This is a genomic window from Halomonas koreensis, assembly GCF_031451675.1.
Taxonomy (GTDB): Bacteria; Pseudomonadota; Gammaproteobacteria; order Pseudomonadales; family Halomonadaceae; genus Halomonas; species Halomonas koreensis.
The window spans coordinates 1-55595 of record NZ_JARWAK010000007.1 but is presented as its reverse complement, the minus strand read 5'-3'; the positions used below and the strand labels follow the sequence as shown (position 1 = coordinate 55595).

Sequence of the window (55595 nt, the reverse complement as noted above, 5' to 3'; positions counted from 1 at the left end):
CCCGGGCGCAAGGACGCCGAGCGGATGGCGGCCTTCCTGCGGGCCGTGCGGCAAGCCGATGCCTGATGCCCGTCCCCAACCCATCCCCTGTCTGACGACCCTGTGAGGTGTCTTTGTGAGCCAGTTCAGCGACCTGACCCGACTGCCGGATGCCCGCGGCCATTTCGGCCCCTACGGCGGCCGGTTCGTCTCGGAGACCCTGAGCTTCGCCCTGGAGGACCTGGAGAAGACCTACGCGCAGCTGCGCGACGACCCGGCCTTCCAGGCGGAATTCGACCATGACCTGGCCCATTACGTGGGTCGGCCGTCTCCGCTCTATCACGCCGAGCGATGGTCGCAGCGGCTCGGCGGCGCCCAGATCTGGCTCAAGCGCGAGGACCTCAATCACACCGGCGCCCACAAGGTGAACAACACCATCGGCCAGGCCCTGCTGGCCAAGAAGAGCGGCAAGCCGCGGGTGATCGCCGAGACCGGCGCCGGCCAGCACGGCGTGGCCACCGCCACCGTGGCCGCGCGGCTGGGGCTGAAGTGCGACGTCTACATGGGCGCCGACGACGTGGAGCGCCAGAAGCTCAACGTCTACCGCATGCGCCTGCTGGGGGCCAACGTGATTCCGGTCGCCTCCGGCACCCGCACCCTCAAGGACGCCATGAACGAGGCGCTGCGCGACTGGGTCACCAACGTCGACGACACCTTCTACATCATCGGCACCGTGGCCGGCCCGCATCCCTATCCGATGCTGGTCCGCGACTTCAACTCGGTGGTCGGCCGCGAGGCGCGGCGCCAGTCGGTCGAGGAGTTCGGCCGCCTGCCGGATGCGCTGATCGCCTGCGTGGGGGGCGGCTCCAACGCCATGGGCCTGTTCTATCCCTTCGTCGAGGACGACGAGGTGGCGATGTACGGCGTCGAGGCCGGCGGCGACGGGGTGGCCACCGGCCGCCATGCCGCCCCCCTGGCCTCCGGCGCGCCCCGCGGGGTGCTCCACGGCAATCGCACCTACCTGATGTCCGACGAGGGCGGTCAGGTCAGCGACACCCACTCCGTCTCCGCGGGTCTCGACTATCCGGGCGTGGGGCCCGAGCACGCCCTGTGGAAGGACGTGGGGCGGGTCGAGTACGTGGCCGCCGACGACGATGCCGTGCTCGAGGCCTTCCGCGAGCTGACCCACATCGAGGGCATCATGCCGGCGCTGGAGTCCGCCCACGCCCTGGCCCACGCCAAGGTGCTGGCGCCCACCATGCGTCCCGACCAGCACATCGTGGTCAACCTGTCCGGCCGCGGCGACAAGGACATCATGACCGTCGCCAAGCTCGACGGCATCGAATTCTGAGGGAGCCTGATGAACCGTATCGATCAACGTTTCGCCGATCTCAAGGCCCAGGGCCGCCGGGCGCTGATTCCCTACATCACCGCCGGCGACCCGGCGCCCGAACACACCGTGGGCTTCATGCACGCCCTGGTGCGCGCCGGGGCCGACGTCATCGAGCTGGGCGTGCCCTTCTCCGACCCCATGGCCGACGGCCCGGTGATCCAGAAGGCCTGCGAGCGGGCGCTCCGGCACGGCGTGCGCCTGGCCGACCTGCTCGAGATGGTCCGCGAGTTCCGCCGCGAGGACGCCGAGACGCCGGTGGTGCTGATGGGCTACCTCAACCCGGTCGAGCGCATGGGCCTCGAGGCCTTCGCCGACCAGGCCCGGGAGGTCGGCGTCGACGGCGTGCTGCTGGTCGACCTGCCGCCGGAAGAGGCCGACCTGATGGGGCCGGTGCTCAAGGAGCGCGGCCTGGCCTCGATCTTCCTGGTGGCCCCTACCACTTCCTCGGCCCGGGCCGCTACAATATGCGCCCACGGTGAGGGCTATCTCTACTACGTCGCGCTCAAGGGCGTCACCGGCGGGGCGGCCGCCGATGCCGCGGATGTCGCCGAGCACCTGGCGCCGCTGCGCGAGCAGACCGACCTGCCGCTGTGCGTGGGCTTCGGCATCCGCGACGGCGCCTCGGCCGCCGAGATCGGCCGGGTGGCCGACGGGGTCATCGTCGGCAGCGCCCTGGTCAACCGCATCGCCGACAACGCCGAGCGTCCCGAGGCGATCCCCGCCGCCCTGGAGGCGGTGCTGGGCGAGATGCGCCAGGCCCTGGACGCCTGAGCCCGAGCCGACCGAATCCGATTCCGCCCCCGCCGCGGCGGGGGCCGACAGCACAAATGGAAGCGTTTCTGAGATGAGCTGGCTAGACAAGATCGTGCCCTCGGTGGGCCGCATTCAGCGCAAGGATCGCCGCGCGAGCGTCCCCGACGGCCTGTGGCGCAAGTGTCCCAAGTGCGACTCGGTGCTCTACCTGCCGGAGCTCGAGAAGCATCACAACGTCTGCCCCAAGTGCGACCATCACCTGCGCCTGACCGCGCGCAAGCGCCTGGACTGGTTCCTGGACAAGGACGGCCGCGAGGAGATCGCCGCCGAGCTGGAGCCCGTGGACCGCCTCAAGTTCCGCGACTCCAAGAAGTACAAGGACCGCCTCGCCGCGGCCCAGAAGTCCACCGGCGAGAAGGACGCCCTGGTCGCCATGCAGGGCACCCTGGACGGCCTGCCGGTGGTGGCGGTGGCCTTCGAGTTCACCTTCATGGGCGGCTCCATGGGCGCCGTGGTCGGCGAGAAGTTCGTCCGTGCGGCGAGCCTGGCCCATGAGCGCGGCGTGCCCCTGGTGTGCTTCGGTGCCTCCGGCGGGGCGCGCATGCAGGAGGCGCTGTTCTCGCTGATGCAGATGGCCAAGACCTCCGCGGCCCTGGAGAAGCTCAAGCAGGCCGGCGTGCCCTACATCTCGGTGCTCACCGACCCGGTGTTCGGCGGCGTCTCCGCCTCCCTGGCGATGCTCGGCGATCTCAACGTCGCCGAGCCCAACGCGCTGATCGGCTTCGCCGGCCCCCGGGTCATCGAGCAGACGGTCCGCGAGCAGCTGCCCGAGGGCTTCCAGCGCAGCGAGTTCCTGCTCGAGCACGGCACCGTGGACATGATCGTGCATCGCCACGAGATCCGCAGTCGCCTGGGCGGCGTGCTGCGCAAGCTGACCCGCCGGCCGCTCAGCGGCCCGGTGGCGGACGGCGAGCCCCAGCCGGACCTGGTCGACGCCGCCGAGCAGGGCGAGGTCGCCGAGGCGGGCGCCCCCGAGGGCGTCGCCGAACCGGCCGAAGAGCCCCGGCACGACGACGGGCGCTGACCGCCGATGACCGCCGCGTCCTCCTCCCTGGAAGCCTGGCTGGCGCGGCTGGAGGCCGCCCACCCGGTGGACATCGACCTCGGCCTCGAGCGGGTGGCCGAGGTCGCTCGCCGTATGGGGCTGTGCGACGGCCCGGTCGCCGGCCGGGTGATCAGCGTGGCCGGCACCAACGGCAAGGGCTCCACGGTGGCCATGCTCGAGGCCCTGGCCCGGGCTCACGGCCTCCGCACGGCCACCTACACCTCGCCGCACCTGCTGCGCTACAACGAGCGGCTGCGCCTGGACGGTCGCGAGGCCGACGACGCCGCCCTGGTGGCCGGCTTCGAGGCGGTGGAGGCCGCGCGCCTGGACGGCGAGCCCATCAGCCTGACCTACTTCGAGGCCGGCACCCTGGGGGCGCTGCACGCCATCCGCGACCATGCCCCCGACCTCGCCATCCTCGAGGTGGGGCTGGGCGGCCGGCTCGACGCCGTCAACGTGATCGACGCCGACGTGGCGGTGGTGACCACCATCGCCCGGGACCATGCCGCCTTCCTGGGCGACGACCTGGAGGGCATCGGCCGCGAGAAGGCCGGCATCCTGCGTCCGGCTCGCCCGGCGGTGCTCGGCAGCGAGCGCCTGCCGGCGAGCGTGCGGGCCACCGCCGAGGCTCTCGGCGCGCCGGTGCACGCCCTGGGCGAGGCCTTCGCCCGGGCGCCGCATGCCCGGGGCTGGACCTGGCGCGGCCACGAGGCCGGCGGCCGGCCCCGGGAGCTGGCCGGCCTGCCCGATCCCGGCCTGCCGCTGGACAACGCCGCCACCGCCCTGCAGGCCCTGGCGCTGGCCGGCATCGAGCCTGAGCCGGCGGCCTGTCGCCGCGCGCTGGCCGACGTCGCGCTGCCCGGCCGCATGCAGTGGCGCGGCCGGTGGTGCCTGGACGTGGGCCACAATCCCCATGCCGCGGCGTACCTGGCCGCGCGCCTGGCCGACCGGCCCTGCGAGGGGCGCACCGTCGCCCTGCTGGGCATGCTCGCCGACAAGGACGCCGAGGGCGTGATCGAGGCCCTGGCGCCGGCGGTCGACGCCTGGCTGCCGGTCGGCCTCGAGGGCGATCGCGGCCGTTCCGCCGACGCGCTGGCCGCGCTGCTCGAGGCCCGGGGCGAGTCGCTGCTGGGGCGCGCCGCGTCGCCGGCGGCGGGCGCGGCCTGGCTCGCCGCGCGGCTGGAGCCCGCGGATCGGGTGCTGGTCTGCGGTTCCTTCTTCACCGTGGCCGGCGTGCTGTCGGCCTGGGGACGCGACGCCAGCGAGGGAGCGCCATGAAGTACGGATTGCGAGAGCGGGTCAGCGGCGCGCTGATCCTGGCCGCCCTGGGGGTGATCTTCGTGCCCCTGCTGTTCGACGAGCCGGCGCCGCGCGAGGACCGGCCCGCCCCGACCCTGACCATCGAGCAGCCGGTGGAAGTGGCGCGGCGCCAGCCGGCGGAGCCGGCCCCGCCGGCGTCGCTGTCCCCGGAAGAGGACCGGGGCGGCGAGGCGCCGGACGAGGGCGAGGCCAGCGCGGCGCGGCCCGAGCCGACCCCGGCGCAGGAGGCCGGCGACGCCGCGCCCGGCGAGGCGGCGCCCGATGTCTCCGCGGAGGCGGCGACGACCTCCGAGGCCCCGGTGGAGGAGACGCCGGCGGAGGCTCCCGCGGAGGAGGCGACACCGGCGGATCCCATCGCCGAGCTGGCCCGGGCCGCCGACGCCCGGCTGGGTCAGGCGGGGCAGGGCGGCGAGGCCGTGCCCGGCGGCCAGTGGGCCGTGCAGGTGGGCAGCTTCGGCGAGCCGGACAACGCCGAACGGCTGGAGGCCCGGCTCGAGGCGGCCGGCTTCCCGGCCTATCGGCGGCCCCGCGGCAACGACCTGACCAGCGTCTACGTGGGCCCCTACGGCACCAGCGAGGTGGCCGAAGACGTCATGGCCCGGCTCAAGGCCGGCGAGAACCTTCAGGGCCTGCTGGTGGAGGCGCCGTGAGCGGCCTGACCTGGCTCGACTGGGCCTTCGTGGCGGTGCTGGCGGTGACCGGCATCGCCGGCCTGGTCCGCGGCCTGGTGCGCGAGGCCCTGGGCCTGGCGGTCTGGGTGGCGGCCCTACTGGCGGCCCGCTGGCTGGCGGCGCCGCTGGCCGATCGGCTGGACGGGCTGATCGACAGCCCCGACGGCCGCCTGGTGCTGGCCTTCGTGCTGGTGGTGCTGGGCGTGATCCTGGCCGGCGGGGTGATCATCCGGGTGATCCATGCCGCCGTGGAGTGGGTCGGCATGGGGCTGTTCAACCGGGTCGCCGGCGCCGCCTTCGGCCTGGCCAAGGGCGGCGCCATCCTGGTGGTGGCCACCCTGGTGATCGGCCTGACCCCACTGGAGCAGCTCCAGGCCTGGCAGCGGGCGGCCCTGCGTCCCGCCTGCGTGCAGCTCAAGGACTGGGCGATCGGTCGGCTGGCCGCCTGGGAGGGCCAGCTCCCGGTGTCGCCCGCATCCCTCGGCGATCTCCCTCCCGCGCCCTCGGCGGACGCCGAGTCGCGGGACGCGATCGCCACCCCCTGACATGATTCGAGGCGACGGCCGGCGAGCCGCCGCCCCCCAAGGCAAGCGAGGTAAGGTGTAATGTGCGGTATCGTGGGCCTGATGGCCAAGCAGGCGGTGAACCAGGGGATCTACGATGCCCTGACGGTGCTCCAGCACCGGGGCCAGGATGCCGCCGGCATGATGACCTGGCACGACGGGCGCTTCCTGCTGCGCAAGAGCAACGGCCTGGTGCGCGACGTCTTCCATACCCGCCACATGGCGCGCCTCAAGGGCAACCTGGGCATCGGCCACGTGCGCTATCCCACCGCCGGGTCGTCCAGCGAGGCGGAGTCCCAGCCGTTCTACGTCAACTCGCCCTACGGCATCAGCCTGGCCCATAACGGCAACCTCACCAACGCCGATCAGCTCAAGCAGGAGCTGTTCTCCTCCGACCTGCGCCACATCAACACCAGCTCCGACTCCGAGGTGCTGCTCAACGTCTTCGCCCACGAGCTGGGCAAGCAGGGGCCGCACCTGGCCCCGGGCGACATCTTCGACGCCGTGCGTCGCGTGCATCGCCGCTGCCAGGGTGGCTATGCCGCGGTGGCGATCATCAACGGCGTGGGCATGGTGGCCTTCCGCGACCCCCACGGCATCCGCCCGGTGGTGTTCGGTTCCCGCGACGAGGGCGAGGGCCAGGAGGTCATGATCGCCTCCGAGTCTGTGGCGCTCGATGTCGGCGGCTTCGAGCTGCACCGCGACCTGGCGCCGGGCGAGGCGATCTTCGTCGACATGGCCGGCGAGATCCACACCCAGTCGTGCGCCGACGCGCCGCGGCTGGCCTCCTGCATCTTCGAGCACGTCTACCTGGCGCGCCCGGACACCCTGCTCGACGGCGCCTATGTCTACGGCACCCGCATGGCCATGGGCCGCAAGCTCGCAGAGCGGATCCTGTCCGAGTGGCCGGACCACGACATCGACGTGGTGATCCCGATCCCGGACACCTCGCGGACCTCGGCCCTGGAGCTGGCCCAGCACCTGGGGGTGACCTACCGCGAGGGCTTCATGAAGAACCGCTATATCGGGCGGACCTTCATCATGCCGGGGCAGACCCAGCGCAAGAAGTCGGTGCGCCAGAAGCTCAACGCCATCGACATCGAGTTCAAGGGCAAGAACGTGCTGCTGGTGGACGACTCCATCGTGCGCGGCACCACCTGCAACCAGATCATCCAGATGGCTCGGGAGGCGGGCGCCAAGAACGTCTACTTCGCCTCCGCCGCGCCCCCCGTGCGCTATCCCAACGTCTACGGCATCGACATGCCGGCGGCCAGCGAGCTGATCGCCCACGGCCGCACCGAGGCCGAGGTCGGCGAAATGATCGGCGCCGACCGCATGATCTACCAGGATCTCGAGGACCTGAAGGCGGCCTGCCGCGAGGTCAATCCGGCCCTCCAGGAGTTCGACTGCTCGGTGTTCGACGGCCGCTACATCACCGGCGACATCGACGACGCCTACCTGGCCGCGCTGGAGGCGAGCCGCAGCGACGACGCCAAGTCGCAGCAGAGCGCCGGCGACCACGCCCTGGTGGGCATGCACAATCAGGAAGACGACATCGACTGACGGGAGTCCGGCATGCACGACGACAACCCTGCGGACGCCTGGGGGCTCGATACCCTGGCGATCCGCACCGGCCACCATCGCACCGCCGAGCAGGAGCACGGCGAGCCGATCTTCCCGACCTCGAGCTTCGTCTACGGCAGCGCCGCCGAGGCGGCGCGCAAGTTCGGCGGCGAGGAGGCCGGCAACGTCTACTCGCGGTTCACCAACCCCACCGTGCAGACCTTCGAGCGTCGGCTGGCGGCCATGGAGGGCGGCGAACGCTGCGTGGCCACCAGTTCGGGGATGTCGGCGATCCTCGCCACGGCGCTGGCGCTGCTGCAGGCCGGCGACGAGATCGTCGCCTCGCGTTCGCTGTTCGGCTCCACGGTGAGCCTGTTCGACAAGTACCTGGGCAAGTTCGGCATCACCACCCGCTACGTGGAGCTCTCCGACCTGGCGGCCTGGGAGGCGGCGATCACCCCGGCCACCCGGCTGCTGTTCGCCGAGACGCCCTCCAACCCGCTCTCCGAGGTGGCCGACATCGCGGCGCTGGCCGCGCTGGCCCGGCGCCACGATGCCTGGCTGGCCATCGACAACTGTTTCCTGACCCCGGCCCTGCAGCGCCCCATCGCGCTGGGCGCCGACCTGGTGATCCATTCCGCCACCAAGTACCTGGACGGTCAGGGACGGGCCGTGGGCGGCGCCGTGGTGGGGCCCGACAAGGCCCTGGAGGAGGTCTTCGGGGTGGTGCGCACCTGCGGTCCCTGCATGAGCCCCTTCAACGCCTGGATCTTCACCAAGGGACTGGAGACCCTGAGCCTGCGCATGCAGGCGCATTGCGCCAACGCGCGGCGGCTCGCCGAGTGGCTCGAGGCTCACCCGGCGGTGGCGCGGGTGCACTACAGCGGGCTGGCCGACCATCCCCAGCATGCGCTGGCGGCCCGCCAGCAGCGGGATTTCGGGGCGGTGCTCGGCGTCGAGGTCGAGGGCGGCCGCGAGGGCGCCTGGTCGGTGATCGACGCCACCCGCATGCTGTCGATCACCGGCAACCTGGGCGATGCCAAGACCACCATCACCCATCCCGCCACCACCACTCACGGCCGGCTGTCCGACGACCAGAAGGCCGCCGCCGGCATTCGCGAGGGGCTGATCCGCATCGCGGTGGGCCTCGAGGACATCGCCGACATCCAGGCCGATCTGGCCCGGGGCCTGGACGTCCTGGCCGCCTCCCCGGGGTGACCCCGGCGCCCGGATGGCTCGCCTGGCGCGAGCCCCGCGGCGATCGCCGGCCGCCGATCCGCTTGTCCGCCTGCCGTCCGGGCGGCGGCGCTCGGATTTTTCCGAACGAAACATTCACATTTTTTCAGCGGACCCGTCTCTTCGCCTCGGGTAGGCTTGCCCTTCGATTCGTGACGACAGGGAGCGACCATGTGGCGTAACTCGACCACCGGATGGGGACTGATCAGCATCCTCCTGCACTGGCTGAGCGCGCTGGCCTTCGTCGGGCTCTTCGTGCTGGGCTGGTGGATGACCGGGCTCGACTACTACGACGGCTGGTACAACCTGGCGCCCTGGTGGCACCGGTCCCTGGGCATGCTCGTGCTGGCCGTGACCCTGGCGCGCCTGGCCTGGCGCTTCATCCAGCCGTCGCCGGCGTTGCCGGGCGGGCGCCTGGAGCGTCTCGCCGCGCATCTGGGCCACGTCGGGCTCTATGCCCTGATGCTGCTGGTGCTGGTCAGCGGCTACCTGATCTCCACCGCCGAGGGCGACGGCATCGGGGTCTTCGGGCTGTTCGAGGTCCCGGCGCTGATCAGCGACCTGCCCGATCAGGCCAGCCTGGCCGGCATGGTGCACTGGTACGCCGCCCTGGCGCTGATGGGCCTGGCCGCCGGCCATGCCCTGGCGGCGCTCAAGCACCACTGGCGAGATCGCCAGGACACCCTGGTCCGCATGCTGTCGTCGCGTCATGTCCATTCCCGCCGCTGAGGCGGGATCATCCTCCGTGAATCCACGCAAGGAGCAACCGATGTTCAAGAAGACCGCCCTGACCACCGCCCTGGCCGCCGCCGCCCTGGTGCCGCTGTCCCAGGCCCAGGCCGCCGACTATGTCATCGACACCGAGGGTCAGCACGCCTTCATCCAGTTCAAGATCAGCCACCTGGGCTACTCCTACATCCTCGGCAGCCTCGAGGAGTTCAGCGGCGAGTTCAGCTACGATCCGGAGAACCTGGCGGCCTCGTCGGCGAGCCTGGAGGTCGACGTCTCCAGCCTGACCAGCAACCACGCCGAGCGCGACAAGCACATCAAGAGCGACGACTTCCTGAACGTCGCCGAGTACCCGACCGCCCGCTTCGCCTCCACCGGCTTCGAGCCCACCGGCGAGGATCAGGGCGTGCTGACCGGCGACCTGACCCTGCACGGCGAGACCCGCGCCATCGAGATGCCGGTGACCCTGCTCGGCGAGGGCGAGGATCCCTGGGGCAACTATCGGGCCGGCTTCGAGGGCAGCACCACCCTGACCCTGGCCGACTACGGCATCGACATGTCCAGCTTCCCCGAGCCCATGCACGAGCTGGAGCTGTACGTGACCTTCGAGGGCATTCGCCAGTAAACTCCCCGGCGTCGCCCCCTCTAGCATCCCGGCCGCGCGCCGGGATGCGTCGTTATGGGGCAGCGTCGTCGCCGGGAGGGCAGGGTATGACAGGGAAGCGCAGGAGCCGCCTGAGGGCGGCAGGGGCACTGGCGATACTGGCCTGGCTGGCGATGGCGGGCCTGCTGTGGCACGCCCAGTGGCTCGCGGCCGGCCTGCTGGCCGCCACGGGCCTCGCCCTGGCGGGCCTTGCCGCCTTCGTCGGGTTGAGCCGCCCCGCCGGCGCCGACGACGAGCTCACCCGGCTGCAGGCGCGCTGCGGCGATCGGCGCTTTCGCGTCCTGCTGGAGGGACTGTCCGGCGTCGCCGTCCAGGGCTACGACCGCCACCGGCGGGTGGTGTTCTGGAACCAGGCCAGCACCCGGCTCTATGGCTACCGGCCCGAGGAGGCCCTGGGGCAACGCCTCGAGGCCCTGATCGTTCCCGAGGCCATGCGCGAGGCCGTCATCCGGCGTCACCGCGACTGGGTCGGGCACGGCATCCCCATCCCCGCCGAGCGGCTCCGGCTCCGCCATCGCGACGGCCATCCGGTCGAAGTGTATTCCTACCATGTAATGCTCGATGGCGACACCGACCAGCCGGTGATGTTCTGCGTCGATGTCGGCCTGGATGTCCGGCCCCCCTCGGCCTGACCCCCCGGGAGAATGAGCTATGCTGTGAGAGCCGTCTGATGCTTATGCATCAGGAGACTCATGCCCCGTCGGCGCGACGCCGACGACGCCGAGAGGTGCGCCATGCGCGGGCGGTTCGTCGAACGGATGCGCGAAGGGTGGTCGCGTGCCCTCGGGGGCCGGCGCGTGGCCCGACAGCGGGGAGAGCTGCGGGCGATCCGGCGCCTCCACCACGAGAGCGAGCAGCGCTTCCGCGCCTTGCTGGAGAGCCTGCCCCGGGTGGCGGTGCAGGGCTATGATCGCGAGCGGCGGGTCATCTACTGGAACGCGGCCAGCGAACGGCTCTACGGCTATACCGCCGAGGAGGCCATGGGCCGCCGGCTCGAGGAGCTGATCATTCCCGCCGCCATGCGCCGGCCGGTGATCGAGGCCCACCGGGCCTGGATCGAGCAGGGCAGGGAGATCCCGGCGGAGGAGCTGGAGCTGTGCCACCGCAGCGGCGAGCCGGTGCCGGTCTTCTCCCACCATGTCATGCTCGGCGAGCACACCGAGCGGCCGCTGATGTTCTGCGTCGACGTGGACCTCTCCGACCAGAAGCAGGCCCACCGCGACCTGGCGTTCGCCCACCGCTTCGATCGGCTGACCGGGCTGCCCAACCGCCAGGCCTTCGAGGCCGATCTCGACGCCCTGCTCGAGCAGTGCCGGCACCGGGACCTTCAGCTGGCGTTGATCTATCTGGATATCGATCACTTCGTCGAGATCAACGATGCCCTGGGCTATGCACAGGGCGACCGGCTGCTGATCGAGCTGGCGCAGCGGCTGCGTCGCCATCAGCGGGCCGGCGACCTGATGTCGCGGGTGTCCGGCGACGAATTCGTGATGGCCTTCCCCGGGGTGTTCCGGGAGACGGACCTGAGGCGGCTGGTCGACAAGGTGCGCACGGCGTTTCGCCGCCCCTTCGCCCTGGACGACGGCGAGCGCCTGGTCAGTGCCTGCCTGGGACTGAGCCGGTTTCCCGCCCACGGCGACACCGCCCGGGAGCTGATCCGCAACGCCGATGTGGCCAAGAACCGGGCCAAGCTGGATGGCCGCGGCAGCGTGCAGGGCTTCCACCAGCATTTCCATGATCAGCTGCTTCGCCGGCATCGCCTCGTCGATCGCCTGGCGCGGGCCATCGAGCGTCACGAGCTCCGGCTCCATTACCAGCCGCAGGTGGCGCTGGTCGATGGCCGCCTCGCGCACCTCGAGGCGCTGCTGCGCTGGGAGCCCGACGACGCCGAGCCGGTAGCGCCGGGGGAGTTCATTCCCCTGGCCGAGCACGCCGGGCTCATCGATCGGCTGGGCGACTGGGTCATGAACGAGGCCTGCCGCCAGCAGGCCGAGTGGCGGGCCGCGGGCGTCGACGGGATCAGGGTCGACATCAACCTGTCCGGCAGCCAGGTGCTGGGCGGCGATACCCTGCGTCGCCTGGAGGCCTGCGTGTCTCGCCATGGGCTGTGTCCCGCCGACATCGGCATCGAGCTGACCGAGAACGTCCTGATCGCGGCCGATGAGCGCGTGCTGGCCGGCCTCCGCCACCTGCGCCGGCGGGGAGTGAGCATCGCCATCGATGACTTCGGCACCGGCTATTCGTCGCTGAGCTACCTCAAGCATCTGCCGGTCTCGGCCCTGAAGATCGACCGCACCTTCGTTCGGGATGCCACGCGGTCGGCGGAGGATCGGGCCATCCTGGAGGCCGCGGTGTTCATCGGCCAGCGTCTCGGGCTCGAGGTGGTGGCCGAGGGCGTGGAGACCGCCGAGCAGCTGAGCCTGCTGCGCGAGATGCGCTGCGAGCTGGCCCAGGGCTATTTCCTGCATCGCCCTCGGCCGGCCGAGGCCCTGCTCGACCTGATGAGGGACGCCGTCGTCGATGCCCCCTGAGGCGCGCGGTCACATCGCGTAGAATGGCGGCCTTCCATGTCCCGCCGGAGTTTCCCGTTGGCAGATCGCGCCCCTTCCCCGCCTTCGCTCGCCCCGGCCCTGTGGCGGCAGACCTGGCCCATGGCCATCGGCGTGCTGGCGCTGCTGGGCTTCCAGCTGATCGACAGCGTCTTCATCGCCCGACTGGGGACCGCGCCCCTGGCGGCCCAGTCCTTCACCTTCCCGCTGTCCTTCCTGATCATCGGGGTCCAGGTGGGCCTGGGCATCGCCATCGCCGCCCTGATCTCCCGCGCCCTGGGGGCCGGGGACGCGCCGCGCGCCCGGCGCCTGAGCGGCCTGGTGCCGGCCTTGGGGATCCTGGTGATCGCCCTGTTGGCGCTGGGCCTGTGGGCGGGCCAGGAGCCGATCTTCCGGCGGCTTGGCGCCGCGCCGGAGGTGCTGCCGCGGATCCGCGCCTACTGGGGGCCGCAGTTGATCGCGGCCTGGCTGGGAGCGGCGCTGTACTTCGGCTACAGCCTGTTCCGGGCGCATGGCGACACCCGCCTGCCGGGCACCCTGATGGTGGTCACCAGCCTGACCAACCTGGTCCTCGATCCGCTGCTGATCTTCGGCGTCGGGGGATGGTCGGGCCTCGGGCTGCCCGGGGCGGCCTGGGCCACGGTGCTGTCCTTCCTGACGGGGCTGGTGGTGCTGGGCACGCGGCTTTTGCGCACCGCCTGGCTGACGGTCGAGGGGCTGGCCGGCGAGGCGCGGCGTTCGCTTCGCGACCTGCTGGGCATCGCCGGGCCGGCCATGGTCGGCCAACTGATGCCGCCCCTGGCGGCGATGCTGGCGGTGGCGGTGGTGGCGCGCCTGGGCGAGGCCCAGGTCGCCGCCTGGGGGCTCGCCAGTCGCCTGGAGACCGTCTCGCTGATGGCGGTGCTGGCCATGACCATGTCGCTGCCGCCCTGGCTGGGGCGCTGCTACGGGGCGGGCGACTGGCCCCAGGTGCATCGGCTGATGCGCCTGGCGCTGCGGGTGGCGGTGGCCTGGCAGCTGGCGCTGGGGCTGTGCCTGGCCCTGGCCGCCCCCTGGCTGGCCGGCGTGCTGGCGGGCACCGGCGAGGTCCGCGCCGACCTGGCGGTGCTGCTGCGCTGGCTGCCGCCCAGCTATGCCGCCCTCGGCGTCTGCATGCTGGTGGTCTCGGCCGGCAATGCGCTGGGCTGGCCGCTGCGCTCGATGCTGCTGTCCGCCGCGCGCCTGTTCGTCTGCTATCTGCCGTGCCTGGCGGCGGGAGCCTGGCTGGGCGGCCTGCCGGGATTGGCCGCCGGCGCGGCCAGCGGCAACCTGCTGGCCGGGCTGGGGGCCTGGGCCCTGTTGCGCCGCACCCTGGCGAGCCCGCGCCGCAACGCAATAGATGAATCATCTAAAAACATTGCTTGAGGTGTTATTAATAATTGCTATCAATGAAAAATTTGAAGTTTGTTCGATAGAAATAAAAAAATAATAGTTAAATCCTCTATTTTACTCCTCCTATACTCGTGACTCGTTCCGCCCGGCGCATGCGCCGGGCGTCGTATTGCCCGCCGTCAACAAGCACAAGGGGGAGAGCATGAAGGTCCTGATTCTCGGCAGTGGCGTGGTCGGCGTCACCAGTGCCTACTATCTGGCCCGGCAGGGGCACGAGGTCACCGTGGTGGATCGCCAGGCCGCCCCCGCCATGGAAACCAGCTACGGCAACGCCGGGCAGGTCTCCTTCGGCTTCTCGTCGCCCTGGGCGGCGCCCGGCATCCCGCAGAAGGCCGTCAAGTGGATGTTCCAGGAGCATGCGCCGCTGAAGATCCAGCCGCGCATGGAGCCGGCGATGGCCCGCTTCATGATGAAGATGTTCGGCAACTGCAACGCCGAGCGCTATGCGGTCAACAAGGAGCGCATGGTGCGCATCGCCGAGCACAGCCGCGCCTGCATCGACGCCCTGCGCGCCGACACCGGCATCCGCTACGAGGATCGCCAGCGGGGGCTGCTGCAGCTGTTCCGCCATGACGGCCAGGTGGAGGCCGTGGCCAAGGACATGAAGGTCCTCGAGCAGTGCGGCGTGCGCCATCGGCTGCTCGATGCCGACCAGATCAGCAGCGCCGAGCCGGCGCTGGCCCGGGTGCCGGGCAAGTTCGTCGGCGGCCTGCATCTGCCCGACGACCAGACCGGCGACTGCCATCTGTTCACCAACCGCCTGGCGGACTACTGCCGCGAGCGGCTGGGCGTGAGCTTCCGCTTCGGCGTCGACATCCAGCGCATCCGCCGCGGCAACGCCGGGATCGAGGGCGTGATCACCAGCGCCGGCGAGCTCGCCGCCGACGCCTACGTGGTCTGCCTGGGCAGCTACTCCCCCTTCCTGGTCAAGGACCTGGGGATCCGCCTGCCGATCTACCCGGTCAAGGGCTACAGCCTGACGGTGCCGGTGACCGACGACGGCGGGGCGCCGCAGTCGACGGTCATGGACGAGACCTACAAGGTGGCGATCTCGCGCTTCGACGATCGCATCCGGGTGGGCGGCACCGCCGAGCTGGCCGGCCATGACCTGAGCCTGCCGTCGAAGCGCCGGGCGACCATCGACATGGTGGTCCGCGATGTCTTCCCCGAGGGCGGCGATGTCGATCGGGCCGAGTTCTGGAGCGGCCTGCGTCCCATGACGCCGGATTCGACTCCGATCGTCGGCGCGACCCGCTACGACAACCTCTGGCTCAATACCGGCCACGGGACCCTGGGCTGGACCATGAGCTGTGGCAGTGCCCAGCTGCTGGCCGACCTGATGGCCGAGCGCACCCCGCGGATCGATCCCCGCGGGCTGGACGTGTCGCGCTACGCCGCCTGAGGCGACCGCCGTCCCGCGACGACCTCGAGGGCCCCGCCGGCGACCGGCGGGGCCCTCGTCGTGTCAGGCGGCGTCGCCGGCCGCGGCCGCTCGGGGCACGGACCTGGCGCGGTGCTGCCAGGCCGCGACCAGGAAGAGGGCGGCCATGCTCAGGTAGCCCAGGGCGAAGTCCGGGGCGGCGTTCCAGGCGATCGCCGGCGCGTGCATCAGGCCGACGAAGGCGAAGCCGGCGGCCAGGGTGGCGAAGACGGCGGCGCGGCGGAAGCGGTGGTCGATCAGCGAGGCGGCGATGGCGCCCAGGAACAGCGCCATGAACATGGCGCCCTGGCCCATGGCGACGATGCCGCCGGAGATCTCGGCCACCACCTCCTCGGCGCCGCGGTTGAAGCGGGTCATCAGGTAGTTGGCGAAATAGGGCAGCATGGCCAGGGCCACGGCCGGATAATGGCGCGGCTCGTTGCTCTGGAAGGCGGTGGCGATCATCGAGACGCCCACGAACACCAGGATCGGCGCCACCACCGAGACCGGGATCAGCGCCGCCAGGGCGGCGATCAGGCCGAACATGGTGGCCAGGCCGTAGACCGCGCCGTTGAGCAGGCTGTAGCCGCGGCCGGCGCCCATCCACTTGGCGCCCACGGTGGCGATGTAGACGGTGGTGGGGAAGGCGCCGCCGAACAGCGCGCCGAGCATGGTGCCCACGCCGTCGATGGCCTGGCACTCGCGGACGTCATAGGCATCGCCGGCGGCCGCCATGGCCTCGACGTTGTTCATGGTCTCGATGGCGTTGTAGAGGGTGATCGGCAGGACCACGGCCAGCAGCCCGAGCAGTCCGGTGAACAGCAGGCCCAGGCCCTCGAACCAGGCCAGGCCCGGGACGAGGGGATAGACGCCCAGGTGGGTGAAGGCGTCGGCGAAGCGCGCGCCGTCGGCGTCCCCGATCAGGTAGGCCATGGCGGTGCCGAGGACGATGGCGACCAGCGAGGCGGGCAGCCGGAAGGGCATGGTGACCCGGGCGATCAGCCCCAGCAGGATGATCGCCAGCACCAGCAGGCCGATCACCGGCGCCTCCAGGGTCTTGAACAGCATCTCGCCGGCGATGAAGGTCAGGGCGACCCCCGCCACGGCGCCGAGCATCGCCGCCCGGGGCAGGTGGCGCTGGACCCAGCGGCCGATCAGGCTGATCGCGGCCTCGACGGCGCCGCTGACGAAGCAGGCCGCCGCCGCGACCTTCCAGGCCATCTCGGGATCGCCGGTGAGCTGCTTGGCCGGCAGCAGCACGCCGAACAGGAAGACGAACATCACCGGGGTCGAGATGCCGTAGGACAGCGCCGTGACGTCGCGGCGCCCCTCCCGGCGAGCCAGCCGCGCGGCGCTCCAGGCGTAGTAGAAGTTGCCCGCCATCACCGCCACGGCGGCGCCGGGAAGCACCTGGCCGAACACGATCGACGCCGGGAAGTCCATGCCCAGCAGGGTGATGGCGATGATGACGAAGTTGGCGATGTTGTTCTGGAACAGCGCGAAGAAGGCATCGGTGTCTTCCTTCCGATACCAGGGATAGTGCAGGGGGGATGCCGCCATGGTGAATGAGACGCCTCGGATCGGCGGGGCAGGGGGTGTCGTCCTGACCGGCCGGTCAAGCGGCGGCCGGTCCGGGAGCGCCGCTCGGGCGCCCCGTATCCCCGGCGGCGAGCCGGGGATTCTACTTGATTCGGCGGCGTTTTTCCCGCCGAACGCACGACGCCCGGGTCGGGGACCCGGGCGTCGTGCGTCGAAGGCGTCGACCGATCAGTTGACCGCGGCGATGGCCTTGGCCAGGTAGGGCAGGTTCTCGTGGGAGAAGCCGGCGACGTTGGCGCGGCCGGAACGCACCATGTAGATGCCGAACTCGTCGCGCAGCCGGTCCACCTGCTCCGGCGTCAGGCCGGTATAGGAGAACATGCCGCGCTGCTCGGCCACGCAGGCGTACTTCTGGTCCAGCCCGTAGGGCTTGAGGGCCTCGACGAACTCGCGCCGCAGGGTGTTGATGCGGTCGCGCATCTCGGTGAGCTCCTCGCGCCACACGGCTGCCAGCTCCGCGGAGTGCAGGATCTCGGAGACGATGGCGCCGCCATGGGCCGGCGGGTTGGAGTAGTTCTCCCGGGCGACGATGGCCACCTGGGAGCGCACGTTCTCCTTCTGCTCGGCGTTCCGGGCGACCATGATCAAACAGCCGGTGCGCTCGCAGTAGATGCCGAAGTTCTTGGAGCAGGAGCTGGTGACGATCACCTCGTCGAGGTTCTCGGCCAGCAGGCGAACGCCGTAGGCGTCCTCGTCCAGGCCCTCGCCGAAGCCCTGGTAGGCGAAGTCGACCAGCGGCAGCAGGCCGCGCTCCCGGACCACCTCCAGCACCTGGTGCCACTGGTCGCGGGACAGGTCGAAGCCGGTGGGGTTGTGGCAGCAGGCGTGCAGCAGCACCACGTCGCCCTCGGGAATCTGCTTGAGCGCGCCGAGCATGCCCTCGAAGTCCAGCCGGTTGTCGGCATCGACGTAGGGGTACTTCTTCAGGGTGATGCCGGCGGCGGGGAAGATGCCCAGGTGGTTCGGCCAGGTCGGGTCGCTGACCCAGATGGCCTTGCCCGGCAGCTGGCTGGCGATGAAGTCCGCCGCCAGGCGCAAGGCGCCGGTGCCGCCGGGGGACTGGGTGGCGCTGGCGCGGCCGGCCTCGAGCACCGGGGAGCCCTCGCCCAGCACCAGCGGCAGGATGGCCTCGCCGTAGGCCGGGTCGCCGTGAGAACCGATGTAGGTCTTGGTGGTCTCGTTCTTGAGCAGCAGGGCTTCGGCTTCCTTGACCGCGCGCATCACCGGGGTGTTGCCCTGGGCGTCACGGTAGACACCGACGCCGAGATCGACCTTCTGGGGGTTGGTGTCCTTCTTGAAGGCCTCGATGAGCCCGAGGATGGCATCCCCGGGAACCCGCTCAATTTGCTCGAACATTTACTTCGCTACCTCGTCGGTTCTGGCGGCTAGGATGAAATCGTTCTTGTGCAGGCCCTTCATCTCGTGGGACCACCAGGTCACGGTGACCTTGCCCCATTCGGTGAGCAGGGCGGGGTGGTGGCCCGCTTCCTCGGCGATCTCGCCGACCGCGTTGGTGAACGCCAGGGCCTGGCGGAAGTTGCGGAACTTGAAGGCCCGCTCCAGCTGCATGATGCCATCGCGCTCGACGATCTGCCACTCGGGGATGTCCCGGCGGAACTGCTCGATCTCGCCCTCGGTGACGTGGGGGGCGTCCCAGCTGCAGGCCTCGCACTGCTGTTCGGAAAGCTCGCTCATGATGACTCCTGGTTGTCGTCGGTCGTCGGGGTGGAAGCAGGGCTGTCGCCGTCAGTGTTACCGCCAAGGGGCGATCCGTCGACAGGTCTGCGGAAGGGCCATGCCTCTCTCCGCCGCTGCCGACGCCAGATCCGACGGCGATAGCCCCGTGGGCGAAGGGATCAGGCGCCGGCGGCCTCGGCCGGCTTGGGCTTGGGCGGGAAGCGCGGCTCGAACAGGCCGAGCGCCATCGCCTCGTGGACCATGCCCATGATGTCGCGATTGGCCAGGTCGTGCAGGGTCTCCAGGCCGTCCAGCACATAGTAGAGCGGCTGGAGGATGTCGATCCGGTAGGGGGTGCGCAGCGCGTCCATGGGATCGAAGGGCGCATGGACCGGGGCGTCGGACAGGGCGTGCAGGGTCTCCTTGGGCGAGGAGATGATGCCGCCGCCGTAGATCCGCCGACCCTGCGGGGTGTCGACCAGGCCGAACTCCACGGTCATCCAGTACAGCCGGGCCAGGTAGACGCGCTCCTTGGGGGTGGCCTCGAGCCCCAGGCGGCCGTAGGTGGCGGTGAACTCGGCGAAGGCCGGGTTGGTCAGCATCGGGCAGTGGCCGAAGATCTCGTGGAAGATGTCCGGTTCTTGGAGGTAGTCCAGCTCCTCCGGGGTGCGGATGAAGGTGGCCACCGGGAAGCGGCGATTGGCCAGCAGCTCGAAGAAGGTGTCGAAGGGGATCAGCGCCGGGACCTGGGCGGTCTCCCAGCCGGTGGCCTCGCGCAGCACGGCGTCCACCTCGGCAAGCTGGGGAATGCGGTCCATCGGCAGGGCCAGGCGCTCCATGCCGTCCAGGTATTCCTGGCAGACGCGCCCGGGCAGCAGTTCCACCTGGCGCTCCATCAGGGTCTGCCAGGTGGCATGTTCCCGGTCGGTCCAGGCGATGTGGCCGTCGGCGTCGGGCATCCTGGCCTGGTAGGCGGTGGTCTTGCCTGTCGGTGCCTTCATGATCTCTCCCTTGGCAGTGTTGGGGTTGTCGTCGTGGCCTTGAGGGACTATCCGGCAGTCTAGGCCGGGCGACCGCCGCCGGGGACGGTCGGGGCGCGCGGGGGCGGCCGCGGGGTGGGGCTGGGCGTAAGGAATTCGTGACGCTTGGCCTTCGTCGCCGCCCGATCCCCGGGCAGGATCGGCATGGTCGGCGTTGTGCGCCCCGTCGTGTCACGTTACCTTTACACGACAGTCACGTCGGGCTGACGCTTTGTGAGCCGCGCGCCCGCCCTTTGCTTCTCGAGTCCGCCATGCGCCTGAGATTTCACTGCCAGAATCGCATCGGTATCCTGCGCGATATCGTCGCCCACTTCGCCGACTACGGGATCAACGTGGCCCACGGCGAGGTCGGCGGCGAGCACGGCAACGCCATCTACCTGCATGTGCCCCGGCTGCTCAACGCCCAGCTGGCCACGCTCCGGCCCGAGCTGGAGCGGGTGCCCGGGGTGTTCGGGGTCCGCCGGGTCAGTCTGATGCCCAGCGAGCGTCGCCACCTGGAGCTCGACGCCCTGCTGTCGTCGCTGTCCGATCCGGTGATGTCCATCGACATGGAGGGGCACCTGGTGGCCGCCAATCGGGCCGCCGGCCAGCTGCTGGGGGTGCGCGTCGACGAGGTGCCGGGGCTGTCCCTGGATCGCTACCTGCCCGACCTGGACCTGCCGTCGCTGATCCGCCGCAACAACGCCCGGGTCAACGGCCTGCGGGTCAAGCTGCGCGACACCGTCTTCCTGGCCGACATCGCCCCGCTGCATCGCGAGCACCAGGAAGACGTGGCCTCCCTGGCCGGCGCCGTGGTCACCCTGCACCGGGCCGATCGCATCGGCGAGCGCATCTACCAGGTGCAGCGCCAGGAGTCGCGGGGCTTCGAGTCGCTGTTCCAGGCCAGCCCCCGGCTGGAGGCCCTGATCCGCGAGGCCCGGCGCATGGCGCCGCTGGACGCGCCGCTGCTGATTCAGGGCGAGACCGGCACCGGCAAGGAGCTGCTGGCCCGGGCCTGCCACCTGGCCAGCCCCCGCGGACAGGCGCCCTTCATGGCGCTGAACTGCGCCGGCCTGCCGGAGTCGATGGCCGAGACCGAGCTGTTCGGCTATGCCCCCGGCGCCTTCGAGGGCGCGCGCCCCGAGGGCAAGCTGGGGCTGCTGGAGCTGACCGCCGGCGGCACCATCTTCCTCGACGAGGTCGGCGAGACCAGCCCGCGGATGCAGGTCAAGCTGCTGCGCTTCCTCCAGGACGGCGGTTTCCGCCGGGTGGGCAGCGACGAGGAGACCTACCTGGACGTGCGGGTGATCTGCGCCACCCAGCAGGACCTGCCGGCGCTGTGCGCCGAGGGCCGTTTCCGCCAGGATCTCTACCACCGCCTCAACGTCCTGACCCTCAACGTGCCGCCGCTGCGCGACTGCCTGGACGGCATCGAGGCGCTGGCGGGGCACTTCATCGATCGCGCCGCCACCCAGATCGGCTGCCCGCTGCCCAGCCTGTCGCCGGCCGCGATCGCCCGGCTCACCGCCTACCACTGGCCGGGCAACGTCCGCCAGCTGGAGAACGTGCTCTTCCAGGCGGTGTCGCTGTGCGAGGGCGGGACCATCGAGCCGGTTCACCTGCGCCTGCCCGACGTCGGCCGGGCCCCCGGGCTGGCGGGCATCGACCTGGACGGCTCGCTGGCCGACATCCTCGGCGAGGTGGAGCGGCGGGTGCTGGCCAGCCTCTATCCCCGGCATCCCTCCAGCCGCCAGCTGGCCAGGCGGCTGGGGGTGTCCCACACCACCATCGCCAACAAGCTCAAGCGCCACGGCATCGGCACGGAGGAGGCGTGAGGGCGCCCTCGGCGGCGGGGCGGCTTCCCCTGTGGCTGAAGCTGGCCTTCGCCCTCTGGGTGGCGTTCTGGGCGCCCATGGTCGCGCTGAAGGTGGGCGTGCAGAACTACCTCTGGCTGTGCAACCTGGCCAACTTCCTGCTGCTGGCGGGCCTGTGGCTCGAGAGCCGCCGGCTGATCTCCATGCAGTGGCTGGCCACGGCGCTGGTGGGAACGCTCTGGGCGCTGGACGCCGGCACCGCCTGGGCGACCGGCTGGCATCCCATCGGCGGCACCGAGTACATGTTCGACGCCGCCACGCCCCTGGGGGTGCGCCTGCTGTCGCTGTATCACCTGGTGCTGCCGCTGGTGGCCGGCCTGGCGGTGTGGCGGCTGGGCTACGATCACCGGGCCCTGGCCTGGCAGACCGGCCTGACCTGGCTGGCGATCCTCGCCGCCCGCTGGCTCACCGAGCCCGGGCGCAACGTCAACTGGGTGGAGGCGCCCTTCGGCGCCGCCCAGACCGCGCTGCCGCCGACGCTGTACCTGGCGGGGCTGATGCTGGCCTGGCCGCTGGTGCTCTACCTGCCGGTGCACCTGGCGACGTCGCGCCTGCTGGCGCGCGCCTGAACCGGTGCTGCGCTCAGCGCGGGGCGATCACCGATTCCCTCGTCACCAGCCGCGGTGGCAGCGACTGCAGGGGGGTGAAGGGGCGGTCATGCTCCAGCCGGTCGATCAGCTGGGCGATGGCGGTGGCCCCCAGCTCGTAGATCGGCTGGTGGACGGTGGTCAACGCCGGGCAGGTGTAGCGGGCGACCTCGATGTCGTCGTAGCCGATGATCGACAGCGCCTCGGGCACCCGCAGGCCCGCCTCGTGAGCGGCGCGCAGGGCGCCGATGGCGACCAGGTCGTTGAAGGCGAACACCGCCTGGGGCGGGCAGGGCTCGTCCAGCAGGCGGCGCATGGCGGCATGCCCGCCGTCGGCCATCAGGTTGGTGGTCACCAGGCGCGTGGCGGGCGGGGCGATGCCGGCCTCGTGCAGGGTGGCCAGGGCACCGGCCAGGCGTTCCTGGGAGCGGGGATGGCTGGCCGGGCCGGTGAGCAGGGCGATGTCGCCGAGCCCCCGTTCCAGCAGGTGCTCGATGGCCAGCCGGGCGCCGAGCCGGGAGTCGTCGTTGACCACGGCCAGGTCGGGGCGCCGGGTCGGCGCCGCGTCCATCAGCACCGTGGGCAGGCTCTGACGGGACAGCGCCTCAACGAAGCTGTCGCCGTTGCGCGAGGTCATCACGATCAGCCCGTCGATGCGCCGTTCCAGCAGGGTCTGCAGGTAGGCGGTCTGCTTGGCGTCGGCATCGTCGGCGTTGCACAGCACCAGGCTGTACCCGGAGGCGAAGCAGTGATCCTCGACGCCGCGGATCAGCGCCGAGAAGAAGGGGTTGTGGGCGGTGGTGACGATCATGCCGATGGTGCGGCTGCGGTTGGACTTGAGGGTCCGCGCTACCGAGTCCGGGCGATAGCCCAGCTCGGCGATGGCCCGCTGCACCCGCTCGCGGGTGGCCGGGGCCACGGAGCGGGTCCGGTTCACCACGTGCGAGACGGTGGTGATGGATACCCCCGCGTGGCGCGCCACGTCCTTCAGCCGCACCATGGCCATCGGCTCAGTCCCGGACGATCAGCTTGAGCGGCACCGGGATGCTCGCCGCCACCGACTCGCCGGCCAGCAGGGCGTCCGCGGTGGCGACGCCGAGCTCGCCGATGCGGCCGGGCTGCTGGGCCACGGTGGCGTCCAACTGGCCGTCCTCGACCGCCTGGATGCCGGCGTCGGTGCCGTCGAAGCCGACCAGCACCAGGTCCTCGCGGCCGTTGGCCTGCAGCGCCCGCTGGGCGCCCAGGGCCATCTCGTCGTTCTGGGCGAACACCGCGTCCAGCTCGGCATGGGCCTGGAGCAGGTTCTCCATGACGTTGAGCCCCTCGCTGCGGTTGAAGTTGGCCGGCTGGCTGGCGGCCAGCTCGAGGCCCTCGGCGTCGTCCAGGGCGGCCACGAAGCCCTCGCCGCGATCGCGGGTGGCCGAGGCGCCGGGGACGCCCTCCAGCTGCACGACCCGGCCCTCGCCGCCCAGGCGTTCGGCGACGAACTCGCCGGCCAGGCGCCCGCCGGCGACGTTGTCCGAGGCGATGTGCGAGGCCACGCGCCCGGCGCTGGCGCTGCGGTCCAGGGTGATCACCGGTACGTTGCGGGCATTGGCCGAGCGCACGCCGGAGGCGGCGGCGTCGGCGTCGGTGGGGTTGAGCAGCAGGGCGTCGATGTCCCGGGACAGGGCGTCCTCGACGTTGGAGAGCTCGCGAGCGGCGTCGTTGCCGGAGTCGAGCACGATCAGCTCGTGGCCGAGGGCCTCGGCTTTGGCCTCGGCGCCCTCCTGGAGGGTGACGAAGAAGGGGTTGTTGAGGGTGGAGATGACCAGCGCGATGCGGTCGGCCGCGGCCTGGCCGCTGAGGCCGAGCCCGGTGGCGACGGCGGAGGCGAGTAACAGCTTTTTCATGCGGAGGCTCCTTGGGTCTTGTTGTGCGTCGCGGGGGACGTCACGACGAGGACGACCGGCTGTCGAGCAGCACGGCCAGCAGGATGACCGCGCCCTTGGCGATCATCTGGAAGTAGGACGACACCCCCATGATGTTCAGGGCGTTGTTGAGCACCCCGATCACCAGGGCGCCGACCAGGGTGCCGAAGATGCGCCCGCGACCGCCCATCAGGCTGGTGCCGCCGATCACCACCGCGGCGATGGCGTCCAGCTCGTAACCGGTGCCTGCGGTGGGCTGGGCCGAGCCCAGGCGGGCGGTGAGCACCACGCCGGCGAGGGCGGCGCAGGCGCCGGAGATGGCGTAGACGCTGACCTTGATGCGCGTCACGTTGATCCCCGACAGGCGGGCGACCTTCTCGCCGCCGCCCACGGCATACACATGGCGGCCGAAACGGGTGTGGTGCAGCACGCCCCAGCACAGCAGGAAGACGAAGAACATCAGGTAGATGGGTATCGGCACCCCGAGCCAGTAGCCGCCGCCGAGCTGCCAGAACAGGTCGGCGGCCGGGGTGGCGCCGATCGAGATGGGCCGGCCGTCGGTGAACACCAGGGCCGCGCCACGCAGGATGGTCATGGCCACCAGGGTCACGATGAAGGCCTGGATGCGGCCGTAGGCCACGAAGGCGCCGGCGATCGCCCCGAGGCCGGCCCCGGCGGCCACGGTGCCGGGCACGCTCAGCCAGGGCGTCAGGCCGGAGGCCGTCATGGCGCCGGCGAAGGCCCCGGTGAGGGCCAGCACCGCGCCCACCGAGAGGTCGATCCCGGCGGTGAGGATGACGAAGGTCACTCCCATGGCGATGATGGCGTTGATGCTGCTCTGGCGCAGCACGTTGAGGAGGTTGTCGACGGTCAGGAAGTTGTCGCTCAGCAGGGCGCTGACGATCACCAGCAGGGCCAGCGCCAGGAAGGCCTTGTTGTCGATCAGCAGCCGGGTGGCGGTCTTGTTCAGCGTCAGGGAGGTCATTGGGTGGCGGTCTCCGTGGCGGCCTCGACGTGGGCCGCGGCGGTCATGATGGTTTCCTGGGTGGCGTCGGCGCGGCTGAACTCGCCGGTGATCCGGCCGCCGGCGAGCACCATGATGCGATCCGAGAGCCCCAGCAGCTCGGGCATCTCGGAGGAGATGAGCAGCACGCACTTGCCCTGGCGCTTGAGGCGGTTGATCAGCAGGTAGATCTCGCGCTTGGCGCCGACGTCGACGCCGCGGGTGGGCTCGTCGAGGATCACGATCTCGGGTTCGGTCATCAGCGCCTTGGCCAGCGAGACCTTCTGCTGGTTGCCCCCCGAGAGGGTGTCGATGCGCTGGTCGACGTCATTCAGCTTGATCTGCAGCGCGTCCACGTAATGGTCGATCGCGGTCCGCTCGCGGCCGCGGCGGATCACCCCGAGCGGGCCGCAGAAGGCGGTCAGGGCGGCCAGCGACATGTTCTCGGCCACCGAGTGGGCGAGCAGCAGCCCGGCCTGCTTGCGGTCCTCCGGCACATAGACCAGGCCCGCGGCGAGGGCCTCGCCGGGCGAGGCGAAGCGCACCGCACGGCCGCGCAGGCGCACCTCGCCGGCCCTGGCCGGCACGTCGCCGCACAGTGCCCGGGCCATCTCGGTGCGCCCGGCGCCCATCAGGCCGCCGAAGCCGAGCACCTCGCCGGCGCGGGCGGCGAAGCCCAGGCCGTGCACGCCCGGGGCGTGAAGGTTCTCGACCTCGAGACATACCTCGCCGGGCAGCGGCGGCTCGTAGGGATAGCGCTCGGCGAGCTCGCGCCCCACCATGTGGCGAATCAGGCGGTCCTCGTCCAGTGCCTCGGTGGGCCCGTCATGGACCAGCCGCCCGTCGCGCAGCACCGCCACGTCGTCGCAGATGCGGAAGATCTCGGGAAGCCGGTGGGTGATCATCACCAGCGATTTGCCGGCGTCCCGCAGGCCGGCCACGACCCGCTCCAGCACCTCGGTCTCGATGTCGGTCAGGGCGTCGGTGGGTTCGTCCATGACGATGATCTCGGCGTCCAGCGACAGGGCGCGGGCAATCTCGACCATCTGCTGCTGGCCGATGCTCAGCTCGCCCACCGGCGTGCGCGGGTCCAGCGGCTGATCGAGACGCGCGAGCAGCTCGCCGGCCCGGCGATAGAGGCGTGACCAGTCGACGGTGCCCAGGCGCGTACGCGGCTCGCGACCCAGGAAGACGTTCTCCCCGGCCGACAGCCCGGGCACCAGGTTGAGCTCCTGGTGGATGATGGCGATGCCGGCATCCATGGCCTGGCGGGGCGTGGCGAAGCGCACCGGCCGGCCGCGCAGGCGCAGCTCGCCGGCATCGGCCTGGTGAACGCCGCTGAGTACCTTCATCAGGGTCGACTTGCCGGCGCCGTTCTCCCCGGCCAGGGCGAGGACGCGCCCCGCCTGCAGGGTCAGGTCGACGCCCTCCAGCACCTTGACGCCGGAAAACCCCTTCTCGATGCCCCTCAGGGTCATCAGCGGCGTCGCAACCTCGGGGCGGCTCAAAACGGCACCCCGCTGTGCAGGGCCAGGTTGGCGTAGGGCGTACACTCGCCGGTGCGGATCACCGCCCGGGCGCCGGGCAGCAGGGCCTTGAAGTCCGCGTGATCGCAGCGCGCCACGGCGATGTCGCGTCCGTCGCGGGCCTCAAGGCGGGCCAGGCGTCGCTCGATGTCCGTCGTCAGCTCGGGGCGCCGCTCGACGGTCTCGCGGGCCAGGGTCACGCCCTCGAGGCACAGCTCGTCGAGCAGCGCCTCGAGGACCGGCAGGAAGCCGGGCAGGCCGGGCGTGACAGCCAGGTCGACCCGGGGCACGCCGGGGGGAATGGGCAGGCCCGCGTCGGCAAGTATCAGGGTGTCGGTATGGCCGAGTTCGGCGATCAGCGCGCTGAGGGGCGCGTTCAATAGCCCATGGCGTTTCACGGGTCCAGGCTCCGAGCTGGTGGTCTTCGGGGGTGCGCAAGGCGCAAACGTTTGCGCCAGTGTCGCCGCAGAGTCTAGCACGTCCGCGGTGGACGCACAGGGTCAGCGGTTCGGGTGGCGAGACGCGGGGTCGGCGCGGCCCCCGAGCCAGTTGCGGACCTCGGCGAAGGGATAGGCCTCCAGGGCCGCGAAGCCGTCCAGCTTGCGGGCCTGATGGCGCGCCAGCCGCGGCGAGGCGAGCCCGCACAGGAAGCGGGCCAGCAGGGTGGGGGTGGCGGCCTCGCCCTCGCCGGCGGCGTGCAGTCGCTGGCGCAGGGGGGCGGTCAGGGCGCCGGCGTCGTGATCGGCGAGCGGAGCCATGGGCGGCGGGGCCGGCAGGCGGGCGAGCTCGCCCCGGCACCCTGAGCAGTGCCCGCAGCGGGCCGGCGCCTCGGCGTCGCCGAACCAGTCGGCCAGTCGCCGGGTCAGGCAGCCCTCGGCCTCGAACAGGTCGAGCATGGCATGCAGACGGGCGATCTCGGCACGCTCCCGCTCGACGAAGTCATCGTGCAGGTCCGCGACCAGGGCCGGGTCGCCGGGCCGGCGGACCTCGAAGACCTCGGTCATCTGGCGGCTCTCGAGCGTGAGCCAGCCCTTGTCGACGAAGTAGTCCAGGGCGGTGAGCACCCGCGGGCGGGCGGTGTCCAGGCCGCGCTCGGCCCCCAGGCGGGCCAGGGCCTCGAAGTCCAGCCGGTGCCAGGTCCGTGCCTTGTGCGAGGCGTCGAGGATCGCCTGGACGAAGGCCCGGCGTTCGCCCTGGAAGCGCCCGACCAGGGCCTCGGCGGCCTCCTCCAGCCGGAAGCGGTAGTCGGCGAAATAGCTGTAGCGCGGACGGATCACGCCCCGCAGCTCGAGGCGCACCAGCAGCGTCTTGAGCGGCAGGGGGCGGATGTCGCTGTCCCGGGAGAGGGCGTTGAGGGTGAGCTCCCAGTCCTCGCCCGGGGTGGGCAGCGCCGCCACCACCCGGGCGATGGCGTCGCGCTCGGGGGTGTCGCCGTAGGTGAAGTTCTCCAGCACGTTCAGGTGGTCCCGCCCGGCCAGCATCAGGCACTCCGCCGGCGCGCCGTCGCGACCGGCGCGGCCGATCTCCTGGCTGTAGTTCTCCACCGACTTGGGCGGGTCGAAGTGCACCACGGCCCGGATGTCGGCCTTGTCGATACCCATGCCGAAGGCGATGGTGGCGACGATGCAGGGCAGCTCGCCGCGCATGAAGGCGGCCTGGCGGGCGGCGCGGGTCTCGGCGTCGAGGCCGGCATGGTAGGCCGCCGCCGGCAGGCCGGCGGCCTCCAGGTAGGCGGCCAGGCGCTCGGCGGTCTGCTGGAGGGTGACGTAGACCACGGTGGCGCCGGGACTTGACCCCGTGAGCCGCGGCCGCAGCCAGTCCACCAGCCGGCGGGGGCGCGCCTCGGCCGGCGCCGGGGCCACCTGGAGGTCCAGGTTGGGCCGGTAGAAGCCGGTGGCGGTCACGTCCTCGGCCGCGATGGCGAAATGCTGGCGCATGTCCTCGACCACCCGGGGCGTGGCGGTGGCGGTCAGCAGCAGCACCTGGGGAATGCCCAGCTCGTGGCGGACCTGGGGCAGGGTCAGGTAATCGGGGCGGAAGTTGTGGCCCCACTCCGACAGGCAGTGCGCCTCGTCCACCACCAGCAGCGAGATCGGCACCCGGCCGATGAAGGCGCGAAAACGCTCGTTCTTGAGGCGCTCCACCGAGACCATGAGCACCCGGATGCGACCGCGGCCGACGCCGTCCATGACCGCCTGGGCCTGTTCCCGATCCTGGGTCGAATCGAGGCGCGCGGCGGGGACGCCGTGGCGTTCGAGGAAGGCCAGCTGATCCTGCATCAGGGCCAGCAGCGGCGAGACCACCAGCGTCAGGTGGGGCAGGTGCAGCGCCGGCAGCTGGTAGCACAGCGACTTTCCCGAGCCGGTGGGAAAGATGGCCGCCGCCGAGCGCCCGGCGACCAGGGCCTCGATCACCGGTCGCTGGCCGGGGCGAAAGGCGTCGTAGCCGAAGACCCGGGACAGGGTCTGGTCGATGGTGGTCATGCTGGCTCCGCGGCGTCTCGGGAAGACGCACAGGATACAGGTTCCGGGGCCGCCGCGAACACGCCGGCCGGCTGAGGGATCAGCGGCCGCTCGCCACGACGCGGTTGCGGCCCCGGTCCTTGGCCTGGTAGAGGCCGGCATCGGCGCGGGCCAGCAACTGGTCGCGGGACTCCCCGACCCGGTGCTCGGCGATGCCGATGCTGGCGGTGACCTGGCCCGGGCGCAGCGAGCCGAAGTCGTGCTCGGCGATCGCCCGGCGCAGGCGCTCGGCCAGCTGCCGGGCGTTGGCCCCGGAAGTCAGCGGCAGCACCAGGGCGAACTCCTCGCCGCCGAGCCGGGCCAGCAGGTCCTCCTCGCGCAGCAGCGAGCGGCAGCAGTCGGCCAGGCGCTTGAGCACCTCGTCGCCCTCCAGGTGCCCCCAGGTGTCGTTGATCCGCTTGAAGTGATCCAGGTCGAGCATCAGCAGCGACAGCGGCGTGGCATGGCGATTGCTGAGCGAGATCTCCTCGTCGAGGCGCTTGAGCAGCTTGCGACGGTTGGCCAGGCCGGTCAGGGCATCGCTGTCCGATAGCCGGCGCAGCCGCTCCTCCTCGGCGACCTGCTCGCTGATGTCGAGCATCATGCCGTGCCAGAGCACGCCGCTGTCCAGCCGCTGTGGCTGGGCGCGGACCGCGATCCAGCGGCAGGCCGCGTCGCCGAGCATGAAGCGGAACTTGGCGATCAGCGGGATGCACCAGCGCTCCGAGCGCTCGATGGCGGTCATCACCCCGGGGTAGTCCGCCTCGTGGACCCGCTCGAGGGCCGGGCGGGCGTCCTCGGCCAGGGCCTCGGGGTCCATGCCGAGCACCCGGGTGCCGCTTCCCGTCAGGTAGGGGAAGTGCAGGTGGCCGTCGTGGCGACGGTGGAGCTGGAAGATCAGGCCGGGCAATTGCTCGGCGAGCGTGAGGATCCTGGTTGGATCGAGCCGTTCCCTGCGCGGCATGGCATCGATGGATGACATGGGCGTCCCTCGTGGTTCCTGCTGCGTACAGGCCAGTCGTGTTGGTCGGCGTGCCGACGCCATCGGTCCGCGGCGCCTGCCCGAATTGTTATCTTGTGTAAGCTGCCCATCATACGCCCGTGGACGCCGGCTGGCACCCCCTATAGGTTGTAGGAGATCGCCGACGCTTATTGCGACTTCGCCGACAGAACGCCGGCATTGACGACAAATATGACGAACGGATGACGGGGTGGGCGGGCCCCTCCAGGCGGCGTCGGAGACGGCATTCGCCGGCGCGAGGGGCGCGGGGATGGGACAGCGCCAGGCCTCCCTAGCGTGGGGCGTCGTAGCGCCCCGGGCGCGCTCCCGGGAGAAGACCACCTGCCGCAGCGGCAGGTGCGGGCGCGGAAGGCGCCGGCGCACACGGACAGGCAGTAGCGGAACATGCGTCGGGTGCTCGCCTCCGCGCTCGGCGATCGCGTGCCAGTGGGCATCGACGTCGGCCAGCCAGGTCATCAGGGTGTGATCGTGGTCGGCCCGGGGGCTGGGACGGCGCCAGGCCTCCCTAGCGTGGGGCGTCGTAGCGCCCTGGGCGCCCCCGGGAGAAGACCACCTGCCACAGCTGCAGGTTGCGGGCGCGGAAGGCGCCGGCGCACACGGACAGGTAGTAGCGGAACATGCGTCGGGTGCGCTCGTTGTAGCGATCGGCGATCTCGTGCCAGTGGGCGTCGACGTTGGCCAGCCAGGCCATCAGGGTGTGATCGTAGTCGGCCCCGAAGTTCTGCCAATCCTCCATCAGCAGCTGGTTCTCGCTGGCGCGGGCGATATGCACCGCCGAGGGAAGCACGCCGTTGGGGAAGATGTAGCGGTTGATCCAGGGGTCGGCGCTGATCTCGGAGTTGTTGGAGCCGATGGTGTGCAGCAGGAAGAGGCCGTCCTCGGGCAGCAGGCGACGCACGGTCTGGAAGTAGGTGGCGTAGTTGCGGTGCCCGACATGCTCGAACATGCCGATGGAGACGATGCGATCGAACCGGCCCTGCAGCTCGCGGTAGTCCTCGAGCCGGATCTCGACCGGCAGGCCCCGGCAGCGCTGCCGGGCCAGCTCGGCCTGCTCCCGGGAGATGGTGATGCCGGTGACCTCGACCCCGTGATGGCGGGCGGCGTGCTCGGCCAGGCTGCCCCAGCCGCAGCCGATGTCCAGCACCCGCATGCCGGGTTGCAGGTCGAGCTTGCGGCAGGCCAGCTCGAGCTTGTCGCGCTGGGCGGCGTGCAGGGAATCGGCCCGCTTCCAGTAGCCGCACGAATAGCACATGGTGGCGTCGAGCATGCGCTCGAAGAGGTCGTTGCCCAGATCGTAGTGGGCCTCGCCGACGATGTAGGCGCGGGCGCGGCTCTGCAGGTTGAAGAAGCCCGCCTGCAGGCGGTACATCAGCCGCTCGGAGGGCGTCTGGGCATGCTCGCCGAGGCCGTGCTGGAGCAGCCGGCAGGCCATCCGGTCGATGCGCTCGCAGTCCCACCAGCCGTCCATGTAGGCCTCGCCCAGCCCCAGGGTGCCCTGGTGGAGGATGCGGGCGAAGAAGTCCGGGTGATAGACCCGGATGTCCTGGGGCGCATCGCCGTTGAGCGTGACGCCCGAGCCCTCGAGCAGGCGCTCCACGACGCGGCGCGCGCGGGTGTCGGGCAGGGCGATGGGCACGAGGCGGGAATCGCTGGTCATGGGGCCTCCTGATCCGGGGCTCGGCCGGCGCCGAGTCTTTGCCTACCGTTACAAGGCGTTAGCATAGACCAGGCCCCGGAATGCCGGGTAATCGTGACCCATCACGCAGCAGCAACGAGGAGGCGCCATGAACGTGATCGTGGATCTTTGTGTCGTGCCGATGGGCGTCGGCGTATCGGTGTCGCCCCAGGTGGCGGCCTGTCAGCGGGTGATCGAGGCGTCGGGCCTGTCCCACCGGATGCACGCCTACGGCACCAACCTCGAGGGGCCCTGGGACGAGGTGATGGCGGTGGTCAAGCGCTGCCACGAGGTGGTGCACGAGATGGGGGCGCCGCGCATCACCTCGACCCTCAAGCTGGGCACCCGGGTCGACCGCGACCAGAGCATGGACGACAAGGTGGCAAGCGTCGAGCGCCTGCTGGACCCGGGGCGGGAACCCGAGGTGTAACGCAGGCCTTACGCGCTGTCACGAAAACCTTCCGCCGGGTGGGCGGCGCCCGGCGGGCTCGGGGGGGCGTCACGAAAGCTTGACGTCGGTGGGGCGACGGGGCGGTCCGGGGCCGGGGCCGGGGCGGTGTCCGGGCATTCCGGCGGTGGCGGGGGCGCACTAGGCTGGGGGCATTCCGTGGCACCGGCCCGGACCACGACAATCACAACCGACCCGGAGGTCTACATGAACGCCCCCGCCAAGACGAGCGAGATGGATACCCGCAACCCCATCGGCACCGACGGCTTCGAGTTCGTCGAGTACAGCGCGCCCACCGCCGAGGGCATCGAGGCCCTGCGCCGGCTGTTCCTCCAGCTGGGCTTCACCGAGACCCGCCGGCACCGCTCCAAGGCGGTGACCCTGTTCCAGCAGGAAGGCGTCAACTTCGTGCTCAACGCCGAGCCGGGCAGCCATGCCGCCGAGTTCGCCCGCGTCCACGGCCCCTGCGCCTGCGCCATGGCCTGGACGGTGGCCGACGCCCGGCAGGCCTTCGATCACGCCGTGGCCTGCGGCGCCACCCCGGTGGAGGTGCCGGTCGGCGAGGGCGAGGTGGGCATTCCCGCCGTCGAGGGCATCGGCGGCTCGCTGCTGTACTTCGTCGACCACAAGGTCGACGGCGACGGCCGGACCATCTATGACATCGACTTCGAGCCGATCGCCGGTCGCACGCCCCGGGACAACAGCGTGGGCCTGCAGGTGCTCGACCACCTGACCCACAACGTGGATCGCGGCCAGATGGACGTCTGGGCCGACTTCTACACCCGGGTGGCCAACTTCCGCGAGATCCGCTACTTCGACATCGCCGGCAAGAAGACCGGGCTGCACTCCCGGGCGATGACCGCGCCCTGCGGCAAGATGCACATCCCGATCAACGAGTCCGCCGACGACAACTCCCAGATCGCCGAATTCCTGCGCGAGTACAACGGCGAGGGCATCCAGCACCTGGCCATGGCCACCGACGACATCTATGCCACGGTGCGTGAGCTCAAGGCCAACGGCATCCAGTTCCTGACCACCCCGGACACCTACTACGAGAAGATCGACCAGCGGGTGCCCAACCACGAGGAGGACCTGGAGGCGCTGCGCGAGCTGAATCTGCTGGTGGACGGCGGCCCGGACCAGGGCGTGTTGCTGCAGATCTTCACCGAGACGGTGATCGGCCCGATCTTCTTCGAGATCATCCAGCGCAAGGGCAACGACGGCTTCGGCGAGGGCAACTTCAAGGCCCTGTTCGAATCCATCGAGGAGGATCAGATCCGTCGCGGCGTGCTCAAGGCCGACGACTGAGGCCGCCTCCCGCGTCCGGCCCCGGGCCGGGCAGCCGGGCAGGGGGCGAATCCAGAACAATCCCCCGTCTCCCTGCCCATTCACGATAAAATCCGTCACAATGGGGCCTTGTGCTGGCCCCACGCGTTGTGGCGGGCGACAACAACAGTTCCGTGATCCCTGGTGTGACATGACAAACGACGCGCAAACCCGTACCCAGTGGCTCGGCCGCTGGGGCTTCGTCCTGGCGGCCACCGGCTCCGCGGTGGGCCTGGGCAATGTCTGGAAGTTCCCCTACATGACCGGCGAGTACGGCGGCGGCGCCTTCGTGCTGGTCTATCTGGCCTGCATCCTGGCGATCGGCGTGCCGGTGATGATGACCGAGATCGCCCTGGGGCGTCGCGGTCGCGGCAGCCCCATCGACGCCATTCGCCGCGTGACCACCGAATCCGGCGGGCGCCCGCTGTGGTCGGCGCTGGGCTGGATGGCCATGCTCTGCGGCTTCATGATCCTGTGCTTCTACGTGGTGGTGGCCGGCTGGTCGTTCTCCTATCTGTGGAAGATGCTCACCGGGGGGCTCGCCGGCAGCAGCGTCGACGACATGGCGGCGATCTTCGGCGCCAACAACGAGAGCCCGTTCAACCTCGGCTTCTGGAGCACCCTGGTGACCGTGGCGACCATGGTCATCGTCGGCAAGGGGGTCCAGGCCGGCATCGAGAAGAGCGTCAGCTGGATGATGCCCGGCATGGTCGTCATGCTGGTGATCATGATCGTCTACGGCGCCTTCTCCGGCGGCTTCGCCGAGGCGCTGCACTTCCTGTTCGCCTTCAACGCCGGCAGCCTGTCCAGCGAGGGCATGCTGGCCGCCATGGGCCATGCCTTCTTCACCCTGTCGCTGGCCTCCGGCGCCATCCTCACCTACGGCAGCTATCTGCCGCGCAACGCCTCCATCGGCCGCACCACCCTGACCGTGGCGGTGGCCGATACCCTGGTGGCGCTGATGGCCGGGCTGGCGATCTTCCCGGTGATCTTCGCCAACGGCATGGAGCCCGGCAGCGGTCCGGGGCTGATCTTCATGAGCCTGCCGCTGGCCTTCCAGGCCATGCCGCTGGGCACCCTGTTCGGCATCCTGTTCTTCGTGATGCTGTCCATGGCCGCCCTTACCTCGTCGATTTCCATGGTCGAGGCCACCGTGTCCTGGCTCACCGACAACAAGGGCGTGTCCCGCCGTGCCGCGGCCTGGGGCACCGGCATCGTGCTGTGGGTGATCAGCACCCTGGCGATGCTGTCCTTCAACGTCGGCGCCGAGTGGACCCTGGCCGGCAAGCACTTCTTCGGCTGGCTGGACTACCTGACCTCGCGCTGGATGATGCCGCTGGGCGGCCTGGGCATGGCCCTGCTCGCCGGCTTCGTGCTCAAGAGCGAGGCCCTGCGCGAGGAGCTCGGCCTGTCGCCGGCGGTGCACGCGCTGTGGCTGTTCATGGTGCGTTACGTCAGCCCGCTGGGCATCCTGGTGATCTTCGTCGACGCGCTGGGCATCGCCACCGTGCAGTTCGACGCCCACTGGCCCTGGCTGCTGCTGGCGCTGGCGGCGGTCACCGTGGCCGGCGAGCTGGCCAGTCCGCGCCTCAAGCGGGTGCTGTGTGCCTGAGCCGGCGCCCATCGCCTGACCCTCGCGGCCCCCGCTTCGGCGGGGGTCGCGTCGTTTCGGGACGCCGAGGGCTGGCATTCCGGCGGCGAATTAATTACTTTATGGCATATAAAATTTTTGCAGCCGGGATATTTGGAATATGAGCGCCCCCCAGCCCCCATCCCCCCCGCGGCTGCCGCCCGCCGCCTCCGAGCTGGCTCCGGGTCGGGTCAGCCTGGTCGGTGCCGGTCCCGGCGACCCGGAACTGCTGACCGTGAAGGCGCTGCGGCGCCTCCAGGCCGCCGACGTCGTCCTCCACGATCGGCTGGTCAGCGAGGAGATCCTGGCCCTCGCCGCGCCCGATGCCTGGCGGCTCTACGTCGGCAAGGCCCGCTCGGACCACAGCGTGCCCCAGGAGGGCATCAACCAGGCGCTGGTGGACTGGGCCCGGGCCGGCAAGCGGGTGGTGCGGCTCAAGGGGGGCGATCCCTTCATCTTCGGCCGCGGCGGCGAGGAGCTGGAGACGCTGGTGGCCGCCGGCGTCGAGGTGGAGGTGGTGCCGGGGATTACCGCCGCGTCCGGGTGCGCCGCCTACGCCGGCATTCCCCTGACGCATCGGGATCATGCCCAGTCGGTGCGGTTCATCACCGGCCACCTGCGCAACGGCAGCTGCGAGCTGGACTGGCCGGCCCTGGCGAGCCCCGGCCAGACCCTGGTCTTCTACATGGGCCTGGGTGGCCTGGCGATCATCAGCGAGCGCCTGCGGGCCCACGGCATGGCGCCGGACACGCCGCTGGCGCTGATCGAGCAGGGCACCACCGCCCGGCAGCGGGTGCATGTCGGGACCCTGGAACGCTTGCCGCCGGCCATCGCGCTGGGTAGCATTCGTCCACCGACGCTGATCGTCGTCGGCACCGTGGTGACGTTGCATGAGGCCCTGGCCTGGTTCGACAGCGAGCGAGCCGGCAGCCTGGGGTGGCTGCAGGGAAAGCATCCGTCACCGCCCGATTCGTCGCGAGGCGCCTGACCGGGAGCACCGGGCGTCGTCGATCACGAGGTTACGCATGCGAGTATGCGGCAAGGCGAGCCAGGCTCGTCATTCGGCCCTGCGCCTGGCGATGCTGGCCCTGGCGGTAGCGCTGGGCGTCGCCGCGCCGGGCCTGGCTCAGCCGGCCGACGGCCAGGCGTCGACGCTGCAGAAGGGGATCGCCTCCTACTACAGCGACCGCTTCCAGGGGCGGGCCACGGCCAGCGGCGATGCCTTCGACCAGGACGCGCTGACCGCGGCGCATCGCAGCCTGCCGTTCGGCACCAAGGTGCTGGTGACGCGCCGCGACAACGACCGCCAGGTCGAGGTGGTCATCAACGACCGCGGCCCCTTCGTCGAGGGTCGGGTCATCGACCTCTCCAAGCGCGCCGCGCGGCGCCTCGGCATGCTCGATCGCGGCACCGCCCCGGTGCGCCTGAGCCTCGTCGACTAGCCCTTCGGGCGCCGCTCACGGCGCCTCTCCCCCCCGCGAATACTCCCGCCGCCAGCGCGCCAGCAGCGCCTGCCGCTTGAGGTCGTCCAGGGTCGCCAGCAGCCCGGGGCCCAGGGCGATGGGGCGCAGCGCCTCGCCGTGGGCGGCGCGCATCGCCGCGGCCGTGCCCGGACCGTCCAGGTCGGGATGCACCGCCCCCAGCGGGGTGCGGGTCGCGATCAGGCGCTGTCCCGCCTCGCCGATCAGGAAGTCCAGGAAGCGGCGGGCGTGGGACGGGTGCGGGGCCTCCCGGGGGATCATCGCCAGCCGTCGGGTGACCAGCGCATAGTCGTCGGGGATCACCATGCTGAGGGCCGGATTCGACGCCACCGCCCCCTGGGCATAGCTGCCCAGCAGGTTGTAGCCCAGCCAGTACTCGCCCTCCGCCAGGCCCTCCAGCATCTCGCCGGTGGTGGCCGCCAGGGCGGCCTCGGCCTCGCCGAAGGCCGCCACCAGGTCCCAGTAGCGCGGCGATCGCCGCGCCTCCTCGATGGCGTAGGAATAACCCGCGCCGCTGCGCTCCGGGTCATAGGTCACCACCCGGCCGCGCAGGGCGTCGCCGTGACGCTCCAGCAGCGCCAGCAGGTCGGCGTGGCTGTCGGGGCGACCGAAGCGCTCGATCAGCTCCCGGCGCATCACCATCACCACCGGCTCGAAGGTGAAGGCGAACAGCTCCCGGCGCCAGCGGGCCCAGCCCGGCCAGGCCTCGGCGGCCGCGCTGTCGAGGGGGCGGGCATGGCCGTCGTTGGCCAGGCGATACTGCCAGGGCATCGCCGAGGACATCAGCAGGTCCGCCTCGCCGGGGCGTGACAGGAAGCGCCGGTAGAGGGTCAGGGTGTCGAGATTGCGGTAGGTCAGGGCGATGTCGGGATGGCGGGCGTGGAAGGCCTCGAGCAGTGGGCGCACATAGGGCGGATCCAGGGCGCCATGCACGATCAGGGCGTCGGCGGGTGACGCCTCCCCGTCGCGTGCCGGGTAGTGCAGGGTGCCGGAGGCGAAAGCCGCGGCGGGCAGGCAGAGCAGTGCCAGCAGCAGGCCGGCCATGGCGAGTGCTTTCATCGTCCAACTCCCGGAAAGTGCAGGCCGATTCGCAGCCCCCGGCCGTCCGCGGCATCTTCCAGGAACAGCCGGGCGCCGTGGGTCCTGGCGATGCCGTCGACGATGGCCAGCCCCAGGCCGGAGCCGTCGGGATCGTCGCTGCCGCGGTGGAAGGGGCGCAGCATCAGCAGGCGACGCTCGGCGGGGATGCCGGGGCCGTCGTCCTCCACCTCGAGAATCGTCGGCTCGGTGCGGACCCGGACCGTGATGCGCCGGGCCCCGTAGCGCCGCGCGTTGTCGATCAGGTTGCCCAGCGCCTCCTCCAGCTGCCAGTCGAGCCCCTGGATGGCGGGGGAGGTCGCCGGCGTCTCGACCCCCAGGTCGACGCCGTCGCGATGGCAGCCGGCCCAGTGCAGGCGCACCGTCTCCCGGGCCAGGGCGTTGAGATCGAGGCGCGCGAACTCGGGGTGGTACTCGGGGTTGTTGAGGCGCGTCAGCGACAGCAGCTGGACCGCCAGCCGGGAGATCCGGGTGCCGCCGGCATGGATGGTTTCCAGGGCCTCCCGCCAGCGGTCCGGGTCCTCCTGACGGAGAGCCAGCTCGGCCCGCGCCGTCAGCCCGGCCAGGGGCGTGCGCAACTGGTGTGAGGCGTCGCCGATGAAGCGCTCCTGGTTGGCGCGCACCCGGCGCATGCGGGCCAGCAGTTCGTTGAGCGCCTCGCGCAGCTCGGCCAGCTCCCGGGGCAGGGGCAGTTCCAGCGGCGCCAGGGTGCGCGGGTCCCGGGCGCGAATCGCGCGGCGCAGGCGGGTCAGTGGCGCCAGGGCGGCGCGGATCGCCAGCACCAGCAGCGCCGCGGCCAGGGCCGCCATGCCGAGGATATAGGCGAGATTGGCGCGCAGCAGCTCGGCGGCCAGGCGCTCGCGGCCCTCCCGGGTGTGGGCCACCCGGACCTCGAAGCGTTCGCCGCGGCGCCAATCCTCGAGGCGCGCGCCGCGCACCCCCAGCCGCAGGTCGAGCCCGCGGTGCTCGAGATCCGCGTAGCGCAGCGCGTCGCCCGCCGCGGGGCCTTCGGGGGCCGGGGGCAGCGCCGCGTTGCCGGTGACGAAGCGGCCCCGGGCGTCGAACAGGGCATAGAAGACCCGCTCCTCGGCGTCGGTGGCCAGCATCTCCAGGGCGGCGGGGGGCAGGTCCAGCCACAGCCGATCGTCCTGCCACTGCACCTGCTCGGCGATCGCCAGGGTGGCGGCCTCGAGCAGCCGGTCGTGGGCACGGTCCGCGGTGCGGCGGGCATCCAGCCAGGCCTGGAGCACCATCAGCCCGCCCAGGGCCAGCAGCGGCAGCAGCAGCCAGGTCAGCAGGCGGCGATACAGGCTGTCACGCCGGATCACGCCGCCTCCAGCAGGTAGCCGAGCCCGCGCACGGTGCGCAGGGCGACCCCGGTATCGGCCAGGCGCTTGCGCAGGCGGTGCACGTAGACCTCGATGGCGTTGTCGCCCATGGGCGCCCCCTGGAAGGCTTCCCCGGCCAGGCGGGCCTTGTCGACGGGCTCGCCGGCGTGGCGCATCAGGCAGGCCAGCAGGCGCTGCTCCCGGGGCGGCAGCGACAGCGCCTCGCCGTCCAGGGTGAAGCGCTGGGCCAGCGGCTCGAAGGCCAGCGGCCCCACCTGCAGGGCGCCGCCCCGTTCGCGGCGGCGCAGCAGCGCCCGCACCCTGGCCTCGAGCTCGTCCAGGGCGAAGGGCTTGGCCAGGTAGTCATCGGCGCCCAGGTCGAGGCCGCGGACCCGGTCGTCCACCGCGCCCCGGGCGGTCAGGATCAGCACCGGGGTGTCCGGGTCGTGGCGACGCAGGGTCGCCAGCACCTCCAGGCCGCCGCAGCCGGGAAGGTTGAGATCCAGCAGCACCAGGTCCAGCCCATGGTCGCCGGTGTCCAGGCGGGCGCGGGCGGCCTCGCCATCCTCCAGGCGATCGACCTCGTGGCCCTCCAGGCGCAGGGCGTCTCCCAGCGTCTCGGCCAGCAGCCGATCGTCCTCCACCAGCAGCAGTCTCATGGCGTCGCCTCCGTCGTCCGGGGCGCCGCCAGGCCGTCCCGGGCCCGGCTCAGGGCCTGGTGGGCCCTCGCCGTCGACAGCCGGCCGGCGGGGCCGGAGAGCGACAGCCACAGCGATGCGTCGGCGGCGTCCTCCAGGGGCAGGCAGACCATGGCGCCCCCGGGAAGCGGCGGGCGAGGGTCCGCCGGGTCGGCGAGCGGCCAGCGTCGCCCGGGGCGCAGCTCGTGGCGCAGCTCGCTGGCCGGCAGCGCCGCCAGGCGGCATTCGACCTGGTCGCCGCGGATTTCCAGCAGGGCGGCGGTCTCGCCGGTCTCGGCGGCCAGCCGGTCGAGCCAGGGCTGGACGCGCGCCGCCAGGTGGCGGCCGGGCGCGTGGCGCCGGGCCAGCCGGCCCGGGCTGGCGCCCAGCCGCCAGCGGCCGTCGGCACTACGCTGGACGTAGTCGAAGCGCTCCAGCGACCCGAGCAGGCGCAGCAGGGTGCTCTTGTAGAAGCCGGTGGCCTGAGCCAGCTCGGCCAGGGTCAGGGCTTCCCGGTCGGTATCGAAGGCCTCGAGCGCCGTCAGCGCCCGTTCCACGGCCTCCACGCGGTCCTGCGCCATGACGATCCCTCCGGGTGGGGTGGATGAGACTTTGGTCGGAAATCGGCGTCGTGGCGTTGACCCGCCCGAAGGGGACGCCTAGCTTTCCATTCTGAAGAACGTGATTCTGCCTTACAGAATTGTAAGCCAGGCGTCAGCGTTCGACAAGCCCCATCCGCCCATCCAAGGGAGACCACAACAATGCCCAAGACAACGCCGCTCAAGCTGATCGCCGTCGCCGCCGTCACCGTGTCCGCCGGAACCGCCCAGGCCTTCGAACCCGAAGGCAAGGTGGAATGCATCGCCCCCGCCGACCCGGGCGGCGGCTGGGACTTCACCTGCCGCAGCGTGGGCAATGTCCTCGAGCAACTGGACCTGGTGCCCGGCAGCGTCCAGACCATCAACATGGCCGGGGCCGGCGGCGGCGTGGCCTACGCCCACACCGTCAGCAAGCGCGCCGGCGACGACCAGCTGCTGGTCGCGGCCTCCACCGCCACCACCACCCGCCTGGCCCAGGGCCAGTTCCCGGGCATGACCGCCGACATGGTCAACTGGATCGGGGCCCTGGGGGCCGACTATGGGGTCATCGCCGTGGCCGACGACTCCGAGTATGACGACCTGCCCGAGCTGATGGACGCGATCAAGGAAGACCCGCGCAGCGTCAAGTTCGCCGGCGGCAGCGCCAAGGGCGGCTGGGATCACCTCAAGGTGCTGATCGCCGCTCAGCAGGCCGGCGTCGAGAACCTGCCGCGGATTCCCTACCTGTCGTACAACAACGGCGGCGAGGCCATGACCCAGGTGGTCGGCGGCCACGTGGACGCCTTCACCGGCGACATCACCGAGGCTCAGGGCTTCATGGAGTCGGGGGACCTGCGTGTCCTCGCCGTGCTCTCGGAGGAGCGCCTGCCGGGCGAGTTCGGCGACATCCCCACCGCCCGGGAGCAGGGCATCGATGCCATCGGCCCGAACTGGCGCGGCTTCTACATGCCGGCCGAGGTGTCCGACGAGGCCAAGCAGTACTGGATGGACGCCATGGACACCCTCTACGAGAGCCAGGAGTGGCAGGACGTCATGACCAATAACGGCCTGATGCCCTTCCACATGAGCGCCGGCGAGTTCGAGCAGTTCGTCACCGACCAGATCGCCGACATCAATCAACTCTCCCAGGATATCGGGCTGATCCAGTGATGACCTTCAACGACCGCATCTTCGGGGTCCTGTTGATCGCCCTGGCCGTCGCGTACGGCTGGGGCGCCACCCAGTTTCCCGAGCCGTTCGGCGGGGCCGAGGGCGTCGGCCCCGAGACCTTCCCCTATCTGCTGTCCGCGGTGCTGGCGCTGTCCAGCCTCTACCTGGTCGTGCGCCCCGATCCGGATAACGCCTGGCCCTGGAGCCGCACCGGCCTCGAGCTGCTGATCGCGGTGGCGGTGCTGATCGCCTACACCGCCCTGCTGCAGCCGCTCGGGTTCATCCTCAGCACCCTGCTGGCGGTGGGCACCCTGTGCTGGCGCATGGGCGCCAGCCCGGGCAGGGCCTACGCGACCGGCGGCGTCGCGGGCGTGGTGGTGTTCCTGGTGTTCAACTTCGCCCTCGATCTGGCGCTGCCGCTGGGGCCGCTGTCCTTCCTGGAGGTGAGCTGATGGAAACCCTGGGCTATCTGATCGACGGCTTCGGCGTCGCCCTGGCGCCGCATAACCTGATGTTCGCCCTGCTCGGCGCCTTCCTCGGCACCCTGATCGGGGCGCTGCCGGGCCTCGGGCCGGCCAACGGCGTGGCGATCCTGATTCCGCTGGCCTTCTCCCTGGGGCTCGCCCCGGAGACCGCGCTGATCATGCTCACCGCGGTCTATGCCGGCGCCATGTACGGCGGGCGCATCTCCTCGATCCTGCTCAACATTCCCGGCGACGAGCCGGCGATGATGACCTGCCTGGACGGCTATCCGATGGCCAGGAAGGGCAAGGCCGCCGAGGCGCTGGCGATCTCCGCCGTGGCCTCCTTCATGGGCAGCCTGATCGCCACCGTGGGCCTGATCCTGCTGGCTCCGGTGCTGGCCAGGTTCGCCCTGACCTTCGGCCCGGCCGAGTACTTCGCGCTCTTCCTGCTGGCCTTCGCCACCCTCGGCGGCATCACCGGCAAGAATCCCATGAAGACCGTGGTGGCGGCCTGCCTGGGCCTGATGATCTCCACCATGGGCATCGACAATACCGGCGTGCAGCGCTACACCTTCGGCGTGCTGGAGCTCTACGAGGGCGTCGACTTCATCATCGCCATCGTCGGCCTGTTCGCCATCTCGGAGCTGCTGTTCTTCATCGAGGACAGGGCCGGCGGCGGCAAGGAGAAGATGACCGTCAACAAGCTGTCGCTGACGTGGTCCGACATCCGCGGGATCATGCCGTCGAGCATCCGCGGCGGCGTACTGGGCTTCATCGCCGGGGTGCTGCCCGGTGCGGGCGCCTCGCTGGGCAGCTTCATCGGCTATACCCTCGAGAAGAGGGTGGTGGGCCGCAAGGGCCACTTCGGCCAGGGCGACCCGCGCGGCGTGGCCGGCCCCGAGGCCGGCAACAACGGCGCCTCCAGCGGTGCCCTGGTGCCGATGCTGACCCTCGGCGTGCCGGGCAGCGGCACCACGGCGGTGCTGCTGGCGCTGCTGATCTCGCTGAACATCACTCCCGGGCCGCTGATGTTCACCCAGAACGCCGACATCGTCTGGGGCGTGATCGCCGCGCTGCTGATCGGCAACTTCCTGCTGCTGGTGTTGAACATTCCGCTGGTGGGCATCTTCGTCAGGCTGCTCTCCGTGCCGCCGAAGTACCTGCTGCCGGTGGTGACGATGATCGCCTTCGTCGGCATCTACTCGATCAGCAACAGCGCCTTCGATCTCTACTTCATGGTGGCCTTCGGCGTGGCCGGGTATCTCTTCCGCAAGCTGGAGATCCCGCTGGTGCCGATCATCCTCGGCCTGCTGCTGGGTCCCGAGATGGAGAAGAACCTGCGCCATGCCATGGACATCGCCGACGGCGACTGGACCATCCTGTGGGACAGCGGCCTGGCCATCGGCCTCTGGGTGTTCGCCGGCCTGGGCCTGATCCTGCCCTACATCGTCGGTCCGCTGCTGCGCCGGCGCATGAAGGTGGCGACGGGTACCGGAGGCCCCGAGGGCGACTGAGACCGCCTTCCCGCCGTTCCGCACGGGGGCATCGGCAACGCCGATGCCCCTTTTTTGTGTCCAAGCCTCCGAGCCGGTGCGCCCTGTGCACCGTCATGGTGCTCGTTCTCGTTGTATGCATGATAGATGTGCATTGTGTACAAGGTGTCGATGGAGCATCCATTGCTTCAACTTTCTGATAGTGAAGGGCTAATCGTTCAGATGGGTGGCCTGGCACCTGATTTGCCTGAAAGGCATTCAGCGTATCGAGATCCCCGACATCGAGGTCGCCACCATGAACCTGCACGCGCCGGCCCCGCCGGATCAGGCCGTTGGCCACCGCTTCGACGGCGAGCGCCGCTGGGCGGCGTCGCTGGCGCTGGCCTTCGATGCCAGGGCGGATGGCCATACCCGGCTGGTCCAGGCGCGCCACCAGGGCCCGCTGCGGGTGCAGCGTCCCTTCTATCCGGAGGCTCCCGACGAGCGGGGCTGGCCCGGCCCCTGCCACGTCTACCTGCTGCATCCCCCGGGCGGGCTGGTCAGCGGCGACGAGCTGACCATCGAGGCCCGGCTGGCGCCCGGGGCCCAGGCGCTGCTCACCACCCCGGCGGCCAACAAGCTCTACCGCGCCGACAGCCAGGGCGTGCGCTGGCATCAGCACACCCGGCTCGGCGTGGCCGAGGACGCGCTGCTGGAATGGTTGCCCCAGGAGACGATCGCCTTCGACGGCTCGAAGGGCCGCCAGGTCACCGACATCGACCTGGCCGCCGGCGCGCGCTGCCTGGGCTGGGAAGTGCTGGCGCTGGGCCGGCCGGCCAGCCGGCTGCCCTATGTCTCCGGCGCCATCGAGCAGCGCTTTCGCCTCAGCCGTGACGGCCAGCCGCTGTGGTGGGAGCGCCAGGCGCTGGACCCGACCCATCGCCGCTTCCGCGGCGCCTGGGGACAGGGCGGGGCGAGCGTCCAGGCGACGCTGTGGGCGGTGGGGCTCGACGACGCGGCCGGCGCGATCGAGGCCCTGCGCGAGGCGCTGCCGGCGAGCCGAGAGTGGGCGGTCACGGCGCGCCAGGGCGTGCTGCTGCTGCGCTACCTGGGCAGTGAGCGCAACGCCGCCTGGTCGCTGTGCCAGCGGGCCTGGGAGGTGCTGCGTCCGCGGCTGGCGGGTCGCGAGGCCTGCCTGCCGCGGATCTGGCGGACCTGACCGGCAAGAGAAGGAAGACGGAAGACAGAAGAGAGGCTGGCTCCAAGGGGCGGGCGTCAAGGGTTTTCATCCCTCTTCAAGGCGCGAAGCGCCGGTCTTCCCTCTTATCGCGGCATCGCCGCCCTTTCTTAGGCGCATAGCGCCGCTCTTCCAGCTGGCAGGCACTGAAGGTAAACGACATGGTTTGGGAGCTATTGCGATGGAGCTGACCCCGAGAGACAAGGACAAGCTGCTGCTGTTCACCGCCGGCCTGCTGGCGGAACGGCGGCGCGACCGCGGCCTGAAGCTGAATTATCCGGAGGCGGTGGCGCTGATCAGCTGCCATGTCCTCGAAGGTGCCCGGGACGGGCGCAGCGTGGCCGAGCTGATGGGGGAGGGCCGAGAGATCCTCGGCTGCGACGACGTCATGGAGGGCGTGGCCGAGATGGTCGACCAGGTGCAGGTGGAGGCGACCTTCCCCGACGGGACCAAGCTGGTGACGATTCATCACCCCATCGTGTGAGGCGCGAGGGGGAAGGCGTGAGGAGAACGATGCGCCTCACCCCTTACGCCTCGCGCCTGCCCCCTCACTCCTCACGGCGACTGAAAGGAGCGAACAGATGATTCCCGGTGAATATCGGCTTCAGGACGGCGAGATCGCGCTCTGCGAGGGGCGTGAACGGATTACCCTCGCGGTGGCCAACACCGGCGATCGCCCGGTGCAGGTCGGGTCCCACTATCACTTCGCCGAGGCCAATCCGGCGCTGGTCTTCGACCGGGCCCTGGCCCGCGGCCTGCGGCTGGACGTGCCCGCGGGCACGGCGATCCGCTTCGAGCCCGGCCAGTCCCGGGAGGTGACGTTGATTCCGTTCGTCGGCCATCGGCGCATCTACGGCTTCCGCGGCGACGTCATGGGCCGCCTCGATCAGGGAGAAACCTCATGAGTGCCTCCGGGGACGCCCCGAACACCACCCCCAACGGCTCTCCCCATAGCTCACCAAACAAGATCTGCCGTCAGGCCTATGCGGATATGTACGGCCCCACGGTGGGCGATCGCGTGCGGCTGGGCGACACCGAGCTTTGGGTCGAGGTCGAGCGCGACGCTACCCACTACGGCGACGAGGTCAAGTTCGGCGGCGGCAAGGTGATCCGCGACGGCATGGGCCAGAGCCAGCGCCACGACGGCGCGGTCATGGACACCGTCATCACCAACGCCCTGATCCTCGACTGGTGGGGCATCGTCAAGGCCGATGTGGGCCTCCGGGGCGGGCGCATCGCGGCCATCGGCAAGGCCGGAAACCCCGACACCCAGCCCGACGTGGCGATCGTCGTCGGCCCCGGCACCGAGGTGATCGCCGGCGAAGGCAAGATCCTCACCGCCGGCCACATCGACGCCCATATCCACTTCATCTGCCCGCAGCAGGTGGAGGAGGCGCTGGCCAGCGGCGTGACCACCATGCTCGGCGGCGGCACCGGCCCCGCCACCGGCTCGAACGCCACCACCTGCACCCCCGGCGCCTGGCACCTGGGCAAGATGCTGCAGGCGATCGACACCCTGCCGATGAACATCGGCCTGCTCGGCAAGGGCAACGCCAGCCTGCCCGAGGCGCTGGAGGCCCAGCTCGAGGCCGGCGCCATGGGCCTCAAGCTGCACGAGGACTGGGGCACCACGCCGGCCTCCATCGACACCTGCCTGTCGGTGGCCGAGCGTTTTGATGTGCAGATCGCCATCCATACCGACACCCTCAACGAGTCGGGCTTCGTCGAGGACACCCTGGCCGCGTTCAAGGAGCGCGCCATCCACACCTATCACACCGAGGGCGCCGGGGGCGGTCACGCGCCGGATATCCTCACCGCCTGCGCCAGGCCCTATGTACTGCCGTCGTCGACCAACCCGACCCGGCCTTATACCGTTAACACCATCGACGAGCATCTCGACATGCTGATGGTCTGCCACCACCTCGATCCGAACATTCCCGAGGACGTGGCCTTCGCCGACTCGCGCATCCGTCGCGAGACCATCGCCGCCGAGGACATCCTCCACGACCTGGGGGTGATCTCGATGATCGCCTCGGACTCCCAGGCCATGGGGCGGGTCGGCGAGGTGATCTGCCGGACCTGGCAGACGGCCCACAAGATGAAGCTGCAGCGCGGCCTGCTGCCCGAGGATCGGGCGCGCGGCGCCGACAACTTCCGCGCCAGGCGCTACATCGCCAAGACCACCATCAACCCGGCCATCACCCACGGCATCGGCCACGAGGTGGGCTCGGTGGAGGTCGGCAAGCTGGCCGACCTGGTGCTCTGGAACCCGGCCTGCTTCGGCGTCAAGCCGGCGCTGATCCTCAAGGGCGGCATGATCGCCGCCGCGCCGATGGGCGATCCCAACGCCTCGATCCCGACCCCGCAGCCGGTGCACTACCGGCCGATGTTCGGCGCCTTCGGCCGCGCGGCGAGCGCGACCCGGGTGACCTTCGTCAGCCAGGCGGCGCTGGAGGCGGGCATCAAGGAACGGCTGGGACTCGACAGCGAGCTGGTGGCCTGCCGCGATGTGAGGCGGGTCAGGAAGGGCGATATGAAGCTCAACGACGCCTGCCCCGAGCTCGGCGTGGATCCGCAGACCTACGAGGTGCGCTGCGACGGCGAGCTGCTGAGCTGCGAGCCCCTGGCCGAGCTGCCCCTGGCTCAGCGCTATCACCTGTTTTAGCGGTGAGGAGTGAGGGGGGAGGAGTGAGGGATGAGGGGGAGAACACCTTACGCCTCATGCCTTACCCCTCTCCCAAGAACCAAGGACATCGTCATGTGGAAACTGAATCAACGCCTGGGGCCGATCGAGGCGAGCGCCGCCGTCGATACCCTGACCCTCGACTACGCGACCCGCACCCGGGGGCGCTTCAAGGCCAGCTCCGACGGCGGCCGCGAGCTCGGGATCTTCCTCGACCGCGGGCCGGTGCTGCGCCACGGCGACGGGCTGACCGGCGAGGACGGCCAGACGATCCGCGTCCAGGCCGCCGTGGAACCGGTGGTTACCGCGCGCCTCGAGTCGGGCCTGCCGCTGGCGCGGCTGAGCTATCACCTGGGTAATCGCCACGTGCAGCTCGCCATCGGCGCCGATGCCGATGCGGGGTCTACCGGTCTGGGCTGGGTCCGCTTCCCGCCGGATCACGTGCTGGAGGCACTGGCCGAGCGCCTGGGCGCGCGCCTCGAGCGTCACGAAGCGCCCTTCGATCCCGAGCCCGGCGCCTATGCCCGCGCCGGGGAGGGCGGCCATCACCATCATCACGGCCACCATCACGGTCATGACCATGCCCACTGAGTCGAGCGACGATCTGGCGCTGCTGGGGCTGATGCAGCTGGTCAGCCCGGCGTTGCCGATCGGCGCCTTCGCCTGGTCCCAGGGTCTGGAAAGCGCCTTCGAGCTCGACTGGGTGCGCGGCGAGGACGACCTTGGCGAGTGGCTGGAAGGCGTGCTCGACGACGGCCTGGCACGCTGCGAGCTGCCGGTCCTGGCGCGCTTCATGGTGGCCTGGGCCGAGGACGACGTCGAGGCGCTCGAGCACTGGAACGGCTGGCTCGCCGCCACCCGCGAGACCGCCGAACTCGCCGCCGAGGAAGCGCGTCTCGGCAGCGCCCTGACGCGGCTGCTCACGAGCCTCGAGCTGACGCCACCCGAGCCGTCGCGCCTCACCGGCATGGGCTATGTCGGCGTCTTCGCCTGGCTGGCCCATGCCCGGGGCGTGACGCCGCGCCAGGCGCTGCTCGGCTTCGCCTGGGCCTGGCTCGAGAACCAGCTCGCCGTGGCCTGCAAGGCGCTGCCGCTCGGCCACACCGCCGCCCAGCGGCTGATCGAGCGCCTGCGCCCGGCCCTGGTGACCGCCGTGGACGCGGCCCTGGGCCGCGACGACGACGAGCTCGGGCCGATGCTGCCCGGCCTGGCGCTGGCCAGCGCCCAGCACGAGACCCAGTACTCGCGGCTGTTCAGGAGCTAGGGGAAAGAGGGAAGAGGGAAGAGGGAAGCCAGGCTGGTCCCAGGCGTCGGGTGTCAAGGGCCTTCTTCCCAGGCGCGAAGCGCCGTTCTTCCTTCTTCTAGCGGCATCGCCGCGCTTCCTTCTAGCGGCATCGCCGCGCTTCCTGCTTCCTTTCTCTTAACCAAGTGGCATTCATGTAAGGAGCGAGAATATGACCCATTGCCTGCGTATCGGCGTCGGCGGCCCGGTGGGCTCCGGCAAGACGGCGCTGCTCAAGCAGCTGTGCCGGGCCCTGCGCGATCACTACGATATCGCCGTGGTCACCAACGACATCTACACCCGCGAGGACGCCGACTTCCTGACCCGCCACGAGGCGCTGCCGGCGGATCGCATCCTCGGCGTCGAGACCGGCGGCTGTCCGCACACCGCCATCCGCGAGGACGCCTCCATGAACCTCGCCGCCATCGACGACCTGCAGGCGCGCCACCCGGGGCTCGAGCTGGTGCTGGTCGAGTCCGGCGGCGACAACCTCTCGGCGACCTTCAGCCCCGAGCTCTCCGACCTCACGCTCTACGTGATCGACGTCTCCGCCGGCGACAAGATCCCGCGCAAGGGCGGCCCGGGCATCACCAAGTCGGATCTGCTGATCATCAACAAGATCGACATCGCCGAGCAGGTTCATGCCTCGCTCGCGGTGATGGAGCGCGACGCGCAGATGATGCGCGGCGAGCGGCCCTTCGTGTTCACCAACCTGCACGACGGGGTGGGAGTCGAGGAGATCATCGCCTTCATCCTCGATCGCGGCATGCTGCCGGAGCGCCGGCCGCCGGAGCGCCGGCCCCGGCACGTCGACGCCGACTGAATCCCTCTACTCATCACGGCAAGGAGATCGCCATGAAACTGTCTTCCCTCGTTCGCACGCGTGCCCTGGGCGCCGCCTCCCTGATGCTGGTCGCCGGCAGCGCCTGGGCCCACCCCGGCCACGACGTCGCCGGCGGCGGCTTCGCGGCGGGCCTGAGCCATCCGCTGCTGGGGCTGGATCACCTGCTGGCGATGCTGGCCATCGGGCTGTTCAGCATGCGCCAGTCGGCCGCGATGGGCCGCGTCGTGCCGCTGCTGGCGGTGGGCGGCATGCTGCTCGGCGCCGGCCTGGGCTGGGGCGGCGTGGCGCTGCCGGGCGTGGAGCTGGGCATCGCCCTGAGCGTGCTGTTGGCCGGGCTGCTGGTCGCCGCCCTGGCCCGGGTGTCCCCGGCGCCGGGAGGGATCGCCGTGGTCGCCTTCATGGTCTTCCACGGCCATGCTCACGCCGCCGAGATGCCTCACGGGGCCAGCACCCTGCCGTACCTGGCCGGCTTCAGCCTGGCGACCCTGGCCCTGACCGTCGCCGGCCGTCGCGTCGCCGGCTGGCTGATGGCCCGCGAGCAGCGGCTGCTGCGGGGCCTGGGCGTGGCCATCGCCGCCATGGGAGCGCTGTTCGCGGCCGGCTGACCCGACGGCGGCCAACCTTCCCCCGCGCCCGGCCTGGTGCCGGGCGCGCTGCGCTCCGGCGGCTCCCGCGTTATCCTGGCGTCGGAGGTCGCGGGCGACGGTGTCCGCGGCAAGCGCCAGGGAGGCGAGGAGAGATGGTCGGGACGAGGAGGCGTCGCATGTGGGCCTGGATGCTCGGAGCACTGCTGCTGGCCTGGTTGGCCATGGGCATCTGGCAGCGCTACAAGCCGTTGCCCGAGGGCATCGGCCAGGCGCATCCCCTGCGCCTCGCCGAAGCCCCGCGGCTGCTGGTCGACGAGACCTGGTACGACGCCGAGGGGCGCCGCCACCGCCGCCAGGCGATCTTCGACGAGGCCCTGGCGATGATCGGCCAGGCCCGGCGCCTGGTGGTGGTCGACATGTTCCTGTTCAACGACTTCGCCGGCGCCGCCGAGGGCGTCGACTTTCGCCCCCTCTCGGCGCAGCTCACCGAGGCGCTGGTGCGCCAGCGGCGCCGGCATCCCGGGCTCAGGGCGGTGCTGATCACCGATCCGCTGAACACCCTCTACGGGGGGCTCGAGCTTTCCCACCTCGAGCGGCTGCGGGCGGCCGGCGTCGAGGTGGTGATCACCGACCTGGAGCGGCTGCGGGCCTCCAATCCCCTGTGGAGCGGCCTCTGGCAGCTGGGGCCGCGCTGGCTGGGCAACAGCGCCGCGGCAGGCTGGCTGCCCAATGCCCTGGGGCCGGGTCGGGTGACCCTGCGCAGCTACCTGGCGCTGGCCAACGTCAGGGCCAATCACCGCAAGACCCTGGTGGTGGATCGGGGCGACGGCTGGGCGGGACTGGTGACCTCGGCCAACCCTCACGACGCCAGCAGCCTGCACGGCAACGTGGCGCTGCGCATCGAGGGCGCGGCGGCCCTCGACCTGCTGGCCTCGGAGCGTGTGGTGGCCGGCTGGTCCGGCACCACGCTGCCCGGCCCTGCACCGCCGCCCGCCGAGGACGACCTGATCGGCCCGCGCCTGCAACTGCTGACCGAGGGGGCGATCCGCGATGCGCTGATCACCGCCGTCGAGCGCGCCGGCGAGGGCGACCGGCTGGACGTGGCGGTCTTCTACCTGGCGCATCGCGAGCTGATCGAGGCGCTGATCGCCGCCCGCCGCCGGGGCGCGGCGATTCGCGTGCTGCTCGACCCCAACCGCGAGGCCTTCGGCCTCGACAAGGGCGGCATCCCCAATCGTCCGGTGGCTCAGGAGCTGGTCGCGGCCGGCATCCCGGTGCGCTGGTGCGTGACCCGTGGCGAGCAGTGCCACACCAAGCTGCTGATGCGGCGCCCCGCCGACGGCGGCGAGGTCGAGCTGATCCTCGGCTCGGCCAACTTCACGCGCCGCAACCTCGACGACCTGAACCTGGAGACCAGCGTGCGGCTGCTGGGCCCGGCGAGCCTGCCGGCCCTGGCCGACGCCGAGGCGTTCTTCGCCCGCCGCTGGCAGTCGACGCCGGAGCGCACCACCAGCGAGCCCTATGACCAGGCGGACGCGGTCGGCCGGGTCACCGGCTGGCGCTATCGGTTGATGGAGGCCACCGGGCTCTCGACGTTCTAGGACGCCGCCGGCGGGGGCTCGCGCTCGGGTGGGCGATCAGTCCACGTGGGTCACCGCCTGATGGCGCGAGTCCAGGTACCAGGGCAGGCCGAGGCGGGCGTTGCGCTCGAGCTCGGCGATCACCTGGGCGCCCAGCAGCAGGATGACGGCGCCGACCTCCAGGGTCAGCAACACCACGATCAGGGTCGCCAGGGAGCCGTAGACGGCGTTGACGAAGGACAGGTGGGCGAAGTAGTAGACCAGCAGCAGGCGTATCCCCTCCCACAGCAGGGCGGCCACGAAGCCGCCCACCAGGGCGCGGCGCAGCGCGACCCGGACCACCGGCATCACCTTGTAGATGGCGCTGAACAGCAGGAAGACGCCGGCGAAGCTGATCAGGTTCAGGGCGGTGCCGGACAGCCCCGCCAGCGGCAGCTCGCGGCCCAGCAGCGCCATCCACAGGGTGTTGACCGCATCCGCCAGGCTCACCAGCAGGGTCAGGGTCATCAACCCCGCGCCCAGCACCACCATGAAGGCGTAGGGCATCAGCACCGAGATCCATACCGAGCGCCGGGGGGCGGCGTCGGGGGCGTGGAAGATGATCGCCAGGGCGTCCTCGAGCATGCGGAAGGCGAAGGAGCTGAACACCAGCAGCACCGGCAGGCCGAGGAGGCCGATCGCCTCGCGGGAGTCGAGCAGCGAGCGCACCGCGTCCAGCAGCACCTCGGCATGGGCCGGCGCCAGGTGGCGAGCCTGGATGGCCAGCAGGGCCAGCAGCTGCTGCTCGTCGACCACCCGGGCGAGCAGCACCACCAGCAGCGCGAACAGCGGCACCACGGAGAGCAGGATGTTGTAGCCCACGCCGCCGGCCAGCAGGATGCCGCGGTTGCGCAGGAAGGCGCCCAGCACCCGCCAGGCGAAGCCCAGCGCGCGACGGGTCTGGCGAAAGTGGCGGGAAGGGGGCGTGGCTCGGGCCTTGGTGCGGATCATGGGTTCGCCGGACAGGGACATTGTCGGCATCATACGCCGCGCGACCTGGCCCTTGCCAACCCCGGGCGGCGCGGCGTGATCTATGCTGAAGCCGGTGGCCGGCGGAGGTCCGTCGGCCGGCATGTTCGGCGCCCGGAGGAAATCATCCATGGCCGAGACTTCGCTACGTCAGCTTTTTCGGGATCATCGCGTCAAGGCCCTGGCGGCCGTGGCGGTGATCGCCATCGTCTGGGCGCTGATCGCCCAGTCCAGCGTCAGCACCAGCAACCAGGCTCGGGAGTCGTTGCGCTCACGTCTCGATGCGGCCCTGGCGGACAACGAGGCGCTGTCGGCTCGCCTCGAGGAGATGAGCGCCGCCGAGACCGAGCTCGCCGACCTGCGGGCCGGGATCGCGTCCCTGGAGACGCGCCGCCAGGAGGGCCTGGCCCGGCTCGAGCGGGTCACCGGCGAGCTCGAGACCGCCGAGTCGACGCTCGAGGAGACCGACGCCCGCCTCGCGCAGGCGACGCAGGAGGCCGAGCAGGCCGAGTCGCAGGCCGCCGAGGCCCGCTCGCGCCTGACCGCGGTCCAGCGCCAGGCGGCCGAGGCGGAGCAGGCCCGGGATGAGGCCCAGGCTGCCCGAGACCAGGCCCAGGCCGCCCGGCAGCAAGCCGAGGCGGGGCGCGAGGCGGCCGACCAGGCCAGGGCAGAGGCGGAACAGGCGCGGGACGAGGCCATGAGTCGTCGCGAGGCGGTCGTCGAGGAGTTGACCGGGCTCGAGGCGCGGGTCGAGGCGCTCCAGGAGCGGCTGGACGGTCTGCGCGAGGAGCGGGCGACGCTCGAGTCCGAGCGGGAGGCCGCCCGTGACGAGCTCCGCGACATCCGGTCGCGCGTCCAGGCCGGCCGCGACGAGATGGCCGAGCTCGAGACCCGCATCGGCGAGCGGCGTCGCCTGATCGACCAGCTCCAGCAGGACGTCACCGGCTGGCGGCAGCAACTGGTCGAGCTCGGCGATCAGGTCGCCCGGCGAGCCGCCACCACGGACGAGGCCGCCGGAGAGGGCGAGGCGTCCACGGCCGAGGCGACCGCGGCCGAGTCGGCCGGCACCGAGACGACAGGCACCGAGACGGCCGGCAGCGAGGAGAGCTCCCCCGAGGAGGCCCAGGCGCCCTCCGACGATCAGTGAGAGCCGGTCGCCTCTGCCGCGCCCCTGTCGTTGTCGGACAGGGGGGCGGCATTGCATCGCCGGCCGCCGTGCCGGGTATACTGGGGCGGGCCGCTCGGGCGGCCCGCCAACCGCAAGTAAGGAGCGAGTCGTGATCGAAGGGGTCAAGCACATCGTCGCCGTGGCGTCCGGCAAGGGGGGCGTGGGCAAATCCACCGTCACCGTCAACCTGGCGCTGGCCATGGCGGCCGAGGGCTATCGGGTGGGCATCCTGGATGCCGACATTCACGGGCCCAGCCAGGCGCAGATGCTGGGGATCGAGGAGGGCACGCGGCCCGAGGCCGCCGGCGAGAATCGCATGAAACCGCTGCGCGCCCATGGGCTCCAGGCCATGTCGATGGCCTTCATGGTCGACACTCGCGAGCCCATGGTATGGCGCGGGCCCATGGTGGCCGGGGCCTTCCAGCAGCTGCTGACCCAGACCGTCTGGGACGACCTGGACGTGCTGTTCGTCGACATGCCGCCGGGCACCGGCGACATCCAGCTGACCCTGGCCCAGAAGGTGCCGGTGGACGGCGCGGTGATCGTCACCACGCCCCAGGATATCGCCCTGCTGGACGCCCGCAAGGGCATCGAGATGTTCCGCAAGGTCAATGTCCCGGTGCTCGGCGTGGTGGAGAACATGAGCCTGCACGTGTGTTCCAGCTGCGGCCACCGCGAGCCGATCTTCGGCGAGGGCGGCGGCGAGCGCATCGCCGAGGAGTACGATACCCGGCTGCTGGGCCGGCTACCGCTGGCGCTGGCGATTCGCGAACAGGCCGATGGCGGGCGCCCCACCGTGATCGCCGAGCCGGAGGGCGAGACCACGGCCACGCTGTGCGGGATGGCCCGGCAGGTCGCGCGCCGGCTCGAGGACGCGGCGACGGATGAGGGCCCGGAGATCTCCTTCAGCGATTGAGCGCGGGGGCAAGCGGCGCCGCTGCCTGCCTCGCGTGACGCCTCCGTCCGGGGCCGCTATCATGGCGGCCCCTTTCGTATCGATTCCACCCAGCAGGACGACCCATGAGCATCAAATCCGACCACTGGATCCGCCGCATGGCCGAGCGGGAAGGCATGATCGAGCCCTTCGAGGCCGACCAGGTGCGCTATGTGAACGACCGGCGGGTGATCTCCTACGGGACGTCCAGCTACGGCTACGACGTGCGCTGCGCCGACGAGTTCAAGGTCTTCACCAATATCCACTCGGCGGTGGTCGATCCCAAGGGCTTCGACGACAAGAGCTTCGTCGACGTCAAGGGCGATGTCTGCGTCATCCCGCCCAACTCCTTCGCCCTGGCGCGCACCGTGGAGTACTTCCGCATCCCGCGCAGCGTGCTGACCATCTGCCTGGGCAAGTCCACCTACGCGCGCTGCGGCATCATCGTCAACGTCACGCCGCTGGAGCCGGAGTGGGAAGGCCACGTGACCCTGGAGTTCTCCAACACCACCAACCTGCCGGCCAAGATCTACGCCAACGAGGGCGTGGCCCAGATGCTGTTCCTGGAGTCCGACGAGGTCTGCGACACCTCCTACAAGGATCGCGGCGGCAAGTATATGGGGCAGCGGGGGGTGACGCTCCCCCGGACTTGAGCAGTTCAGGAACGAGGTGCGAGGAGCGAGGCGCAAGGAACTCCTTGGCTCGCTCCTCCTGGATCATCAACACTGCCTGCCGAACCTCGAACCTCGAACCTCGAACCTCGAACCTCGAACCTCGAACCTCGAACCTCGAACCTCGAACCTCGAACCTCGAACCTCGAACCTCGAACCTC

Annotated in this window: 54 protein-coding genes (1 of these 54 running past the window's edge); 37 read left to right on the top strand and 17 right to left on the bottom strand. The window is 70.9% G+C overall.

The window, feature by feature from the left end; all coding sequences use genetic code 11:
- The 15 genes from QC818_RS09465 to QC818_RS09395 all read left to right on the top strand — a co-directional run.
- A protein-coding gene (locus QC818_RS09465) for a phosphoribosylanthranilate isomerase (RefSeq protein WP_309652608.1) crosses the window boundary here: on the top strand, positions 1–66 show its 3' portion. It extends 576 nt beyond the left edge of the window; 66 of the gene's 642 nt are visible here — the last part of the coding sequence; its start codon lies beyond the left edge, outside the window; it ends in the stop codon at positions 64–66.
- A gap of 49 nt (positions 67–115) precedes the next feature.
- Positions 116–1330 (top strand): tryptophan synthase subunit beta, encoded by a 1215-nt coding sequence (trpB, locus tag QC818_RS09460; RefSeq protein ID WP_309652607.1) that lies wholly within the window; start codon positions 116–118, stop codon positions 1328–1330.
- 9 nt (positions 1331–1339) lie between these two features.
- The gene (gene trpA / locus QC818_RS09455) at positions 1340–2143 is read left to right on the top strand and encodes a tryptophan synthase subunit alpha (protein ID WP_309652606.1); all 804 of its coding nucleotides are present in this window, start codon (positions 1340–1342) and stop codon (positions 2141–2143) included.
- A 73-nt stretch (positions 2144–2216) separates the two neighbouring features.
- Positions 2217–3209, top strand: coding sequence for an acetyl-CoA carboxylase, carboxyltransferase subunit beta (accD, locus tag QC818_RS09450; RefSeq protein ID WP_309652605.1), 993 nt, complete (start codon positions 2217–2219; stop codon positions 3207–3209).
- A 6-nt stretch (positions 3210–3215) separates the two neighbouring features.
- Positions 3216–4508: a bifunctional tetrahydrofolate synthase/dihydrofolate synthase gene (folC, locus tag QC818_RS09445; RefSeq protein ID WP_309652604.1), complete on the top strand. Its 1293-nt coding sequence runs from the start codon at positions 3216–3218 to the stop codon at positions 4506–4508.
- Positions 4505–5200 (top strand): SPOR domain-containing protein, encoded by a 696-nt coding sequence (locus tag QC818_RS09440; protein WP_309652603.1) that lies wholly within the window; start codon positions 4505–4507, stop codon positions 5198–5200. Before folC ends, QC818_RS09440 begins: the two co-directional genes overlap by 4 nt.
- Positions 5197–5766 (top strand): CvpA family protein, encoded by a 570-nt coding sequence (locus QC818_RS09435; RefSeq protein WP_309652602.1) that lies wholly within the window; start codon positions 5197–5199, stop codon positions 5764–5766. Before QC818_RS09440 ends, QC818_RS09435 begins: the two co-directional genes overlap by 4 nt.
- Positions 5767–5826: 60 nt before the next feature.
- Complete coding sequence (purF, locus tag QC818_RS09430; RefSeq protein WP_309652601.1) at positions 5827–7347, top strand: amidophosphoribosyltransferase; 1521 nt, start codon at positions 5827–5829, stop codon at positions 7345–7347.
- A 12-nt stretch (positions 7348–7359) separates the two neighbouring features.
- On the top strand, positions 7360–8565 hold the full coding sequence (locus QC818_RS09425; RefSeq protein ID WP_309652600.1) for an O-succinylhomoserine sulfhydrylase: 1206 nt from the start codon (positions 7360–7362) through the stop codon (positions 8563–8565).
- 189 nt (positions 8566–8754) lie between these two features.
- Positions 8755–9312, top strand: a complete 558-nt coding sequence (locus QC818_RS09420) for a cytochrome b (protein WP_309652599.1) — start codon at positions 8755–8757, stop codon at positions 9310–9312.
- A gap of 40 nt (positions 9313–9352) precedes the next feature.
- Entirely contained in the window at positions 9353–9937 is a 585-nt protein-coding gene (locus tag QC818_RS09415; protein ID WP_309652598.1) for a YceI family protein, read from the top strand.
- An 86-nt stretch (positions 9938–10023) separates the two neighbouring features.
- Entirely contained in the window at positions 10024–10608 is a 585-nt protein-coding gene (locus QC818_RS09410; RefSeq protein ID WP_309652597.1) for a PAS domain-containing protein, read from the top strand.
- 60 nt (positions 10609–10668) lie between these two features.
- Positions 10669–12507 (top strand): putative bifunctional diguanylate cyclase/phosphodiesterase, encoded by a 1839-nt coding sequence (locus tag QC818_RS09405; RefSeq protein ID WP_309652596.1) that lies wholly within the window; start codon positions 10669–10671, stop codon positions 12505–12507.
- A gap of 120 nt (positions 12508–12627) precedes the next feature.
- Entirely contained in the window at positions 12628–13929 is a 1302-nt protein-coding gene (locus QC818_RS09400) for an MATE family efflux transporter (protein WP_309652730.1), read from the top strand.
- Positions 13930–14098: 169 nt separating this feature from the next.
- Positions 14099–15358: a D-amino acid dehydrogenase gene (locus QC818_RS09395; protein ID WP_309652595.1), complete on the top strand. Its 1260-nt coding sequence runs from the start codon at positions 14099–14101 to the stop codon at positions 15356–15358.
- 63 nt (positions 15359–15421) lie between these two features.
- Here QC818_RS09395 and QC818_RS09390 read toward each other — a convergent pair whose 3' ends face one another.
- From QC818_RS09390 to phhA, 4 genes are all read right to left on the bottom strand, one after another.
- Positions 15422–16936 carry an NCS2 family permease gene (locus tag QC818_RS09390; RefSeq protein ID WP_309652594.1) on the bottom strand — a complete coding sequence of 505 codons (1515 nt, stop codon included), beginning with the start codon at positions 16934–16936 and terminating at the stop codon, positions 15422–15424.
- Positions 16937–17143: 207 nt separating this feature from the next.
- Positions 17144–18331: an amino acid aminotransferase gene (locus QC818_RS09385; protein ID WP_309652593.1), complete on the bottom strand. Its 1188-nt coding sequence runs from the start codon at positions 18329–18331 to the stop codon at positions 17144–17146.
- Complete coding sequence (locus QC818_RS09380; protein WP_309652592.1) at positions 18332–18670, bottom strand: 4a-hydroxytetrahydrobiopterin dehydratase; 339 nt, start codon at positions 18668–18670, stop codon at positions 18332–18334. It abuts the gene before it with no gap.
- A 161-nt stretch (positions 18671–18831) separates the two neighbouring features.
- Entirely contained in the window at positions 18832–19653 is an 822-nt protein-coding gene (phhA, locus tag QC818_RS09375; RefSeq protein ID WP_309652591.1) for a phenylalanine 4-monooxygenase, read from the bottom strand.
- Positions 19654–19943: 290 nt separating this feature from the next.
- On the opposite strand from phhA, the gene QC818_RS09370 reads away from it, so the two are divergent.
- Entirely contained in the window at positions 19944–21506 is a 1563-nt protein-coding gene (locus QC818_RS09370; protein ID WP_309652590.1) for a sigma-54-dependent transcriptional regulator, read from the top strand.
- Entirely contained in the window at positions 21503–22114 is a 612-nt protein-coding gene (locus QC818_RS09365) for a hypothetical protein (RefSeq protein ID WP_309652589.1), read from the top strand. The genes QC818_RS09370 and QC818_RS09365 overlap by 4 nt, the downstream gene beginning before the upstream one ends.
- Positions 22115–22127: 13 nt before the next feature.
- Here the strand turns inward: QC818_RS09365 and QC818_RS09360 are convergent, their stop codons facing one another.
- The 8 genes from QC818_RS09360 to cfa all read right to left on the bottom strand — a co-directional run bounded on the left by QC818_RS09360 (position 22128) and on the right by cfa (position 31750).
- Positions 22128–23138, bottom strand: coding sequence for a LacI family DNA-binding transcriptional regulator (locus QC818_RS09360; RefSeq protein ID WP_309652588.1), 1011 nt, complete (start codon positions 23136–23138; stop codon positions 22128–22130).
- Positions 23139–23142: 4 nt separating this feature from the next.
- Entirely contained in the window at positions 23143–24024 is an 882-nt protein-coding gene (rbsB, locus tag QC818_RS09355) for a ribose ABC transporter substrate-binding protein RbsB (RefSeq protein WP_309652587.1), read from the bottom strand.
- 40 nt (positions 24025–24064) lie between these two features.
- The gene (gene rbsC, locus QC818_RS09350) at positions 24065–25027 is read right to left on the bottom strand and encodes a ribose ABC transporter permease (protein ID WP_309652586.1); all 963 of its coding nucleotides are present in this window, start codon (positions 25025–25027) and stop codon (positions 24065–24067) included.
- Entirely contained in the window at positions 25024–26523 is a 1500-nt protein-coding gene (locus QC818_RS09345) for a sugar ABC transporter ATP-binding protein (protein WP_309652585.1), read from the bottom strand. Before QC818_RS09345 ends, rbsC begins: the two co-directional genes overlap by 4 nt.
- Positions 26524–26549: 26 nt before the next feature.
- Positions 26550–26969: a D-ribose pyranase gene (rbsD, locus tag QC818_RS09340; protein ID WP_309652584.1), complete on the bottom strand. Its 420-nt coding sequence runs from the start codon at positions 26967–26969 to the stop codon at positions 26550–26552.
- Between the two features lie 102 nt (positions 26970–27071).
- Complete coding sequence (locus QC818_RS09335; protein ID WP_309652583.1) at positions 27072–29054, bottom strand: RecQ family ATP-dependent DNA helicase; 1983 nt, start codon at positions 29052–29054, stop codon at positions 27072–27074.
- Positions 29055–29133: 79 nt separating this feature from the next.
- Positions 29134–30054 carry a sensor domain-containing diguanylate cyclase gene (locus QC818_RS09330; protein ID WP_309652582.1) on the bottom strand — a complete coding sequence of 307 codons (921 nt, stop codon included), beginning with the start codon at positions 30052–30054 and terminating at the stop codon, positions 29134–29136.
- A 544-nt stretch (positions 30055–30598) separates the two neighbouring features.
- Positions 30599–31750 carry a cyclopropane fatty acyl phospholipid synthase gene (gene cfa, locus QC818_RS09325; RefSeq protein ID WP_309652581.1) on the bottom strand — a complete coding sequence of 384 codons (1152 nt, stop codon included), beginning with the start codon at positions 31748–31750 and terminating at the stop codon, positions 30599–30601.
- A gap of 127 nt (positions 31751–31877) precedes the next feature.
- On the opposite strand from cfa, the gene QC818_RS09320 reads away from it, so the two are divergent.
- From QC818_RS09320 to QC818_RS09300, 5 genes are all read left to right on the top strand, one after another.
- Positions 31878–32198, top strand: a complete 321-nt coding sequence (locus tag QC818_RS09320) for an MTH1187 family thiamine-binding protein (protein WP_309652580.1) — start codon at positions 31878–31880, stop codon at positions 32196–32198.
- Between the two features lie 225 nt (positions 32199–32423).
- A complete protein-coding gene (gene hppD, locus QC818_RS09315; protein ID WP_309652579.1) occupies positions 32424–33524 on the top strand; it encodes a 4-hydroxyphenylpyruvate dioxygenase in 1101 nt (366 codons plus the stop codon).
- 169 nt (positions 33525–33693) lie between these two features.
- The gene (locus tag QC818_RS09310) at positions 33694–35154 is read left to right on the top strand and encodes a sodium-dependent transporter (RefSeq protein WP_309652578.1); all 1461 of its coding nucleotides are present in this window, start codon (positions 33694–33696) and stop codon (positions 35152–35154) included.
- Positions 35155–35293: 139 nt separating this feature from the next.
- The gene (gene cobA, locus QC818_RS09305; RefSeq protein ID WP_309652577.1) at positions 35294–36160 is read left to right on the top strand and encodes a uroporphyrinogen-III C-methyltransferase; all 867 of its coding nucleotides are present in this window, start codon (positions 35294–35296) and stop codon (positions 36158–36160) included.
- 37 nt (positions 36161–36197) lie between these two features.
- Positions 36198–36614 (top strand): septal ring lytic transglycosylase RlpA family protein, encoded by a 417-nt coding sequence (locus tag QC818_RS09300; RefSeq protein WP_309652576.1) that lies wholly within the window; start codon positions 36198–36200, stop codon positions 36612–36614.
- 15 nt (positions 36615–36629) lie between these two features.
- Here the strand turns inward: QC818_RS09300 and QC818_RS09295 are convergent, their stop codons facing one another.
- The 4 genes from QC818_RS09295 to QC818_RS09280 are packed head-to-tail and all read right to left on the bottom strand — an operon-like array spanning position 36630 to position 40337.
- Positions 36630–37712 carry an ABC transporter substrate-binding protein gene (locus QC818_RS09295; protein WP_309652575.1) on the bottom strand — a complete coding sequence of 361 codons (1083 nt, stop codon included), beginning with the start codon at positions 37710–37712 and terminating at the stop codon, positions 36630–36632.
- On the bottom strand, positions 37709–39079 hold the full coding sequence (locus QC818_RS09290) for a sensor histidine kinase (protein WP_309652574.1): 1371 nt from the start codon (positions 39077–39079) through the stop codon (positions 37709–37711). The genes QC818_RS09295 and QC818_RS09290 overlap by 4 nt, the downstream gene beginning before the upstream one ends.
- Positions 39076–39738, bottom strand: a complete 663-nt coding sequence (locus QC818_RS09285; protein WP_309652573.1) for a response regulator transcription factor — start codon at positions 39736–39738, stop codon at positions 39076–39078. The genes QC818_RS09290 and QC818_RS09285 overlap by 4 nt, the downstream gene beginning before the upstream one ends.
- Positions 39735–40337 carry a helix-turn-helix domain-containing protein gene (locus tag QC818_RS09280; protein WP_309652572.1) on the bottom strand — a complete coding sequence of 201 codons (603 nt, stop codon included), beginning with the start codon at positions 40335–40337 and terminating at the stop codon, positions 39735–39737. The genes QC818_RS09285 and QC818_RS09280 overlap by 4 nt, the downstream gene beginning before the upstream one ends.
- A 180-nt stretch (positions 40338–40517) precedes the next feature.
- On the opposite strand from QC818_RS09280, the gene QC818_RS09275 reads away from it, so the two are divergent.
- The 12 genes from QC818_RS09275 to QC818_RS09220 all read left to right on the top strand — a co-directional run bounded on the left by QC818_RS09275 (position 40518) and on the right by QC818_RS09220 (position 51674).
- On the top strand, positions 40518–41504 hold the full coding sequence (locus tag QC818_RS09275) for a Bug family tripartite tricarboxylate transporter substrate binding protein (RefSeq protein WP_309652571.1): 987 nt from the start codon (positions 40518–40520) through the stop codon (positions 41502–41504).
- Entirely contained in the window at positions 41504–41956 is a 453-nt protein-coding gene (locus QC818_RS09270) for a tripartite tricarboxylate transporter TctB family protein (protein WP_309652570.1), read from the top strand. Before QC818_RS09275 ends, QC818_RS09270 begins: the two co-directional genes overlap by 1 nt.
- Positions 41956–43482 (top strand): tripartite tricarboxylate transporter permease, encoded by a 1527-nt coding sequence (locus tag QC818_RS09265; RefSeq protein ID WP_309652569.1) that lies wholly within the window; start codon positions 41956–41958, stop codon positions 43480–43482. Before QC818_RS09270 ends, QC818_RS09265 begins: the two co-directional genes overlap by 1 nt.
- Before the next feature lie 274 nt (positions 43483–43756).
- Positions 43757–44659 (top strand): urease accessory protein UreD, encoded by a 903-nt coding sequence (locus QC818_RS09260; RefSeq protein WP_309652568.1) that lies wholly within the window; start codon positions 43757–43759, stop codon positions 44657–44659.
- Positions 44660–44858: 199 nt separating this feature from the next.
- Positions 44859–45161, top strand: a complete 303-nt coding sequence (gene ureA, locus QC818_RS09255; protein WP_309652567.1) for an urease subunit gamma — start codon at positions 44859–44861, stop codon at positions 45159–45161.
- Positions 45162–45258: 97 nt separating this feature from the next.
- The gene (locus QC818_RS09250; RefSeq protein WP_309652566.1) at positions 45259–45582 is read left to right on the top strand and encodes an urease subunit beta; all 324 of its coding nucleotides are present in this window, start codon (positions 45259–45261) and stop codon (positions 45580–45582) included.
- The gene (ureC, locus tag QC818_RS09245; protein ID WP_309652565.1) at positions 45579–47342 is read left to right on the top strand and encodes an urease subunit alpha; all 1764 of its coding nucleotides are present in this window, start codon (positions 45579–45581) and stop codon (positions 47340–47342) included. Before QC818_RS09250 ends, ureC begins: the two co-directional genes overlap by 4 nt.
- A 93-nt stretch (positions 47343–47435) precedes the next feature.
- Complete coding sequence (gene ureE, locus QC818_RS09240; protein ID WP_309652564.1) at positions 47436–47951, top strand: urease accessory protein UreE; 516 nt, start codon at positions 47436–47438, stop codon at positions 47949–47951.
- Positions 47941–48624 carry an urease accessory protein UreF gene (locus QC818_RS09235; RefSeq protein WP_309652729.1) on the top strand — a complete coding sequence of 228 codons (684 nt, stop codon included), beginning with the start codon at positions 47941–47943 and terminating at the stop codon, positions 48622–48624. Before ureE ends, QC818_RS09235 begins: the two co-directional genes overlap by 11 nt.
- Positions 48625–48814: 190 nt before the next feature.
- Positions 48815–49465 carry an urease accessory protein UreG gene (gene ureG, locus QC818_RS09230; protein ID WP_309652563.1) on the top strand — a complete coding sequence of 217 codons (651 nt, stop codon included), beginning with the start codon at positions 48815–48817 and terminating at the stop codon, positions 49463–49465.
- A gap of 32 nt (positions 49466–49497) precedes the next feature.
- Positions 49498–50091 carry a HupE/UreJ family protein gene (locus QC818_RS09225; RefSeq protein ID WP_309652562.1) on the top strand — a complete coding sequence of 198 codons (594 nt, stop codon included), beginning with the start codon at positions 49498–49500 and terminating at the stop codon, positions 50089–50091.
- A gap of 158 nt (positions 50092–50249) precedes the next feature.
- The gene (locus QC818_RS09220; protein WP_309652561.1) at positions 50250–51674 is read left to right on the top strand and encodes a phospholipase D-like domain-containing protein; all 1425 of its coding nucleotides are present in this window, start codon (positions 50250–50252) and stop codon (positions 51672–51674) included.
- A gap of 36 nt (positions 51675–51710) precedes the next feature.
- On the opposite strand, the gene QC818_RS09215 is transcribed toward QC818_RS09220, so the two are convergent.
- The gene (locus QC818_RS09215) at positions 51711–52643 is read right to left on the bottom strand and encodes a YihY/virulence factor BrkB family protein (RefSeq protein WP_309652560.1); all 933 of its coding nucleotides are present in this window, start codon (positions 52641–52643) and stop codon (positions 51711–51713) included.
- Positions 52644–52791: 148 nt separating this feature from the next.
- Here QC818_RS09215 and QC818_RS09210 point away from each other — a divergent pair, with 148 nt between their 5' ends.
- The 3 genes from QC818_RS09210 to dcd all read left to right on the top strand — a co-directional run bounded on the left by QC818_RS09210 (position 52792) and on the right by dcd (position 55416).
- Positions 52792–53808, top strand: a complete 1017-nt coding sequence (locus QC818_RS09210) for a coiled-coil domain-containing protein (RefSeq protein WP_309652559.1) — start codon at positions 52792–52794, stop codon at positions 53806–53808.
- Between the two features lie 133 nt (positions 53809–53941).
- The gene (apbC, locus tag QC818_RS09205; protein ID WP_374710078.1) at positions 53942–54745 is read left to right on the top strand and encodes an iron-sulfur cluster carrier protein ApbC; all 804 of its coding nucleotides are present in this window, start codon (positions 53942–53944) and stop codon (positions 54743–54745) included.
- Between the two features lie 104 nt (positions 54746–54849).
- Positions 54850–55416 (top strand): dCTP deaminase, encoded by a 567-nt coding sequence (dcd, locus tag QC818_RS09200; protein ID WP_309652557.1) that lies wholly within the window; start codon positions 54850–54852, stop codon positions 55414–55416.
- Positions 55417–55595: the final 179 nt, after the last annotated feature.

Excerpts from the sequence above, each read along its gene's own strand:
- trpA (WP_309652606.1), top strand. The coding sequence starts at position 1,340 with ATGAACCGTATCGATCAACGTTTCGCCGATCTCAAGGCCCAGGGCCGC.
- accD (WP_309652605.1), top strand. The coding sequence starts at position 2,217 with ATGAGCTGGCTAGACAAGATCGTGCCCTCGGTGGGCCGCATTCAGCGC.
- folC (WP_309652604.1), top strand. The coding sequence starts at position 3,216 with ATGACCGCCGCGTCCTCCTCCCTGGAAGCCTGGCTGGCGCGGCTGGAG.
- QC818_RS09440 (WP_309652603.1), top strand. The coding sequence starts at position 4,505 with ATGAAGTACGGATTGCGAGAGCGGGTCAGCGGCGCGCTGATCCTGGCC.
- purF (WP_309652601.1), top strand. The coding sequence starts at position 5,827 with ATGTGCGGTATCGTGGGCCTGATGGCCAAGCAGGCGGTGAACCAGGGG.
- QC818_RS09425 (WP_309652600.1), top strand. The coding sequence starts at position 7,360 with ATGCACGACGACAACCCTGCGGACGCCTGGGGGCTCGATACCCTGGCG.
- QC818_RS09420 (WP_309652599.1), top strand. The coding sequence starts at position 8,755 with ATGTGGCGTAACTCGACCACCGGATGGGGACTGATCAGCATCCTCCTG.
- QC818_RS09415 (WP_309652598.1), top strand. The coding sequence starts at position 9,353 with ATGTTCAAGAAGACCGCCCTGACCACCGCCCTGGCCGCCGCCGCCCTG.
- QC818_RS09410 (WP_309652597.1), top strand. The coding sequence starts at position 10,024 with ATGACAGGGAAGCGCAGGAGCCGCCTGAGGGCGGCAGGGGCACTGGCG.
- QC818_RS09405 (WP_309652596.1), top strand. The coding sequence starts at position 10,669 with ATGCCCCGTCGGCGCGACGCCGACGACGCCGAGAGGTGCGCCATGCGC.
- QC818_RS09400 (WP_309652730.1), top strand. The coding sequence starts at position 12,628 with ATGGCCATCGGCGTGCTGGCGCTGCTGGGCTTCCAGCTGATCGACAGC.
- QC818_RS09395 (WP_309652595.1), top strand. The coding sequence starts at position 14,099 with ATGAAGGTCCTGATTCTCGGCAGTGGCGTGGTCGGCGTCACCAGTGCC.
- QC818_RS09390 (WP_309652594.1), bottom strand. The coding sequence starts at position 16,936 with ATGGCGGCATCCCCCCTGCACTATCCCTGGTATCGGAAGGAAGACACC.
- QC818_RS09385 (WP_309652593.1), bottom strand. The coding sequence starts at position 18,331 with ATGTTCGAGCAAATTGAGCGGGTTCCCGGGGATGCCATCCTCGGGCTC.
- QC818_RS09380 (WP_309652592.1), bottom strand. The coding sequence starts at position 18,670 with ATGAGCGAGCTTTCCGAACAGCAGTGCGAGGCCTGCAGCTGGGACGCC.
- phhA (WP_309652591.1), bottom strand. The coding sequence starts at position 19,653 with ATGAAGGCACCGACAGGCAAGACCACCGCCTACCAGGCCAGGATGCCC.
- QC818_RS09370 (WP_309652590.1), top strand. The coding sequence starts at position 19,944 with ATGCGCCTGAGATTTCACTGCCAGAATCGCATCGGTATCCTGCGCGAT.
- QC818_RS09360 (WP_309652588.1), bottom strand. The coding sequence starts at position 23,138 with ATGGCCATGGTGCGGCTGAAGGACGTGGCGCGCCACGCGGGGGTATCC.
- rbsB (WP_309652587.1), bottom strand. The coding sequence starts at position 24,024 with ATGAAAAAGCTGTTACTCGCCTCCGCCGTCGCCACCGGGCTCGGCCTC.
- rbsC (WP_309652586.1), bottom strand. The coding sequence starts at position 25,027 with ATGACCTCCCTGACGCTGAACAAGACCGCCACCCGGCTGCTGATCGAC.
- QC818_RS09345 (WP_309652585.1), bottom strand. The coding sequence starts at position 26,523 with ATGACCCTGAGGGGCATCGAGAAGGGGTTTTCCGGCGTCAAGGTGCTG.
- QC818_RS09335 (WP_309652583.1), bottom strand. The coding sequence starts at position 29,054 with ATGACCACCATCGACCAGACCCTGTCCCGGGTCTTCGGCTACGACGCC.
- QC818_RS09330 (WP_309652582.1), bottom strand. The coding sequence starts at position 30,054 with ATGTCATCCATCGATGCCATGCCGCGCAGGGAACGGCTCGATCCAACC.
- cfa (WP_309652581.1), bottom strand. The coding sequence starts at position 31,750 with ATGACCAGCGATTCCCGCCTCGTGCCCATCGCCCTGCCCGACACCCGC.
- QC818_RS09320 (WP_309652580.1), top strand. The coding sequence starts at position 31,878 with ATGAACGTGATCGTGGATCTTTGTGTCGTGCCGATGGGCGTCGGCGTA.
- hppD (WP_309652579.1), top strand. The coding sequence starts at position 32,424 with ATGAACGCCCCCGCCAAGACGAGCGAGATGGATACCCGCAACCCCATC.
- QC818_RS09310 (WP_309652578.1), top strand. The coding sequence starts at position 33,694 with ATGACAAACGACGCGCAAACCCGTACCCAGTGGCTCGGCCGCTGGGGC.
- cobA (WP_309652577.1), top strand. The coding sequence starts at position 35,294 with ATGAGCGCCCCCCAGCCCCCATCCCCCCCGCGGCTGCCGCCCGCCGCC.
- QC818_RS09300 (WP_309652576.1), top strand. The coding sequence starts at position 36,198 with ATGCGAGTATGCGGCAAGGCGAGCCAGGCTCGTCATTCGGCCCTGCGC.
- QC818_RS09295 (WP_309652575.1), bottom strand. The coding sequence starts at position 37,712 with ATGAAAGCACTCGCCATGGCCGGCCTGCTGCTGGCACTGCTCTGCCTG.
- QC818_RS09285 (WP_309652573.1), bottom strand. The coding sequence starts at position 39,738 with ATGAGACTGCTGCTGGTGGAGGACGATCGGCTGCTGGCCGAGACGCTG.
- QC818_RS09280 (WP_309652572.1), bottom strand. The coding sequence starts at position 40,337 with ATGGCGCAGGACCGCGTGGAGGCCGTGGAACGGGCGCTGACGGCGCTC.
- QC818_RS09275 (WP_309652571.1), top strand. The coding sequence starts at position 40,518 with ATGCCCAAGACAACGCCGCTCAAGCTGATCGCCGTCGCCGCCGTCACC.
- QC818_RS09270 (WP_309652570.1), top strand. The coding sequence starts at position 41,504 with ATGACCTTCAACGACCGCATCTTCGGGGTCCTGTTGATCGCCCTGGCC.
- QC818_RS09265 (WP_309652569.1), top strand. The coding sequence starts at position 41,956 with ATGGAAACCCTGGGCTATCTGATCGACGGCTTCGGCGTCGCCCTGGCG.
- QC818_RS09260 (WP_309652568.1), top strand. The coding sequence starts at position 43,757 with ATGAACCTGCACGCGCCGGCCCCGCCGGATCAGGCCGTTGGCCACCGC.
- ureA (WP_309652567.1), top strand. The coding sequence starts at position 44,859 with ATGGAGCTGACCCCGAGAGACAAGGACAAGCTGCTGCTGTTCACCGCC.
- QC818_RS09250 (WP_309652566.1), top strand. The coding sequence starts at position 45,259 with ATGATTCCCGGTGAATATCGGCTTCAGGACGGCGAGATCGCGCTCTGC.
- ureC (WP_309652565.1), top strand. The coding sequence starts at position 45,579 with ATGAGTGCCTCCGGGGACGCCCCGAACACCACCCCCAACGGCTCTCCC.
- ureE (WP_309652564.1), top strand. The coding sequence starts at position 47,436 with ATGTGGAAACTGAATCAACGCCTGGGGCCGATCGAGGCGAGCGCCGCC.
- QC818_RS09235 (WP_309652729.1), top strand. The coding sequence starts at position 47,941 with ATGCCCACTGAGTCGAGCGACGATCTGGCGCTGCTGGGGCTGATGCAG.
- ureG (WP_309652563.1), top strand. The coding sequence starts at position 48,815 with ATGACCCATTGCCTGCGTATCGGCGTCGGCGGCCCGGTGGGCTCCGGC.
- QC818_RS09225 (WP_309652562.1), top strand. The coding sequence starts at position 49,498 with ATGAAACTGTCTTCCCTCGTTCGCACGCGTGCCCTGGGCGCCGCCTCC.
- QC818_RS09220 (WP_309652561.1), top strand. The coding sequence starts at position 50,250 with ATGTGGGCCTGGATGCTCGGAGCACTGCTGCTGGCCTGGTTGGCCATG.
- QC818_RS09215 (WP_309652560.1), bottom strand. The coding sequence starts at position 52,643 with ATGATCCGCACCAAGGCCCGAGCCACGCCCCCTTCCCGCCACTTTCGC.
- QC818_RS09210 (WP_309652559.1), top strand. The coding sequence starts at position 52,792 with ATGGCCGAGACTTCGCTACGTCAGCTTTTTCGGGATCATCGCGTCAAG.
- dcd (WP_309652557.1), top strand. The coding sequence starts at position 54,850 with ATGAGCATCAAATCCGACCACTGGATCCGCCGCATGGCCGAGCGGGAA.